This is a genomic window from Streptomyces sp. NRRL S-350 (assembly GCF_000719705.1).
Classification (GTDB): Bacteria; Actinomycetota; Actinomycetes; order Streptomycetales; family Streptomycetaceae; genus Kitasatospora.
Window position 1 is genome coordinate 1 of the sequence record NZ_JOHO01000047.1, and the last position, 53,940, is coordinate 53,940.

Sequence of the window (53,940 nt, forward strand, 5' to 3'; positions counted from 1 at the left end):
ACATCTACTCTCCAGCGAGCGTGGGACTGTGGATGCTGGCCATGCTCGTCGCGCCCATCGTGGTCTGTACCGTCAAATGGCCATGGATCAAGTCGGGCAACAGGTGAGCCCCGACTTGCATACGAGCCCGCGGGCTACCCCGTAGCACCTGGTCATCAATTGCGGGACAACCCTTAGGCGAATTTTTCAGCGAGATCCGGGAACGTGGGCGTCTTCTCCCCGAACGGGGCCAGCCCGATCTTCGTCAGGCGGGCCACAAACGAGGCGACCGTGACCGCCTCTCCAAGAGGACTGTCCTTGGCGACCACGTACACCCACTCAGCCTCTGAGGTCGGCAAGGTCCTCGGCACGGTCACGAGCCCGTGACCTTCAAGCGCCTTGCTGATCTGCTCGCACACCTTGCCCGATCGGGAGCGGCGTACTTCTTGATGAACCGCATCGACAGACGCTTTACGCCAGCATCAACTTCTACCGCGTTGGCGATCACAGTGAAATCCATAGCTCAGCAATCTACTCAGCTAACTACAGAGTTACGCCCTATCTTCGGAAGTGATCGATTGTGCACCGAATCCGAGGCGGTGGAACAATTTTGGCCGGTGTTCTGCCTGGTCCGGGGTCGAGCGTGATCGGGGGGCCGTAAGCTATTGCGACTCAGTCAGGGCTTCTGGGCCTGACCGCAATTTGGCCGAGTGGCCCCCGGTTCTTGCTCGACTCGGGTCCGAGCCTGGGAGGTGGGTAAAACTGTGGACCCGCCCGCCCCCAGCCACGACGGGCTCTAACCTCGGCTACTCTCCCGGCCGCACGCTCGTCGTGCGCGCCCGGTCGCCGCCGAAGCGGAGCGCAAGACAGGAGCGACGGCGAGCGGCAGGGCCGCGCGCTGTGCGCGCCCTTGAACCAGTAGCGAAACTCGTAACAGCCACCTTCCAACCCCACCCCCTCGCCCCAACTCCTCTGATCCTCATCCCTTCCCATACACCGCCCGCCTGAGTTTGCGCGCGCTGGCACCCGCACCCTGGCCCCGTAGCCACTCCCGCTCGCCCGGACCGGGCTTCTGGCCTTTGGCTGAACCGGCTCGGCTGGCCGGCTCTCCGCGTTCCTGCTGATCGGTCCGTGGGCATGCTGACCTTGGTCAGGGAGGCCGTGTCGGAGGGGGACGAATGACGGAACTGGTGGTCAAGCCTTGGCGGGTACCGGGGAAGGAACGGCTCTACGTCAACAAGGCTGGCACCCGCGGGGATTCGGTTGCCTGGCTGGACTGCAAGTCCGGCGTCGTCACGGTTGGCAGCCCGGAGTTCGAGGCTCTCGCACTGGCCAAGGTCGAGGAGTGGTGCAGGTCCTTCGGCGGCCACGTGCCGCCGCGCACCGTCCGGCACCAGGGCAAGGAGCATCCGCGGCCGAAGTCGGCTCCCATACCCGTGCCGCAGCCTCGGGCAGAGGTCCCGTTCCTACCCCCGATGCGAGATGAGGACGACCTGGCACGGAACCTGCCCGGCGCGGGGCTGGAGAGCCTGGTGCGCGAGGGCGAGGAGAGGTACGGGTTGCTCGTCCGGCTCGCTGCCAAGGTCACCCGTCAGCGCCTCGGTGATTCGAGCACGCTTCGCGGCCTGGAGGGCGAGCAGATCGTCGGGGCCCGGCTGGAGCCGCTGAAGGCCGCCGGCTGGAAGGTCCTGCACGGGGTTCCGCTGCCGTCGGGGTCCGACATCGATCACGTGGTGATCGGCCCGCCGGGCGTCTTCACGATCAACTCGAAGCACCATCCGGGCGCCACTGTGTGGGTCGGCGACAAGGTGGTGAAGGTCAACCGAAACGGCTTCCCGTATCTGGAGAACTCGGAGTTCGAGGCGAGCCGTGCCGCCAAGTTGCTCACCGAGTGGTGCGGCTTCGAGGTCCCCGTTCACCCCGTCATCGCCGTCGTCGGCGCCCAGAAGATCACGCTCGGTGCGACACCGGGGGTGACGGTCATCGACGGCGAGCAGATCGCCTCGGTCCTCCCTGCCCGGCCGGAGGTGCTGTCCCCGAACAGGGTGGATCGGGTCTTCACCATCGCCCGCCACCGGCACGTCTGGAGCCAGCTGGGCAAGCGCGGCAGGAAGACCGGCTGACTCAGCTCGCCTGCGGCATGTCGATGAGCGTCCGGCCATCGTGTGTCCGGACGTGCGGGGCCGCGTCGCCCCGGACGGCGTCGAGCAGGCGGACGGCGTAGATCTCACCCATGCGGTCGGCGATCTCTTCCGGGGTGAGCCACTCAACCGCCGTCGACTCGTCCGACAGTTGCTCGCTACCGCCCTCGGGGTGGCACCGGAAGACCAGGGTGACGATGCCACGGTCACGTTCTGGGCGGTCTGTGCGGCGGCCATGGGCAAAAAACCGCCGACGCTTCGCGCTCACGCTCATCGAAGCCGACATCAAGCGCGACCAGTGCACCGACCCGGACGCTGGGAAGGTCAAGGTCGGTGACTTCGCCGACGAGTGACTGGAAGAGCGGAAGTTGGAGGACACCCCACGGAGCTGTACGAGGGCGTCCTTCGGCTGCCAAGCCGACGTTCGGCGGCCGCTTCCTCTCCGACATCACGCTCGTTCGGGTCCGGAGATGGCGAACCCGCCTTCTAGAAGCGGGAGTCGACCGTAGTCGAGGCGTACCAGCCCCTCCGCAGCATCCTGTCCACAGCCGTGGACGATGTGCTGATCAAGCACAATCCGTGCCGGATCAAGGGGGCTGACACATATGACGTCCCGGATCGTCTGGTGTTGAGCCTTCGGGATACCTACGCCGTCGCGGATGCCATCCAGCCCCAGTGGCGGGCGCTCGTGCTGCTGACCACTTCGCTGCGCTCCGGCTCGACGCTCCGGTCCGCCGCCGGCGTGGCACCCCGGGACCTGATGGCGATCCTCGGCCACAGACAGATCGCCGTCACGATGGAGGTCTACACGCACGTGGTGCAGGAGAAGCAGCGGGAGGCGTGCGGCACATGGACCGGCTGCTGAAGCGCCGCCGCAGGACCGACTGATGCCATCCGGAGATGTCAGAACGCCCCGAGCCGATCACGGCCCGGGGCGTTCTGTGTTCTCCGGCCCTCTGACCTGGGCCGGAAGCTGAGCCCCCTGTCGGGTTCGAACCGACGACCCCCGCTTTACAAGAGCGGTGCTCTGGCCAGCTGAGCTAAGGAGGCACGGTGGCCGTCCGCGACGGATCACGGCGGCACCGGGGGCAGTCTACCGGGCGCGGGTGGCGGGGTGGTGGGATATCCGGGGGTTGGCGGGGTGGGGCGGGCGTGATGGAACCGATGCCGAATTCGGGGCGGTGGGGGCTGACAAGCGGCGGAAGCGCAGGTAGCGTCGCCGGGAGCCGGATCGTGCAGTGGTTCAGACCACTGGCGGGCCGGCGGAGTACAACTGACCCCCTTTACTCGGATCGTCCGGCACGTTCCTGCCGGTGAAGGAGAGCACAATCATGGCTTCTGTCACGTACGACAAGGCGACGCGCGTCTACCCCGGGGCGGACAAGCCCTCGGTGGATGCCCTTGAGCTGGAGATCGCGGACGGCGAGTTCCTCGTGCTGGTCGGCCCCTCGGGCTGCGGCAAGTCGACGAGCCTGCGCATGCTGGCCGGTCTGGAGGACGTCAACAGCGGCGCGATCCGGATCGGCGACCGGGACGTCACGCACCTGCCGCCGAAGGACCGGGACATCGCGATGGTGTTCCAGAACTACGCGCTCTACCCGCACATGACGGTCGCCGAGAACATGGGCTTCGCGCTCAAGATCGCCGGCGTGAACAAGGCCGAGATCCGCACCAAGGTCGAGGAGGCCGCGAAGATCCTCGACCTCACCGAGCTGCTGGACCGCAAGCCGAAGGCGCTCTCCGGCGGTCAGCGCCAGCGCGTCGCGATGGGTCGTGCGATCGTCCGCCAGCCGCAGGTCTTCCTGATGGACGAGCCGCTGTCGAACCTGGACGCCAAGCTCCGCGTCTCGACCCGTACGCAGATCGCCGGCCTGCAGCGCCGGCTGGGCATCACCACCGTGTACGTCACCCACGACCAGACCGAGGCGCTCACCATGGGCGACCGCGTGGCGGTGCTCAAGGACGGTCTGCTGCAGCAGGTCGACACTCCGCGCAACATGTACGACCGGCCTGCCAACCTGTTCGTGGCGGGCTTCATCGGCTCGCCGGCCATGAACCTGGTCGAGGTGCCGCTGGTCGACGGCGGCGTGAAGTTCGGCGGCTCGGTCGTCAACATCTCGCGCGAGGACCTGGCCGGCGCCGGCACGGACAAGACGGTGACCGTCGGCGTCCGCCCCGAGCACTTCGAGATCGTCTCCTCCGGGGGCATCGAGGGCGTCGCGGTGACCGTGAACGTGGTCGAGGAGCTGGGCTCGGACGGCTTCGTCTACGGCACCACCCAGCTGAGCGGCAAGGACCAGGACCTGGTCGTGCGCGTGCCCGGGCGCCAGATCCCGGCCCGTGGCGAGACGATCCACGTCGTGCCGATCGCCAACGAGACCCACGTCTTCTCCAGCAGCACCGGTCTGCGCCTGAGCAGCTGACGCCACGGCGGACGAGCGGCCGGCGGGACGAACGCCCCGGCAGCCGCACGCCACGACGGAGCCCGTCGGACCCTTCCCGGTCCGGCGGGCTCCGCCCGTACACCGCCGCGTCAACACGGCGCAGGGACGAACCCGGACACCTGTCACTCGATGGTGTAACGGAGGGCGATCCGGCCCGCACCCACCGCTACTCTCCTGAGGGTGAAGCAGCTTGTGCGCCGTATCGGCCAGACCGTCGCCCTGACCCTGCCGGTCGTCCTGGTGACCACCGGCACCCTCGCCGTGACCCGGGTCCCGTGGGCCCCGCCGACCGGTCTCGACCAGCAGGTCGTGGCGGCCTCCAGCGGTGACGGGGCCGGGATCGGGCGTTCCACCACCGCGACCAAGGCCCCGGACGGCCTCGCACCGCAGGAGTCGCTGCGGGTGGCCCTGTTGGACGAGTTGCGCGCGAAGAACCCGTCCGCCGCGCTGGACCTGCTGGAGCGCTCGATGCGCGAGCAGCCCTCCCTGACGCCGTACTGCACCTCGCTGGCCACCGAGTTGGGCAAGGCGGCGGTGCGCAAGTACCAGGGTGACGTCCAGCGGGCCCGTTCCTTCGCCCGCCCGGTCTGCGACGGGTCGTTCGCGTCGGGTGTGGTGGGCTGACGGTCGGGCGGGCCGGGGCCGGGAAGTCCGTCCGGGGAAAGCTCCGGACGGCGTCGACGACGCGTCCTATTGTTCAGGCATGACCGCTGACTCAGGCCACGCCGCCGACCTCACGTCCTCGCAGTCTCCGCAGCCCTCGCCGTCTCCGCAGTCCTCACAGCCTCCTCAGTCCACGCAGCCGCTGAACTCCCCACAGCCTCCTCCCCCACCGCGGCCGACCTCGACGCCCGTCACCCAGGCCGTCATCCTGGCCGGCGGCCAGGGCTCCCGACTTCGCCCCTACACGGACGACCGCCCGAAGCCGCTGGTCGAGATCCCGGGGACGGGCATGCCGATCCTCGGCCACCAACTGGCCTGGCTCGCCGCCGAGGGCGTCACCGACGTGGTGGTCTCCTGCGGGCACCTCGCCGACGTGCTGGAGGAGTGGCTCGACAAGGCGGACCTGCCGCTGCGGGTGCGCACGGTGGTCGAGGCGGAGCCGCTCGGGCGCGGCGGCGGCCTCAAGTACGCGGCCAAGGCGCTGCCCCGCCCGGACGAGCCCTGGTACGCCACCAACGGCGACATCTGGACCCGCTTCAGCCTGCGCGACATGGCCGCCTTCCACCACGAGCGGGACGCCGTGGCGACGCTCGCGCTGGCCCGGCCCCGGATCCCGTGGGGCGCCGTGGAGACCGACCAGTTCGGGAACGTGCTGGACTTCATCGAGGCGCCGCCGTCGCCCTTCCTGATCAACGCCGGCCTGTACGTGTTCAGCCCGGAGTTCGCCGAGCTGCTGCCGGACGTGGGCGACCACGAGCGCACCACCTTCCCCCAACTCGCGCGCGGGAAGCGGCTGGCGGGCTACCAGCTGCCGCAAGGCGTGTACTGGCGCGCGATCGACACCGCCAAGGACCTCACCGAGGCCGCCAAGGAACTCGCGGCCGGCGCCGGCCGCGCCCCGCGGTAGCAGTCCTACCGTCCGCGGTAGCAGTCCTACCGTCCGCGGTAGCAGTCCTGCCGTCCGCGGTGGCGGCCCTACCGTCCGCGGTGGCGCGCCGGACGTCCGCAGTAGCGCCGTGGAGCCCCGTGCTCCTCGGTAGCGGCCCGGACGTCCGCGGTAGCGCCTCCCAGGCACCCTGCGGGACCCGCAGCGACGGCCGAGGGCCCGGACACCGGACACCGATCGGCCGGGTGCTCCCCCACGGAGCACCCGGCCGATCGGTGCGTACCGCCACCTCCCGGGCCTCGGACCCGGGGCTCTGGACCCCGAGGCACGGGCCCTGAACCCCGGGACCTCAGGCCCGGGTCCCGGGACGTCAGGTCGCGGTCGGCGCCTCCGGACGGGAGGCCCGGCCGCTGCCGGACAGGTCGGCCAGCGGCGCGCTGCCCAGCACCCCGCCGAGCAGCCCGGCGCCGGAGCTCGGGCTGGACTTGGGCGCCGGGCCCGAGCTGCCCGGGCCCGGTGTGCTGCGCGGCGCGGGGGCGGAGCCGCCCGACCCGGCGGTCGGGGCGGCCGGGGCCGGGGAGGAGCCCGCCCCGGTCTCGGGCTTGCCGCTGTGTCCCTTGCCGCTGGGGGTCGGGGTGGCCGGCTTGGAGGCAGGAGCGGTCGGTGTGGCGGCGCTCGGCGTCGGGGTGGCCGGGCGCGGGGCGGCGGGTGAGGGCGACGTGGACGGGCCCTTGCCCGCCGGGGCGCCGGACGGGCCGTCGGAGGGCCAGACCGGGGTGCCGTAGTCGGTGGCCGGGCGGTTCGGCGCCTGGTGTGCCCGGGCGCCGGTGCGGACGGCGGCGCCGAGCATCGAGCCGAGCAGCAGGGTCAGGCCGACGACGACCGTGGTGACGACGGTGCCCCGGCGCAGCACCCGGCGGCGCAGCGCCCGGGGCGCGTCGGCGCCGAACCGCCGCCAGGCTTCCAGGTTGAGCCGGCCGTCCAGCGAGGCGAACGGTGCCCCGGCGATCAGGAGCGGGCTCCAGGCCGCGAGGAAGATCAGGTCGGGCGTGTCGTAGACGGGGACGGCCCGCCAGCTGACGGTGAACAGCAGCGTGGCGGAGAGTGCCATCGCCGCGCCGGCCGCGAGCCGCTGCCAGAGGCCGAGGACCGTCAGCACGCCGACCACGATCTCGGTGAACGACACCGCCAGGCCGGCGCCCACCGGGTGCGCCATGGCGAAGGACAGCAGCGGTTCGGCGACCTTCCACGGGTGCAGCGAGGAGAGCCAGCGCATCATGGAGCCGCGTTCGCCGCCGTCGAAGTACACCGGGTCGCAGAGCTTGCTGAACCCGGCGTAGACCGAGAGCGAGCCCAGGACGGCGCGCAGCGGCAGCAGCACCAGGCCGAGGTCGACCCGGCGGCCGGGGTACCAGGGCTGCTTTCCGGCGGCGTCGGCGGCGGAGACCTCGGGCAGTTCGCCGCTGGGGGTCCAGCCGTGCGGCTCGCCGACCGGGCCGACGCCCGCGTCGGTGGCGGTGCCGGTGCCGTCGCGGAGCTGGCGCGGGACGGTCCGGGCGCCTGCGAGGGACGGGATCACCTGGGTGTCCGCTTCGGCCAGGCCGACGCCGCCCGCGGGGGTGCCGCCGCGCTGGACCGCTTCCAGCAGTCGGGTGGCCGCGAGGTCGCCGGGGGGTGCCTGCCCGGTCCAGGTGACGGCGGTGACCCGGCCCTTGCGGCGCGGCCCGCCACCGGCCCCGGCGCCGGCCAGTACGGGGACGGCGGAGGCAGGCACGACGACCTGCGGGGTGACCAGCGGACGGCGGATCAGGCCCTGGTTGGCGTACGGGTCGCCGAACGCGGCGCCGGTGGACAGCAGTCCGGCCGGAGCCTCGATCAGCGGCGCCACCGGGGAGCCGAGCCGGAGCCGGAAACTCGCCTGGGTGCTGCTGAGCCGCGCGGGGTCCGACTCCACCTTGACGGTGTTGAGGGCCGGGTCCGCGTCTATCCCGGTACTGCTGCCGCCGAACAGGGGGCGCCGAGGTGTTCTGGTGTCCACGCCCGTCTAACCGGGTGACGGCCGCTTAGGACACTCTCCCGAGTGGATGTCCGGCGCACACTTGAAGTGATCATGAAAAAAGCGATCGAGCCCAGTCGGGCCCGATCGCTTTTCACCCGGATTACGGAGAATTCGGAAGAACGCCTGCGCTCCGCATCCCCGATGTGCTCAGCAAATCACTGCCCAGCACCCGGCACCCGGCACCCCGCACTCAGCGCTTGGCGCGCAGTCGAGCGGCCTCGTACAGCACGATGCCCGCCGCGACGCCCGCGTTCAGCGACTCGGTGAGGCCGGACATCGGGATCCGCACCCGCATGTCGCAGGTCTCCGAGACCAGTCGGGACAGGCCCTTGCCCTCGCTGCCCGCGACGATCACGACCGGCCCGGTCAGCAGCTCCAGGTCGCCGAGCTCGCCCTCACCGTCGGCGGCCAGGCCGACCACCATCAGGCCGGCCTTCTGGTAGGCCTCCAGGGTGCGGGTGAGGTTGGTGGCCCGGGCGACGGGCAGCCGGGCGGCAGCGCCCGAGGACGTCTTCCAGGCACCGGCGGTCATGCCGGCCGCGCGGCGCTCGGGGATGACCACGCCGTGCGCGCCGAAGGCGGCGGCGGAGCGGACGACCGCGCCGAGGTTGCGCGAGTCGGTGACGCCGTCCAGCGCGATGATCAGCGCCTGCTGACCGGCGTCGGCGGCCTCGACCAGCAGGTCCTCGGGGTGCGCGTACTCGTACGGCGGCACCTGGAGCACCAGGCCCTGGTGGTTGAGCCCGCCGGTCATCTGGTCCAGCTGCGGGCGCGGGGCCTCCATCAGCGGGATGCCGCGGTCGTTGGCGGCCTGGAAGGCCTCGCGGACGCGGTCGTCGGTGTCGATGAACTGCTGGACGTACAGCGCGTTGGCCGGCACGCCGCCCTGCAGTGCCTCGACCACCGAGTTGCGGCCGAAGACCAGCTCGGCGCTGCCCGCGCCGCCGCGGCCGCCGCGACCGCCGGCACCGGCCCGGCGCATGCCGGCGCGGGCCTTGGCGTCCCGCTCGCGCTTGAGCGCGGCGTTGGCCGCGCGCTGCTTGGGGTGGCCCTTGCGTTCCGCGCCGGGCGGGGTCGGGCCCTTGCCCTGGAGCGCCTTCCGGCTGTGGCCGCCGGTACCGACAGACGCGCCCTTCTTCGATCCGGGGTTGCGGCGGTTCCTGCGTGCACTGTTGCCGGCCATGGCTTACTTCCTGTCTGTCCGGCATGCCCGGCCGCCCCGTTTCTGTCCGGCGGCGGCCGTCGGCATGCGCTACGTCATGCGGGAGGGCCGCACCGGTCCGGTACGGCCCACCCTCACCCCGATCGTGAGACGGGGTTACTGGCTGTTGATCGTCCAGCGCGGGCCGGACGGGGTGTCCTCGATCGCCAGCCCGGCGAGGCCGAGCTGGTCGCGGATGGCATCCGCGGTGGCGAAGTCCTTGCGCTCGCGCGCCGCCTGCCGCTGGTCCAGGACCAGGCGGACCAGCGAGTCGACCACGCCGTGGAGGTCTTCGCCGCGCTCCGTCCCGGCCCAGTGCGGGTCGAGCGGGTCGAGGCCCAGTACTCCGAGCATCGCACGGACCTCGGCGAGTCGCGCCACCACGCTCTCCTTGTCGTCCGCGTTCAGGGCGCTGTTGCCCTGGCGGACGGCGGTGTGCACGACGGCCAGCGCCTGCGGAACGCCGAAGTCGTCGTCCATCGCCTCGGCGAAGGCCGGCGGCACCTCGGGCGCCGCGTCGACCGCTCCGCAGCGTTCGACGGCGCGCTGGATGAAGCCCTCGATCCGGCCGAAGCCGGCCTCGGCCTCGCGCAGCGACTCCTCGCTGTACTCGATCATCGAGCGGTAGTGCGGGGCCGCCAGGTAGTAGCGGAGCACGATCGGCCGCCACGTCCGGACCATCTCGGCGACGAGCACCGAGTTGCCCAGCGACTTGCTCATCTTCTCACCGGCCAGGGTGACCCAGGCGTTGTGCACCCAGAAGTTCGCGAAGTCGTCGCCGAAGGCCTTGGACTGGGCGATCTCGTTCTCGTGGTGCGGGAAGACCAGGTCGAGTCCGCCGCCGTGGATGTCGAAGGCCTCGCCCAGGTACTTGTGGGCCATCGCCGAGCACTCCAGGTGCCAGCCCGGGCGGCCGCGGCCCCACGGGGTGTCCCAGCTCGGCTCGCCCGGCTTGACGGCCTTCCACATCGCGAAGTCGCGCTGGTCCCGCTTGCCGGTCTCGCCGTCCCCCTCGGGCTGGCGCAGGTCGGCCAGCTTCTGGTTGGAGAGCGCGAGGTACTCGGGGTACGACTTCACGTCGAAGTAGACGTTGCCGTCGGCCGCGTAGGCGTGGCCCCGCTCGATGAGCCCCTGCATCATCTCGACCATCTCGGGGACGTGCCCGGTGGCCCGCGGTTCGACGGTCGGCGGCAGGCACCCGAGGGCGCTGTAGCCGTCGTTGAAGGCGCGCTCATTCTCGTAGGCGATCTGCCACCACGGCGTGCCGAGCTCGCGCTCCTTGGCGATGATCTTGTCGTCGATGTCGGTGACGTTCCGGACGAACGTCACCTGGTAGCCGCGGTAGGCGAACCACCGCTGCATGATGTCGAAGTCGAGGTAGGACCGGATGTGTCCGATGTGAGGCGCCGACTGGACGGTAGCGCCGCACAGGTAGATCGAGACACAACCCGGTACAAGCGGGACGAAGTCGCGTACCTGTCGGGTGCTGGTGTCGTACAGACGAATGCTCACAGCGTCAAGCGTAGTGGGCGGCGGGGGGTGCCCCGCCACATTCCCCGGGACAACGGTGGTGTGATCCCGGGGAACGGCAGGTCGCGGGCCGGAACCTCAGAGGCTGCCGACCACCTTGCGCGGGGTGAGCCGCACCACCACCCGGACGTCGTCCGGGCCGTCCCAGGTGTACTTGTCCACCCCCCGGTACTTGGCGGCCAGCTCGTCGATCAGCTCCCGGCCGCCCTCGGTGGTCAGGGTGACCTCCCCGCGCGCCTCCAGGTACTCGTACGGGCTGTCCGCCGGGTTGACCAGGATCGAGACGCGGGGGTCGCGCACCAGGTTGAGGTGCTTGCGGCGGCCCTCGACGGTGGAGAACAGGATGTCTTCGCCGTCCCGCTTGACCCAGACCACCGAGGACTGGGGGCTGCCGTCGGGCTGGATCGTGGAGACCACGGCGAAGCTCTTGCCGTCGATCAACGCCTTGGCACGGTCGGAGAGTTGGGTGCTCATACTGGAATCCTCATCTCGTCGGCGGCGGTACGGCCCGAGGGGAAGCCCCGCACGGGCCCGAAACCGCACAGTATCGACTCAGGCCCCCGTCAAGCCGGGTGAACACCCGTCAGCCACCGGTTCTTCCCGGCCCGCTCACCTCACCGGCTCACCGGCTCACCGGCACACCGGCACACCGGCCCACCGGTCGGAGCCCGCCCGACCCGCCAACGGCCTGCCGCACCGGCCGGGCCTGCCGCCGAGCACCCCGAGTGCACCGAGCCCGCCGAGCGCAGCGGGCTCAACGCCGCTCGTACACCAGGGCGGTGGCGATCGCCGCCAGCCCCTCGGCCCGGCCGGTGAGGCCCAGCCCGTCCGTGGTGGTGCCGGAGACGGACACCGGGGCGCCGGCCGCCTCCGAGAGCACGGCCTGCGCCTCGGCCCGCCGTTTGCCGATCTTCGGCCGGACGCCGATCACCTGGACCGCGATGTTGCCGATCTCGAAGCCGGCCTCGCGGACCAGCCGGGCCGCCTCGCCGAGCAGCTTCACCCCGGAGGCGCCGGCCCACTCCGGGCGGTCGGTGCCGAAGTGGGCGCCCAGGTCGCCGATCCCGGCGGCCGAGAACAGCGCGTCACAGGAGGCGTGCGCGGCCACGTCGGCGTCCGAGTGCCCGGAGAGCCCGACCCCGGCGTCCGGCCACTCCAGCCCGGCCACCCAGAGCAGGCGGCCGGCCTCGAAGGCGTGCACGTCGGTGCCGATCCCGATGCGGGGGATCAACGGGTCAGTAGGCATCGGCGGCCCTCCGGCGGGCGAGTACGGCCTCGGCGAGCACGAGGTCCAGCGGGCGGGTGACCTTGAACGCCTCCTCGTGGCCGGGCACCACGACGACCCGGCCGCCGTAGCGCTCGACCAGGCCGGCGTCGTCGGTGACCGGCGGCGCGTCGGCGGTGCCGGCGCTCTCCTCGGCCAGCGCCTTGGCGTGCACCTCGGCCAGGGTGGCGCGGTCGAAGCCCTGCGGGGTCTGCACCGCGCGCAGGGTGGACCGCTCGGGCGTGTCGAGCACCGGCTCGGGGTGGCCCGGGTTCGGCTCGACCCGTTTCACGGTGTCGGCCAGGGGCACCGCGGGCACCACTGCCCGTGCCCCGGCCCGGACGGCGGCGGCGACGGCGTCCACCACCTCGACCGGGACCAGCGGGCGGGCCGCGTCGTGCACCAGGACGATCTCCACGTCCTCGGGGATCGCGGCCAGGCCCAGCCGGACCGACTCCTGGCGGGTCGCGCCGCCGGCCACCACCCGGATGTCCTTGCCGTCCAGCCCGTGGCTGTCCAGCAGGGCGACCACTCCGGCCACCCCGTCCGCGGGTGCGGCGACGACGACCAGGCCGACGGCCCGGCTGCGGGCCAGCGCCCGGACGGCGTGCACCAGGAGCGGCACACCGCCCAGTTCCCGCAGGGCCTTCGGGGCCCCCGGCCCCAGCCGTTCGCCGCGTCCGGCGGCGGGCACCACTGCTGCTGCGACTGCTGCTGACGCGTTCAGGTTTCACTCCTTCGGCGAAGTGGGTATGGCCTTGGCGTGCCCGGCGGGCGCACCGGGCCCCTTCCGAAGAACCACGGTCCGCTGCCCGCCGCACAGCTCCGCAAAAACGGTCTTGCAGGCCTGGGACCGGCTCGGCCGGGAGGCGTCGTCCGGACACGCCTCAGCGCCCGAAGTGCCACTGCACCACTCCCGGACGGTTCATCCGGGGAGTGGCGCGCCGACACCGGGCGCTGTGAGCGTTGGGCGGGCAGCCCGACTGCACTGCGTGGACGCGTGCGCTACGAGGCGAGGACCTCGTCGAGCAGCGTTTCCGCCTTGTCCTCGTTGGTGTTCTCCGCCAGCGCGAGTTCGCTGACGAGGATCTGGCGTGCCTTCGCGAGCATCCGCTTCTCGCCGGCCGAGAGGCCGCGCTCGCGCTCGCGACGCCAGAGGTCGCGCACAACCTCGGCGACCTTGATAACGTCGCCCGAGGCGAGCTTCTCCAGGTTCGCCTTGTAGCGACGGGACCAGTTGGTCGGCTCTTCCGTGTACGGTGCGCGCAGCACCTCGAAGACCCGGTCCAGACCCTCCTGGCCGACTACATCGCGCACGCCGACGAACTCCGCGTTCTCGGCGGGCACGCGGAGCGTCAGGTCTCCCTGCTGCACCTTGAGCACCAGGTAGGTCTTGTCCACACCTTTGATCTGGCGAATCTCGATGGCCTCGATCAGCGCGGCCCCGTGATGGGGGTAGACCACCGTGTCGCCAACCTTGAACGTCATGTGACAGGACCCCTTCCGTGGCTTTCCAGAATAACACGCTTCTCGGCGCACCCGAAGGGCGTTTTCGCAGGTCAGGGCGGGTCTCGGGGCTTGACAAGGGCCCCCATGACGTGCTGCGGCCGCCGTTCGGGGGAGGCTTCCCGCAGGTCGGAGGCGGTTCCGGGGTTCGGAGAAACCCTTGCGCAACACCCCTGCAACCGTGATTGGATCTTGAGCTTTCACCCTTTTTCGGGTCGCGTCCGAATCGTTATTCGATCTTGGTCGAAGCTTGTCCCCGGCGTGACCGTGACATGCCGGAGTCCGCGGACGTAGGCCCGGCCGTACGCCCGGACGTACGCCCGGACGTACGCCCGGACGGCCTCCGGCGGCCCTCGGGAGTGCGACACGGGGGACCACCCCGTGAGGAGCGCATAAGTGAGGTCGATAATCTGAGACCTGACCTACCGACACGTGACCTGAGGAGAAGCCGCCGCCGTGAGCCGGAGCCTTCGACGCGGCAGCATCGCCGCCATCGCCGCCATCGCCATCGCCTCGCTGTCCTCCTGCGCGGCCGGCAACGCGCCGGACACCCTGCAGATCAAGCCCGACAACGCGGCAGCGACGCTCGGAGCGAACCTCCGGCTGAACAACATCGTGGTCGTCACCGGGGAGGGCACCGCAGGCGACTACACCGGCCCCGCCAACGTGGTCGTCAACGTCGCGAACACCGCGACCATCCCGGCCGAGCTGCAGTCCATCACCGTCGGCAACGGCGCCACCGCCACCTTCACCGACGCCGCGGGCGCCCCGCTGTCGAGCATCGTCATCCCGGCCGGCGGCGCGGTGGCGATCGGTGGCCAGGGCAACCCGTCCGCCTCCGTCTCCTCGGCCTCCGTCTTCGTCGGCGGCTTCGTCACCACGACGTTCACCTTCAAGGACGGCCGGAAGGTCGACGCCCAGGCCGGCGTGAACCCGGACGCGGGCGAGAACGGCCGCGGCCTGTACAAGGGCTTCGGACCCACCCCCGCGGCGAGCTCCACGCCGTCGAAGAGCGCCTCCCCCAGCCCGGCCGCCCCGAGCACCGGTGCCGGCACTCCGACCGCCGGTGCCACCACCCCGGGCGCCTCGCCCACCGGCGCAGCCGTCCCGGCCGGCGCCACCACCCCCGCCGTCCCGGCCGCCCACTGATCGACGGCATCCGCTCCCGGCGAGCCCGCACGGGCCGCCGGGAGCAATGCGACGGCCCCCGCCGAATGCCGGCGGGGGCCGTCCGCATGGGCGGGTTGCCCGCGGTCTACGGCTCGAACTTGTAGCCCAGGCCGCGGACGGTGACCAGGTAGCGCGGCGCGCCCGGGTCCGGCTCGATCTTGGCCCGGAGGCGCTTCACGTGGACGTCCAGGGTCTTGGTGTCGCCGACGTAGTCCGCGCCCCAGACCCGGTCGATCAGCTGCATGCGGGTGAGCACCCGGCCCGCGTTGCGCAGCAGCATCTCCAACAGGTCGAACTCCTTGAGCGGCAGGTCGACCTTGGCGCCGTCCACGGTCACCACGTGCCGGTCCACGTCCATCCGGACCGGGCCCGCCTCCAGGGCGCCCGGGCCGCCGCCGTTCTCGCCCGCGCCGCCGTCCTCGCCGCGGCGGCGCAGCACCGCGCGGATCCGGGCGACCAGCTCGCGGGTGGAGTACGGCTTGGTGACGTAGTCGTCCGCGCCTATCTCCAGGCCGACCACCTTGTCGATCTCGCTGTCCTTGGCGGTCACCATGATCACCGGGACGTTGGAGCGCACCCGGAGCTGGCGGCAGACCTCGGTGCCGGGCAGGCCCGGCAGCATCAGGTCGAGCAGGACGAGGTCGGCGCCGTTGCGTTCGAACTGCTCCAGCGCGTCGGGGCCGGTGGCGGCCACGGCCACCTCGAAGCCCTCCTTGCGGAGCATGTACGAGAGGGCGTCGCTGAACGACTCCTCGTCCTCGACCACCAGTACTCGGGTCACGATCAGGCCTCCGGGGCAAGCTGGGGGGTTGTGTCTGACAGGTGTGGTTCCCGCTCCCCGGCGGGGAGCGAACGGTCCGTGCGGGCCCTGCGGTCCGTACGGTCCGTGGCGGGGGCTCGGGGTGGCACGGCGGGCCCTCCGGCGTCCGGTTCGTGGCCCGGCGCATCGGCACCGGCCGGCCCGTGGCCCGGCTCCTGGCCCGGCGCGTGGTCCGGCTCGTGGCCCGGCTCGCCGGTGCCGTCCGACCCGTGGTCCGGCCCGATGCTCCGACCGGGCTCGTCGGCGGCGGGGACCTGGCCGGCGGGCAGGCGGACCGTGAAGGTCGAGCCCTGCCCCTCGACGCTCCACACCGAGACGGTGCCGCCGTGCGAGGCGGCCACGTGCTTGACGATGGAGAGGCCGAGGCCGGTGCCGCCGGTGGCCCGGGAGCGGGCCGGGTCGACGCGGTAGAAGCGCTCGAAGACCCGCTCGCGGTCCTTCTCGGAGATGCCGATGCCCTGGTCGGTGACCGAGATCTCGATGAGCTCGCCGTCCGCCTCGCCGAGCGCCGCGGCGCTGGAGATCCGTCGGGTGGCGATCGCCACCCGGGTGCGCGGGGGGCTGTAGTTGACGGCGTTCTCGACCAGGTTGCCGAGCGCGGCGGCGAGCTGGCCGCGGTTGCCGTGCAGGTAGAGGCCGGCGATGCCGCCCGCCGCGATCAGGATCTGCTTGGCCGCGGCCTGCTGGCGGCAGCGGTCGATCGCCTCGGCGATCAGCTCGTCCACCGCGACCGGCTCCGGGTCCACCATCAGGCGGTCGTCCTGGACCCGCGAGAGGTCGATGATCTCCTGGACGAGGCTGGCCAGCCTGGTCGCCTCGACCTGCATCCGGCCGGCGAAGCGCTGCACCGCCTCCGGGTCGTCGGACGCGTCGGCGACCGCCTCGGAGAGCAGCGACAGGGCGCCGACCGGGGTCTTGAGCTCGTGGCTGACGTTGGCCACGAAGTCCCGGCGGACGGCCTCCACCCGGCGCCGCTCGGTCTGGTCCTCGACCAGCACCAGCACCAGCCGGGAGCCGAGCGGGGCGACCCGGACGGAGACCGCGAGCGGCTCGACCGCGCGGGCGGTGCCCGGCCGGGGCACCTCCAGCTCGACCTGGCGGATCTCGCCGTCCCGGCGCGTGGCGCGGGCCAGCGCGAGCATCTGGTCCACGGCGACGGCGCCGCCCCGCACCAGGCCCATCGCGTACGCCGCCGAGCTGGCCTTGACCACCTCGTCGCCCTCTCCCAGCACGATCGCGCAGGAGCGGAGTACGGAGAGCACCGTGTCGACCCCCGGCGGCAGTGGGGGCTCGGGGTTGCCGGTGCCCAGTCCCTGGTACCGGCCGTGGTTCTTGCCGCCTGTTCCGCCGTGTCTGCCCCTGGCCTGCTCGCGCTCGCTCCAACGGAAGGCGATGGAGGCGGTGAGGCCGACGCCGAGCCCGGCTATGGCGCAGGCAGCGGCGGCGGCCACGTTCACGTCCATGTGGCCAGCGTAAGCGCACGGCCAGGCCACTCCCCAAGGGGTGGATCAAGGCATCGACCGCACGTTGCCGAGAATTCACCTCCACGTAGCTGCCGATTCACCGCACTGGCCGTGCGGCGTCGCCCGGGCGGCGGAAAGTTGGCCGGGCAGCCCGTGTGGGAGAGATCGGTGGGTGGGAACAGCGGCCACCGGCTCGGGTGTGCGCGTACGATGCGCGCCACCAGCAGCGGCCACCCGGACGCCGGAACGACAGTCGGACGGGATGACCGGTCGGCACCGCCACCGACACAGCTACTGAGGAGAGAACATGCGCGACGCGTACCACGAGGAACTCGATGCGATCGGCGACAGCCTGGTCGAGATGGCCCGGCTGGTCGGCTCTGCCCTCGGCCGCGCCACCACCGCCCTCCTCGACGCGGACCTGGCGCTGGCGGAGAGCGTGATCTCCGCCGACGAGAAGGTCAACGAGCTGCACCACGAGCTGGAGAACCGGGCCATCGACCTGCTGGCCCGCCAGCAGCCCGTCGCCACCGACCTGCGCATCGTCGTCACCTCGCTGCGGATGAGCGCCGACCTGGAGCGCTGCGGCGATCTCGCCCGGCACGTCGCCAAGGTCGCGCGGATGCGCTACCCGGACACGGCGGTCCCCCGCGACCTGCACTCCACCGTCCTGGAGATGGGCCAGCTCGCCCAGCGCCTGGTGGCCAAGGCCGGACTGGTGATCGCCACCAAGGACGTCGACAAGGCCCTGGAGATGGAGCAGGACGACGATGCCATCGACACCCTGCACCGCGAGCTGCTGTCGCACCTGATCGACGAACGCTGGCACCACGGCATCGAGACGGCCGTCGACCTCACCCTGGTCGGCCGCTACTACGAGCGCTTCGCGGACCACGCGGTGTCGGTCGCCAAGCGCGTGGTGTACCTGGTGACCGGCGAGCACGTGGCCGAGTTCGTGGCCGCCACCGGGGCCGCCGCGGCCGTGGAGGTCGGCGCTGCGGAGTGAGCTCCGCTGCGACGGCCGCTCGTCCCGAGGGGTGAGTAAACCTGTGGCGAGGGTGGTGCGGGCGCACGGATCCCCGTACGCCCCACCACTGCGCGCCCGTTGACGCTCCGTCCGTCCGGCGGTTTCACTCGGAGTATCGGGCGCCGGAGTGTGCCCGCTTCACGGAGGGAACAGCTCGATGAAGGCCAACCCGACCCGCCCGGCATCGGCCCGCGACACCGTCGAGCCGCCCACCCCGAAGCTGTTGCCCGTCCTCGCGGCCGGCTGCGGCTGCGGCCCGGGCTGCGGCTGCGGCTGCCAGTCCGGCGCGCCCTGCCAGTGCGGCGGCGCGGACGGCGGCTGCTGCGGCGGCCACTGAGGCCTCCCGGCCCCGGGGGCCCGGCCGCGGCGCACGACCACAGGACCCACGACCGGGTGCACGACCGTCGAGACGGACGGCCGTGCGCCCCGTCGTGCGTGCCGGACATCCGATGACCGGCGCGCCCGACCCGCCCGACCCGCCCGACGTGCCTGGCAGGCCTGCCCGCGACGGCGGTCGAACGAGGAAGGCCCCGCTCCCGGCGAACCGGAAGCGGGGCCCACGGGCCTTCGGGCTTACTTCTTGCCCTGGTTCTTGACCGCCTCGATGGCTGCCGCGGCGGCGTCCGGGTCGAGGTAGCGGCCGCCCTTGGCGACGGGCTTGAAGTCGGCGTCGAGCTCGTAGACCAGCGGGATGCCGGTCGGGATGTTCAGGCCGGCGATGTCCTCGTCGGAGATGCCGTCGAGGTGCTTGACCAGCGCGCGCAGGCTGTTGCCGTGGGCGGTGACCAGCACGGTCTTGCCGGCGGCGAGGTCCGGGACGATGGCGTCGTACCAGTACGGGAGCATCCGCTCGACGACGTCCTTCAGGCACTCGGTGCGCGGGCGCAGCTCGCTCGGGATCTCGGCGTAGCGCGGGTCGGCGGCCTGCGAGTACTCGGAGTCGTCGGCCAGCGCCGGCGGCGGGGTGTCGTACGAGCGGCGCCACAGCTGGAACTGCTCCTCGCCGAACTCGGCCAGGGTCTGGGCCTTGTCCTTGCCCTGCAGCGCGCCGTAGTGCCGCTCGTTCAGGCGCCAGCTGCGGCTCACCGGGATCCAGTGGCGGTCGGCCTTGTCCAGGGCGATCTGCGAGGTGCGGATGGCACGGCGCAGCAGCGAGGTGTGCAGCACGTCGGGGAGCAGGCCCTCGGCGGCCAGGAGCTCGCCACCGCGGGCGGCCTCCTTCTCGCCCTTCTCGTTGAGGTCGACGTCGACCCAACCGGTGAACAGGTTCTTCTGGTTCCACTCGCTCTCGCCGTGGCGGAGCAGGATGAGTCGGTACGTCGTGTCAGCCATGGCGCCCAGCTTAGTAGAGGGCCCGAAAATCCCTGGTGGGGACCTTCGGCCGATGTGTAACGTGTGCCCCGCGCAGCCGACACTTACATGCGTCGGCTGATCGGTCCTGCCGCGCCGCTCAGCGGACGCCTGCCCTCGGGAGCCCCCACATGCTCGTCACCCCCCGGTTCCGAAGGATGCTCCAGGAGACGGCGGGCGGGCTGCCGCGTCAGTTCTGGTGGCTCTGGGTCTCGACCCTGGTCAACCGGCTCGGCGCGTTCGTGGTCACGTTCCTGGCGCTCTACCTCACCGGCAGCCGGGGGTACTCGGCCTCCTACGCGGGCCTGGTGGCCTCCCTGTTCGGCCTCGGTTCGGCGCTGTCCTCGATCGTCGCCGGGGTGCTGACCGACCGGATCGGGCGGCGCCCCACCCTGCTCGCCGCTCAGCTCGGCACCGCGCTGTTCACCACCGTCCTCGGCTTCGCGGACGGCCAGGTGGCGATCGCGGTGGTGGCCTTCCTGGTGGGCTTCTGCAACAACGCCACCAGGCCGGCCATCTCGGCGATCATCGCGGACATCGTCCCGGCCCCCGACCGGGTCCGCGCCTACTCGCTGAACTTCTGGGCGATCAACCTGGGCTTCGGCCTCTCCTCGGCCGCCGCCGGCCTGATCGCCACCCACGGCTACCTCACGCTCTTCCTGCTGGACGCGCTCTCCACCGTGCTCTGCGCCGTGGTGATCTTCGTCAGGCTCCCGGAGACCAAGCCCGACACCCCGGTGGCGAAGGCCGACGAGCCGGCGACCGGCCTCGGCACGGTGTTCCGGGACCGCCGCTTCATGGCCGTGGTCGGACTCACCCTGCTGCTCGCCCTCGTGCTCCAGCAGGGCTCCACCACCCTCGCGGTGAACATGGGCCTCAAGGGGGTCACCTCCTCCGAGTACGGCCTGGTCATCGGCCTGAACGGGCTGCTGATCGTGCTGCTGCAGATCCCGTTCACGCGGTGGGTCGAGAACCGAAGCCGGTCGGCCATGCTGGCGGCCGCCTCCCTGTTCATCGGCTGGGGATTCGGACTGACCGCCCTGGCCGGGTCGTCCGCCTGGTTCTACGCCCTCACCGTGGCCGTCTGGACGATCGGGGAGATCCTCTACACACCGACCCTCATGGGACTGATCGCCGAACTGTCACCGACGCACGCGCGCGGCCGCTACCAGGGCGTCTACTCGCTCTCCTGGTCACTGGCCTCGTTCCTCGGCCCGGCCGCGGGCGGCGTGCTGCTGGAGCGGGCGGGCGGCGGGGCGCTGTGGGGCGCGTGCGGGGTCTGCGGGACCGTCGCCGCGATCGGATACGCGCTGCTCGGGAAGCGGACCGGCGTCGCGGCGGACACCAGGACCGTCGTGGCCGTCGCTCCGGCGGGGAGCGCGGCGGTGCCCGTGGCGGCGCCCCCGGCGGAACCCACGGCCGAGCCCGTGGCTGAGCACCTGGTGGAGCCCGTGGCTGAGCGCCTGGTGGCGCCCCCGGTGGAGCCCGAGAAGGCCCCGGCGGGCGCCTGAACCTGAGTCCTCAGTCGGCGGCCGGGTCCTCGGCGGTGTCGTTGGCGGTGTCGTTGGCGGGAGCGTCGGGGGAGGCGGCCAGGTGGGCGAAGGCGGCCAGGTTGCGGGTGGACTCGCCGCGCTTGGTCCGCCACTCCCACTCACGCCGGATCGCCGAGGCGAAGCCCAGCTCCAGCAGGGTGTTGAACGGCTCGTCCGCGTTCTCCAGCACCGTCCCCAGCAGTCGGTCGACGACCTCCGGGGTGAGCGCCTCCAGCGGCAGCCGGCCGGCCAGGTAGACGTCGCCGAGCGAGTCGACCGCGTACCCGACGCCGTACAGCCTGGTGTTGCGCTCCAGCAGCCAGCGGTAGACGGCCTCGTGGTTCTCGTCCGGGCGGCGGATCACGAACGCGTTCACCGACAGGGTGTGATCGCCGGCCCGCAGGGCGCAGGTGGTGCTCAGCTTGCGGGTGCCGGGGAGGGTCGCGACCAGCGTGTACGGGTCGGTGGCGGCCGGCTCCCAGGCCACGCCGGCGCCGTCCAGGGCGGCGCGCAGGAGGGTCAGTGCCTCGTCCTTGGTGCGGATTGCCATGGAGCTGACGTTACTCGCCGGTACCCGCCGGGCGCAGCCTCAGCCGCCGCGCGGCCCCCGGCCGCCACCCGGCTCGGCTCACCGGCTCGTGCCCTGGGCCGGTCAGGTCAGGGCGGGGCGGGGCGGGGCCAGCCAGGTCAGGGCCGGCCAGGTCAGGGCCGGTCAGGTCAGGGCCGGTCAGGTCAGCCGCCGCCGGGCTGCGGCCAGCCGGCCGGCCGGGCGGGCCAGACTGCCGGCGTACACCTCCGCCGTGGTCGCCGCCGCGGTGTCCCAGCCGAAGGCGGACGCGTGCCGGGCCGCCGCCGCGCCGCGCCGGGCCACCAGCGCCGGGTCGGTGACGTACGGCTCCAGTGCGTGCGACCACTCCAGCGGGTCGTGGCCGCGCACCAGGGTGCCGGTCTCTCCGTCCCGCACCGCGACCGGCAGGCCGCCGACCGCGGCCGCCACCACCGGGGTGCCACAGGCCTGCGCCTCCAGCGCGACCAGGCCGAAGGACTCGCTGTACGACGGCATCACCAGGGCCGTCGCCGCGCGGTACCACTCCGCGAGCCGCTCCTGCCCGACCGGCGGGTGGAAGCGCACCACGTCGCAGATGCCGAGCTGGGCGGCGAGCTTGTGCAGGCTCTCCGGCCGGGCCAGCCCGGTGCCGGACGGCCCGCCGACCACCGGCACCACCAGGCGCTCGCGCAGTTCGGGGCGGCGGTCCAGCAGCGCGGCGACCGCCCGCAGCAGTACGTCCGGGGCCTTCAGCGGCTGGATCCGACCGGCGAAGAGCAGCACGGCGGCGTCCTGCGGCAGGCCCAGCCGGGCCCGGACCGCGGACTGCGACTGCGAACCGCCGCCCGGGCGGAACACGTCCAGGTTGACCCCGGGGTGGACGACGGCCAGCTGGTCCGGCCGGGCCGCGTAGTGCAGCGCCAGCTCCGCGGCCTCCTCGGTGGTGTTGGCGATCAGCCGGTCGGCCGCCTCCACCACCTGCGTCTCGCCGATCACCCGGGCCGCGGGCTCCGGCGTGTCGCCCTCGGCCAGCGCGGCGTTCTTGACCTTCGCCATGGTGTGCATGGTGTGCACCAGCGGCACCCCCCAGCGCTGCGCGGCCAGCCAGCCGACCTGCCCGGAGAGCCAGTAGTGCGAGTGCACCAGGTCGTAGTGGCCGGGACGGTGGCCTGCCTCCGTCCGCAGCACCCCGTGGGTGAAGGCGCACAGCTGGGCCGGCAGGTCCTCCTTGACCAGGCCCTCGTACGGCCCGGCGGTGACGTGGCGGACCAGCACGCCCGGAGCCAGCTCGACCGTCGGGGCGTCGTCCGAGCAGATCGCCCGGGTGAACACCTCGACCTCGATGTTGAGGTCGGCCAGGCGCTTGGCCAGTTCGACGATGTAGACGTTCATCCCGCCGGCGTCCCCGGTGCCGGGCTGGTGCAGCGGCGAGGTGTGGACGCTGAGCATCGCTATCCGGCGCGGGCGGCGGCGCCCCGGGACGAGCGACTGGAGCCGGCCGCGCGCGGGCACGGCCGCCTGGGCACGGCGGACCGAACGGACGGGGTGCTGGATCACCTGGCTGAAGCCTCCTCTGTGCGGCCCGTCGAGGCGGTCCGCGTCCGGGCCGCCCGTTGTCCGGTGTGCGCTGCCCCGTCCGGGCACACATCACCACCAGGATGCCAACCACACGAGCGGCGTCCGGCATTCCCGACCCGTCCCACGAGCCGGACGGACCGGCATCGCCCCTGGTCAGCGCAGTGCCGCCGACGCCCCGACTACCCTTCTGGGCATGGCTGCCTCCTTCGACCCCGCGACCGCCGCGCCCGCCCGCGGGCGGACCGGACGCCCTGTGGGGACCGTCACCCGGGGCACCACCAACACCAACCGGCTGCGCCGGATGGACCGCTGGATCGCCCACGCCCTCGGCGGGGCGCTGCGCGCCGCCGCCCGCCCGCCCGTCGCGGTGGACCTCGGCTACGGCGCCGCCCCGTGGACGGCCGTCGAGCTGGCCGGGCGGCTGCGCGCGGTGCGGCCGGACGTCCGGGTGGTCGGGATCGAGATCGAGCCGGAGCGGGTCGCGGCCGCCCTGCCGTACGCCGAGCCGCCGCTGCTCACCTTCCGCCGCGGCGGCTTCGAGGTACCGCTGGACGGCGGTGCGCCGGCCCAACTGATCCGGGCCGCCAACGTGCTGCGGCAGTACGACGAGTCGGCGGTGGCCGGGGTCTGGGAACGGCTCTGCGCGCGGCTCGCCCCGGACGGGCTGCTGGTCGAGGGCACCTGCGACGAGATCGGGCGGCGGCACGTCTGGGTCGCGCTCGGCCCGGAGGGGCCCCGGACGGTGACCTTCGCGGCCCGGCTGGGCGGCCTCGGCCAGCCCTCCGACCTGGCCGAACGGCTCCCGAAGGCGCTGATCCACCACAACGTGCCGGGCCGGCCGGTGCACGCGTTCCTGACCGACTTCGACCGGGCCTGGGCGGCGGCCGCGCCGTATGGGGCGTTCGGCGCGCGGCAGCGCTGGGTGGCCGCCTGCACGGCGCTGGCGGGAAGTTGGCCACTGGTGGACGCGAGGGGGCGGTGGCGGCAGGGCGAGGTCACGCTGCCCTGGTCGGCGCTCGCGCCGTAGCCGTCCGGGCCGGGACGGGGTCGCCGGGCCGGGACGGGGCTGCCAGGGCGGGCCGGGGTCGCCCCGAGCTGTCGGTCGGGGCCAGCGGACGGGAGCTGGTGAGCGACGTGTCGCATTCACTCGAACGAGTTATCGAATATCTCTGGCGCGTTGACGCCCCATCACGCGACGATGGATCCGACCGTGCGGCGACACCACACGCCGCCCGGCACGCACCCGTGCGCCGCCACACCAGCCAGTCGTCCCGCCGCCAGCCGTCCCGCCCTCAGTGGTCCCGCCGTCAGCCGTCCCGTCCGAGCAGTTCCTCTCGGGCCCGCTCGAACACCTCGTACATCTCCGATCCGAACAGCACGAACCGCACCTCCGCCAGCTCCGCACCCGCCTCCGCGTCACCCCCGTCCAGCACCCGCGCGACGGTGCCCAGCGCGATCCGGGCCGCGTCCGCCGGCGGCCAGCCGTAGATCCCGGCCGAGACGGCCGGGAAGGCCACCGTGCGCGCGCCCAGTTCCGCGGCGGCGCGCAGCGACTCGCGATAGCAGGAGGCCAGCAGCTCCGCCCGCCCCTCGTACTCCTCCGCCCGGTAGACCGGCCCGACGGTGTGCACCACCCACCGGGCCGGGAGCCGTCCGGCCGCCGTGGCCACCGCACGCCCGGTGGGCAGCCCCTTGCCCCAGTGCGAGGCGCGCAGCCGACGGCACTCCGCCAGGATCTGCGGCCCGCCCTTGCGGTGGATCGCACCGTCCACCCCGCCACCGCCCAGCAGCGACGAGTTGGCGGCGTTCACCACCACGTCCACCTGCTGTTCCGTGATGTCACCCTCGACCAGGGTGATCCGTGCCACCACCGTCTACCTCCTTCTCCGCCCCGGACCGCAGCCGCCGGGACGGGCATCCGAGCCGTCGTCCGAGTCCGATCACCACACCGCCACCGGCGTGGCAATAACCACAACGGCGCCGGTCGGCCAGAGAAATCCCCGGAGATCACGTTATGGTCGCGAGAAGTTCCCCGACGCACGGTGCCAGGCGGGCACTGCGGACGGACATCGACCGTTACGCAGTCGGGGAAAGGGAGGAACCACCGATGCCCGCAACGGGAGACGGGCGGGCACCTGGTGCCGCGGACCTGTCGGGCGCCCATGGCGGCGCCCCCATCGGCCATGCCCGCAACCGCCCGACCACGACCGGCCAGGCGACGGCCACTCCCCCGATACCCCACCCCCGCTCGCAGGCCGTCCGCGCCGCGCACGCCGCCCACCCCTCCCACGTGTCCGAGGTGCCGCCGAGGCCGGCCCCTGACGGCCCCGGCGAGGGCGGCACACCGCTGCGGCTCCTGGTCATCGAGGACGACGCGTCGGACGCCCAGCTGATCAAGGCGGCGGTGGCCGACAGCGGCGCCTCGATCGAGATCCACTGGGCCCGCGGCCTCGACCAGGCCACCGGCCTGCTCGCCCCGCCCGCGCACTCCAGCCGGCGCGGACGCGCCCGCGGCCCGGAATTCGGGTGCGTCCTGCTCGACCTCGCCGCGCCCGCCGACCTGCCGAGCCCGTCCGACGCCGCCGACCCCGCCGGCGCCTCCGACGGCCTGGAAGGCCTGCACGAACTGCTCCGCCGGGCCCCGCACACCCCCGTCGTCGTGCTCACCGACGCCGCCGGAGCCGAACTCGGCGCGGCCGCCGTCGCCGCCGGAGCCCAGGACTTCCTGATCAAGAACGAGACGGACGGCCCGCTGCTCGCCCGCGCGCTGCGCTACGCCGTCGAACGCAAGCGCGCCGACGAGTCCCAGCGCCGCCTGGTCGAAGCCGAACTGCGCGGCCAGGAGAACGCCCGCCTCCAGCGCCACCTGCTGCCGACCCCGCTACTCGACGGCGCCGGGCTCTCCTTCACCCGCCGCTACCGCCCCGGGCGCCGCCGCGCCCTGCTCGGCGGCGACTTCTACGACGCCGTGCGCACCGACGACGGCACCGTCCACGTCGTGATCGGCGACGTCTGCGGCCACGGCCCCGACGAGGCCGCACTCGGCGTCGCACTCCGGATAGCGTGGCGCACCCTGGTCTTCGCGGGCCTCACCGGCGAAGCACTGCTCACCACCCTCCAGCACGTGCTGGAGCACGAGCGGCGCAGCGACGAGATCTTCGCGACCCTCTGCATGCTCGTCATCGAACCCGGCGGCACCGGTGGCCTCGACTCGCTCGGCTCCGGCGAACGGGCCCGGCTCTACCTCGCCGGACACCCGGCGCCGCTGCTGCTCGGCCGCGACCACCAGCCGGTCTCCCTGCCGTCCGACTTCGCCGGGCCCGCGCTCGGCCTGCTGCCGTGCCACGACGGACAGGCCGCCTGGCCCGCCCACGAGATCGAACTCAGGCCCGGTTGGCGGCTGTTGCTCTACACCGACGGGCTGATCGAGGGCCGGGTCGGGGCCGGCTCCCGGCGCCTGGGCCAGGACGGGCTCGCGGACCTGATCGGCGACCACCAGGCCGCCGGGCTCACCAGGGGGCGACTGATCGACAGCGCCATCGCCGAGGTCGAGGAGCTGAACGGCGGCGCGCTGACCGACGACGTCGCGGTGCTGCTGCTGGAGCGCAACCCGGTGCAGCTGATCCTCGGCTGACGGGCGAGCGCCGGGGTCCGCAGTCCGACAGGCCGACAGGCGGGCAGGCGGGCAGGCGGGCAGGCGGGCAGGCGGACATGTGAGCCCACGGGCATACGGGCATACGGGCATACGGGCATACGGGCATACGGGCGCAGAACGCGGCGGCCCGGGCGGGGAGTTCACCCGCCCGGGCCGCCGCGTTGTCCGCCGCTCCGCCTACCAGGGCCCGTACGGGCCGGTGTTGCTCCGGCCACCGCCGCCGGTCAACGCCCGGATCGCGGGGCGGACGTCCACCACGTAGACGATCGAGGCGACCAGGCCTGCCAGAGTCCCGATACCGGTGAAGAAGTTGACCCCGAACAGGAAGTCCCAGCCGAAGGAGATCGCGAGGATCACGACCCAGAACCCCTTGGTCTTCTTGTCCGCCGCGCGGTAGGCGTCCTCGCGGCGGGTGACCGCGTCGACCAGGGCGAACAGCTTGTAGGCCAGGATGGCGATCGTCGCCCACCAGATCGGGTTCAGGTAGGAAAAGGCCAGAATCTGGAGCACTCCGACCATCACGATCTCCTCTGTCTCTCGAACCCCGGCGCTTCGACCGCCGCCCATCCTGGCACGACGGCCGTCCGCACCGGGGTCAACGTCCCGTGGTCACCGAATGTGCCCCCGTCGACGGGGCCCACTCACTCCGAGTCGGCGGAGGGGGCCTTCCGGGCCCGGGACTTCTTCGGCGCCGGTTCGGCGACGACGCCGTCCTCCTCCACGAGCTCGGCCTCGACCGGTTCGGCCTCCACCGGTTCCTCGGCCGGGCGGGCGGTCTCCACCGGCGCGACTGCCTCGGCCGGCGCGCCGGGGCGGGCCTTGTCCACCGCGACCTTGCCACGCTCGGCCAGCTCGTCGTACGTCTCCTTGGCCTTCACCGCCAACTCGACCGCACGGGCCACCTGCTGCAGCGCGAAGCCCTGGGCCCGCTCCTGCAGGGCCTTGAGGTCGGTCGGCAGGGTCGTGACCGCCTCGCTGACCTTGGCCGGCGCGCCGACCAGCAGCGACTGCGCCTCCTGCAACCTGGCGGCGGCCATCTCCTGCGCGCCCCTGCGGTCCGCTGCCAGGGCCTCGACCTTGCCCGGCACCTCCCGCAGCTTCTCGTACGCGAGGTCCCCGGCGCCGGCCAGGGCGTACAGCGGGGTCGGGTCGCTGAGGGTCTTCTTGATGTCGTCGGTGATGGGCATGGCTACCGGTCCTCCCGGTGAGTGTTCTGGGTGGCTGAGTCGTCGGTCGTCGCACCGGAAGCCGGAGCGGCGTTCTCCTTGAGGAAGGCGTCGTAGACCGCGAGCAGCGCCTGCTTCTGCCGCTCGTTGATCAGCGGATCGGCGAGGATCGAGGCCCGCAGTTCCAGGCCCTCACCCCGCCGCTCCTCCAGGATCCCGGCCTGGACGTACAGCGTCTCCGCCGAGATCCGCAGCGCCTTGGCGATCTGCTGCAGGATCTCCGCACTCGGCTTGCGCAGCCCGCGCTCGATCTGGCTGAGGTACGGGTTGGACACGCCTGCGGCCTCCGCCAGCTGCCGCAGCGAATACTGCGCGTTGCGACGCTGCTCCCGGATGTACTCGCCCAGCGAGCCGACGTTGAGTGAGGCCATGCGGACAGCCTGCAGCACCCTGCTTGCAATTGCAAGCAGGGTGCTAGCGGAAGCAACCGCCCGGGTGAACCTCGGGGCCCTCCCCGGTTACCAGAGGAGGGCCGGTGGGGGCGGCGGTGGGCGGGCTGAGGGGCGGCCTCGCGGTCCGGTTCGGGGGCCGGGCGGAGGTGCTCGCCGGCGGTGCGGCGGTCCTCGCCGAGCTCCCGCCGGGGCCGGGCGGTCAGGCGGGTTCGGGCAGGCGGACGGGCATCAGTACGGAGAAGGTGCCCGCGCGGCCCGGGGTGCGGATGGCCAGCGGGGCGATGGGGCCGCCGAGTTCGAGGACGAGCTGTCCGGGCTGACCGGCGGCGAGGGCGTCGAGGAGGAAGTCCCGGTTGACGGCGAGTCGGAAGCCTCCGGGGGCCGGGTCGGTGGCGACGGTCAGACTGCCGTCGTCGGACAGGGTGAGGACGGTGACCGCGCAGTCGGCACCGTCCGGGCCCGAGGGCAGGGTGCGGGTGGCACCGGTCTCGACGCCGGCTCGCAGTTCGGCGGCGGAGAGGGTGATCCGGTGCTCCGGTTCGAGCCTGGTGAGGGCGCGGTGGTCGGGGTAGTCGAAGTCCAGGGCGGCGCCCTCGATGCGGTGTTCCCCGGCCTCGGCGCGGACCAGGCCTCCGCCGAGGGTGAGCGTGACCTCCGCCGCACCCGCGTTGAGCAGCGCGCGCAGGGCGTCCGCCAGGGCGGTGGGCACGATCGTGCCGGCCGCGGGCCGGTCGGGCGTGTCGCCGGAGGCGGGCACCTCGGCGAAGGCCATCCGGTAGCGGTCGGTGGCGACCAGGCGCAGCACCGGGCCGTCCGGTTCGAAGAGCACTCCGGCGAGGGCGGGCATCTCCGGATCGCCGCCGACCGCGAAGCGGACCGCGTCGAGGGCGGCGGCCAGGTCCTCGGCCGGGACGGTGAGCCGCAGGTCGGCGGGGCTGGTGGGCATCGGTTGCTCCCTCTGGTCGATCATCGCGTGGATCAGGGAGAGCTCGCGGCGGGCGTCGGCCAGACCGTCCTCCAGCCGCCGCAGGTGCGCGTCGAGCACCCGCCGGGCCTCGCCGTCCGCGGGGGCTGCGCCGAGCACGGCGCGGATGCCGGCCAGCGGCAGGCCGACCCGGCGCAGTCGGGCCAGCAGCCGGGCGTCGGCGAGCTGGCCGGGCCGGTACCAGCGGTAGCCGGTCTGCGGGTCGACCCAGGCCGGGATGAGCACCTCGGCGCCGTCGTAGTAGCGCAGGGTGCCGACGCCGAGGCCGCTGGCGCGGGCCAGCTCGCCGATGCTGTGCAGCTCGCTCTCCATGCGGTGACTGTGCGGGCTCGACCTGGTCGAGGGTCAAGCCCGCTCGGTGCCGCCGCCGGAGCCGGCGGGGTTCGAGGAGCCGGAGCCGGCGGGGGCTGAGGGCCCGGGATCGGTGGCGAGAGGGGTGAGGTGGGCGAGCTTGTGCGGGTTGCGGACGGCGCGGATCGCGGAGATCAGGAGCGTGCCGTCCGCCCCCTCGACGAAGTCGAACACCGAGACGGAGTCGACCGCACCGTCCACGGTGACCAGCAGGCCGGGCTCGCCGTTGACGAGGACGGGGCGGGCGGCAACGCCGTCGCCCAGCCGGCTGAGCACGCCGAGGGTGAAGCGGGCGACGTTCTCGGCGCCGATGACCGGCCGCACCGCGGCGCGGATCACCCCGCCGCCGTCGCTCCAGGTCGTGACGTCCGGCGCGAGGAGTTCGAGCATCCGGTTGAGGTCGCCGCCGACGCAGGCCGCCAGGAACCGGTCGGTGGCCCGTCGGCGCAGCTCGGGCGGCGCGTCGTAGCGGGGGCGGCGGGCGCGGACGTGTGCCCGGGCACGGCTGCCGACCTGGCGGCAGGCGGTCTCGGTGCGGTCCAGGGCCTCGGCGATCTCCTGGTAGCTGAAGCCGAAGGCCTCCTTGAGGACGAACACCGCCCGCTCCAGGGGCGACAGGCTCTCCAGCACCACCAGCAGGGCGAGCGAGACGGTCTCGGCGCGCTCGACACCGTCGGTCGCGTCCGGCTCGGCGACCAGCGGTTCGGGCAGCCAAGGGCCGACGTAGGACTCGCGGCGGACGGCGGCCGAGTCCAGCCGGTTCAGGGCGAGGTTGGTGACCGTCCTGGCCAGGAAGCCGCCGGGGCTGGCGACCGGACCGGTGACGCCGCTCCAGCGCAGCCAGGTGTCCTGGACCAGGTCCTCGGCGTCGGCGACGCTGCCGAGCATCCGGTAGGCGATGCCGAAGACCATCCGCCGGTGCTGTTCGAAGTCGGCCAGCCGGGTCTCGGCCGCTCCGGTCTCGTGGGTGTCGGTCACCCTCGGGACGCTACCGCACGGTAGCCGCGGCCCTCAGCGGCGGAAGGCGTCGTACGCGGGAGCGAGCAGGGCGGCGAGGTCACGGCCGTGGACGGTGATGCCCGAGCGGCCGAGGCGGCGCAGCGAGGGCTCGTCCGGCTCGTCCGGGCCGTCCGGGCCGTTCGGGCCGGACGAGCCGTTCGGTTCCCCCTCGGACGGGGCCGGGCCAAGGGTGAAGTCGCCGCGCCAGTAGGCGGCGACATGGACCATCGGGGGCGGCTGCTCGGTCATGCGTCTTCCTCGGTCATACGTCTTCCTCGATCATTCGTCGTCGCCCGCCATGCGTCGTCGCCTGTCATTCGTCCTCCTCTGTCACGCGTCCTCTTCGGCGACGGCGTCCTCGCGGGTGAGGGCGATCAGTTCGCGCAGGTCCCCGAGCGGCAGGTCGGTGAGCCAGCGCTCGCCCTCCCCCACCACGGTCTCGGCCAACGAGCGTTTGGCGGCGAGGACTTCGTCGATCCGCTCCTCGACGGTGCCGACGCAGACCAGCCGGCGGACCTGGACGTCCCGGCGCTGGCCGATCCGGAAGGCGCGGTCGGTGGCCTGTTCCTCGACCGCCGGGTTCCACCAGCGGTCGAGGTGGATCACCTGGTTGGCGGCGGTCAGGTTGAGACCGGTCCCGCCGGCCCGCAACGACAGCAGGAACACCCTCGGCCCGCCCGGGGATTGGAAGCGATCGACCAGCTCCTCACGGCGCGCCCGGGGCACGCCGCCGTGCAGGTAGAGCACCTCCTCGCCGAGCCGGTGTTCCAGGTACGGGCGGAGCATCGAGCCGAACTCGGCGTACTGGGTGAAGACCAGCGTCCGGTCGCCCTCGGCCAGCGCCTCCTCCAGCAGTTCGGCCAGCCGGGCGACCTTGCCCGAACGCTCACCCAACGCCGATCCGTCATGCAGCAGTTGGGCCGGATGGTTGCAGACCTGTTTGAGCTTGCCGATCGCGGCCAGCACCGTGCCGCGCCGCTCCACGCCCTTGATCCCCTCGACCCGCCGCAACAGGTCGGCGACCACCGCCTGGTAGAGGCCTGCCTGTTCGGCGGTGAGGTTGCACCAGACGGTCATCTCCTGCTTGGCCGGCAGCTCGGCCGCCACCGCCGGATCGGACTTGAGCCGACGCAGCACGAACGGGGCGGTACGGCGCCGGAGTTCGGCGGTGCGCTCGGGGCTGCGGTGCAGCTCGACCGGGATCGCGTACCGCTCCTTGAAGCGCGCGGCCGGACCGAGCAGCCCCGGGTTGGCGAAGTCCAGGACGGCGTGCAGCTCGGAGAGCCGGTTCTCCACCGGGGTGCCGGTCAGTGCGATCCGGTGGCGGGTGACGGGCAGGGCGCGGATCGCCCTGGACTGCGCGGTGCCGGTGTTCTTGATGTGCTGGGCCTCGTCCGCGACCACCCGGCGCCAGCGGATCCTCCGCAGGGCGGGGAGGTCGCGCTGGACCAGCCCGTAGGTGGTGATGACGAGGTCCATTCCCCTTACGGCCTCGGCGAGTTGTGCCTCACCGAGGCGGCCGGAGCCGTGGTGGACGTACCGCCGCAGGGCGGGGGCGAAGCGCTCGGCCTCGCGCTGCCAGTTGCCGACCAGGGACATCGGGCAGACCAGCAGGGTGGGGCCGGCGGCGTCCCGTGGCTTCGCCGCCCTCTGCTCAGGCTCGGCCTGTGCGGGTTGCTCGGCTCGTTCGGCTCGTTCGGCTCGTTCGGCCTGCTCGGCCCGCTCCGCTCGTTCGGCTGGCTCGGCTTGCTCGGCCAGTTCCGCCTGCTCGGCGGCCAGCAGGGCGAGGGTCTGCACGGTCTTGCCGAGGCCCATGTCATCGGCCAGGACGGCGCCGAGGCCGAGGTCGGACATCGTCCGCAGCCAGGCCAGCCCGCGCTCCTGGTACGGGCGCAGGACCGCGCGGAAGTCCGGCGGCAGCACCGGGGCGGGCCGGGCGTCGGCGCGACCGGCGAGCAGGTCGCCCAGCGGGCCGTCCGCCCGGACGGAGGTGACGGGCAGCCCGGCGACCGTGGCCTGGGGGTCGAGGGCGAGCCGCAGCAGGTCGGCGGCGGGCACGTCGTCGCGTCGGGCGGCGAGGAAGGCGAGCGCGGCTGCGATCTGTGCCGGGTCGGCCTCCAGCCAGGTGCCCCGCACCCGGACCAGTCCTTGCTTGGCGGCGGCCAGCTCGGCCAGTTCCTGCTCGGTCAGGGGGGCGTCGTCCGGGCCGAGCGCGGCCTGCCAGCGGAAGGCGACCACGGTGTCCCGGTCCACCTGGGAGGTGATCGCGAGCGAGCCGGGCGCGGGCGGGGTGGTGGCGCGCAGGGCGAGTCCGAGCCGGGGGCGACGCCGCCACCAGGCGGGCAGCAGCACGCCGAAGCCGTCCTCGGCGAGGGCGGGCGCGGCGGTGCGCAGGAACTCCAGCGCACCGGCCCGGTCGAGCGGAAGGGCGGAGGGGCGGGAGCGGTGGCGCAGCCCGTCCAGGGCGGGCCAGCGGTGGGCGGCCCGGGCGAGTTCGGCGACCAGGACGTCGATCGGGTCGGCTGGGGCGGCCGGGCCGATCGGGTCGGCCGGGTCGGCGGGGCCGGAGGCCGTGGCGGTGTCCCGGGCGGCGGCCTTGCGGGCGAGGGCGGCGTATCCGGCGCCGCCATCGTGCAGGTCGACGGCGCGGATCAGGAGGGACGGCTCGTCCACGGCCTGTAGCAGGAATTCCAGCTGCCAGGCGTCGTCGGACGGGCGGCCCTCGGGGTCGTCGGGGTCGGGGCCGAGTGGCTCGACCAGGCGGAAGCAGAGCCGCAGCGCGGGGTGGGCGGGCTCGGCGGCGGCGTACCAGGCGGTGACCCGGCGGCGCAGTTCGGCGAAGTCCTCGGGCGGGACGCCGTCGAGGCCACTGTCGGAGCCGCCGTCGGGGCCGCTGTGGGGGCCGCGATCGGAGCCGCCATCGAGACCGACGCCGCCGCCGCCGGCGGCGGGGACGGCGAGGGCGCGCAGCCACTGCTCGGCTGCCGTCGCCCCGGGTTGGGCGCGGCCCGGGAAGGGGAAGGGCGTGTCGGCCAGGGCGGCGCGGGCTTCAGCATCCACCAGCGCCTCCAGCACGGCGTCCAGCAGCTCCTCCCCGGTGCCGGCGCCGTGCGGCCATTCCCCGAGCAGGACGGGCGGGCAGCCGGCCGCCAGCGCGGCGGCCTCGCGGCGGCCGGCGGAGGTCGGGTCGGGTCGCCAGCGGGCCCGGGGGCGGCCGTCGGTCAGGATCGGCAGCGGCAGCACCCGGCCCCGGCCGACCGTCCGCCAGGCCACGTCGTGCACCCCGGTGAGCCAGCGCAGCGAGGGGCCGTGGACGACCTCGACGTGCCCGGCGCCGGGCAGGTCGGCGCTGGTGACGGCCCAGTGCGGGTCGAAGACCTCGCCGAGCAGTTGGGCGGCGGCCCCGGCCTCGAAGAGCAGGGCCGGGACCCGCCAGGGGGCGAGGAGGGCGCCGCCGCGCGGTGGTGTGACCGGCAGGTCGGGCGAGGGCGCGGGGACGGCGCCGACCGTGGGCAGCAGAAGGGTGGCCCAGCGCTCGGGGGCCTGTCCGGCGAGCCAGCCGAGGCCGGGGCCGATGCCGCCGAGCACGGTGGCGAGTTCGCCGGCCGGGCAGGCGTAGGGGTGGCCGCGCGGGGCGGGCCGGTCGGGCGGCGGCCCGGCGGCGCCGGGGTGGGCGCGGGCGTCCTCGGCCCAGAGCGCCAGCCGTCCGTCCGCCCGCCAGAGTGCGTGCAGGACGAACATCGAGGGCCTTCCGGACGACGGTTGGAAGTGGTGCTTCGCAGGTGGAAGCGGCACTTCGCAGCCTAGCCGGGAGGGCTGACAGGACCGGTCGGCTGAGCCGTTCGGGGATCCCCGAAGGCCATGGTTGAAAGTTGAACGAAAATCCCCTACGCTGAAGTTAACAAGTTGAAGCCTAAACAACTGGCTTCCGACCCGAGGAGGAGCCATGGGCCTGTTCAACCGCACCAAGACGACCACCCCCACCACCACCGCCGTCCAGACCCAGGCAGGCCCGGACCTCGCCCACCTGACCGGCGACTGGACGATCGACAACACGCACAGCGAGGTCGCCTTCTCGGTGCGCCACGCCATGGTCACCAACGTGAAGGGCCGCTTCACCGAGTACGACGGCAAGCTGCACCTCGACGGCAGCGTCCCCGGCAACTCCTCGGCCGAGCTGGTCATCAAGGTCGCGAGCGTCGACACCAACCAGGCCCAGCGCGACGAGCACCTGCGCACCGGCGACTTCTTCGCCGCCGAGGCCCACCCGGAGATCCGCTTCCGCAGCACCTCCACCGAGCCGCTCGGCGACGACGCCTACCGGATGGCGGGCGAGCTCACCATCAAGGGCACCACCCGCCCGGTCGTCCTCGACCTGGAGTACACCGGCAGCGCCACCGACGCCTACGGTGCCCAGCGCGTCGGCTTCGAGGGCAAGGCCGTCGTCGACCGCACGGACTTCGGCCTGACCTACAACGCCGCCCTGGAGACCGGCGGCGTGCTGATCGGCGAGAAGGTCAAGCTCAGCTTCGACATCTCCGCCGTCAAGGCCGTCTGACCGGACACCACACCGGGCGGCCCGACCCGCCCCCATGAGCACCGCCCCTGCCCATCCCCCCTGGGCAGGGGCGGCCCCGTTCGCGGGCACCGCTTCGCGCGTCTCGGGGCACCCCCTCCGGCCCCTGCCGTTTCGCGCGTCCCGCCGGACAACCGTCAATCGACCGCCGAGCCGCGGTCGACCAACGGCCGGTCAGCCGTCAGTCAACCGTCCCACCGACCGGCAGCAGCGCCGCGTCCGCCGAGGGCAGCCAACTGCCCGGCGGACGGCGCAGCCAGCCCTCGGCCGCGCCCAGCCCGGCCGCCGCGTCGGCCAGGGCGCGCAGCCCCGGGTGCCGCTCGCCGGGCCGGTGCACCAGGCTGACCAGGCTCAGCGGCACCGGATCCACCAGCGGCACGTTCACGGTGCCCGGGATCCGCGGCCCACCGACCGTGGTCAGCATCGGATCGCCGTGCCGGGTGAGGTAGCGGGCAGTCTCGTCCACACCCACCGGCGGGACGTGCGGGTCCGCTGCCGTCAGACCGTGCTCGCGCAGCAACCGGATGCCGAGGTCGGCCCACTCGGTGGTGGCCGGATTTCCCGCGCAGATGTCGACGGGGTGTCCCACCAGGTCGGCCAGGCGCAGCCCGGAACGCCCGGCCAGCGGGTGGGTGTCCGCCATCATCACCGAGATCCGTTCCAACCGGACGGGCAGCTGGACGAGTTGGCCGCGCAGCGGGGCCGGCAGGCCGGCGAAGCGGCCGAAGGAGGCGTCCAGCCGGTGGGTCAGCAGTTCGGCGGCGGCCGCGGCGAGGCCGCCGTGGAAGCGGGCCAGCAGTTCGCCCTCGGGCCAGGCGGCGCGGGCCCGTTCGAGCACCCGGCCGGCGGTGAGGTCCGGGCCGGTGACGTCGCTGTTGAGGTCGAGGAGCAGCGGCCGGGCGGCGGCCCCGGCGAGGATCTCGTCGTGGAGGGCGAGGAGTCGGCGCGCCCGGGGCAGCAGCCGCTGCCCGGCCGGGGTGAGGTCGACGCTCCGGGTGGTGCGGGTGAACAGCGCGTCGCCGAGCAGCCCTTCCAGGGTCCGGACGTCGCGGCTGAGCGCCTGTTGGGCGATGTGCAGTCGCTCGGCGGCCCGGCCGAAGTGCAGGGTCTCGGCGGTCGCGACGAAGCCGCGGAGCAGGCGGGGGTGCAGGTCACGGGGCATGGGCGCAGATTAACAACAGCGTGTTGTCAGTGCGGCGGAACAGGTGTTGGACGCCCGGCCACCGCGGCGGCGAGGCTGTGGGACATCCCCCCTTCGTTCCCGCCCAGGAGCTCCATGCCCTCGCGCGCCTTCCTCGCCTCCTACCGGCGGCTGTTCGCAGCCCCCGGCGCCGCCGCCTTCACCCTGACCGGGCTGCTCGGCCGGCTCGCTCTGTCGATGACGGGCGTCTCCCTGGTGGTGCTGCTCTCCGAGCGGCGCGGCTCGTACGGGCTGGCCGGGTCGGTCTCGGCGGCCGGCCTCGTCACCGGCGCGATCGGGATGCCGCTGATCGGCCGGCTGGTGGACCGGTACGGTCAGGCGCGGGTGTCGGTCCCGGCCGCCCTGTACAACGCCGTCCCGCTCGCCGGGCTGCTGCTCTGCGTCCGGCTGGGTGCGCCGGACTGGACGCTCTACCTCTGCTCTGCCGCCTGCGCCGCCGCCCCCAACCTCGGCGGCATGGCCCGCTCGCGCTGGGCCCACCTGTATCGCGCCGACCCGGCCGCCCGGCACCTGGCCAACTCCTTCGAGCAGGCGCTGGACGAACTCTGCTTCATGGCCGGACCGGTGCTCGCGATGCTGCTCTGCACCACGCTCGCCCCGGAAGCCGGACTGGTCACCGCCGGCACGCTCGGCACCGCCGGCACCCTGCTCTTCGCCGCCCAGCGGCGCACCGAACCGCCGCTGCCTGCCGCCCCGGAGCAGGAGCAGACCACCACCGGACAGCAGCACGGCTCCCCGCTGCGGGCGCCCGGGCTGCGGGTGCTGGTGCTGACCTTCCTCGCGACCGGCATGGTCTTCGGCGCCACCGAGATCACCACCGTGGCGTACGCCGACGCCCTCGGCCACAAGGCGGTGGCCGGAGCACTGCTGGGCCTGGTCGCGGCCGGATCCTGCCTGGCCGGGCTGCTGTTCGGGCTGCTGACGCCGCGCCGGGCACCGGGGGCGCGCTTCCTGCTCGGGGCGTCCGCGATGGCCGCGGTGCTGCTGCTGCCGCTGGCCGCCGGCCTGGGCGGCGCCGGACTCGGGGTGCTCGGGGTGGTGCTGTTCGCGGCCGGCACCGCCACCGCGCCGACCATGGTGACCGGGATGACGCTGATCCAGGACCTCCTGCCGCAGCGGCAGTTCAACGAGGGCATGGCGATGGCGGTGTCCGGCATCGTGGTCGGCATCTCGGCCGGCGCGGCGCTCGCCGGGACGGTGGCCGAACACGCCGCGCCCGGCACCGGGTACGCCCTGCCGGCCTCGGCTGCCACGCTCGCACTGCTGATCGCGCTCGCCGGGCGCCGGCACCTGCTGGCGCGCCCGTCCTCGCCGGGCGGTGCGGCCGAAAATTCCGAGCGGGTTGTCAGTGCCTCCGTCTAACTTCGAGTCATGGCGGAAATCACCTACGTCCGAGGCGATGCCACCACGCCCCAGGGCAAGGGCGTGAAGGTGATCGCGCACGTCTGCAACGATCTCGGCGGCTGGGGCAAGGGCTTCGTGCTCGCGCTCTCCAGACGCTGGCCCGAGCCCGAGGCCGCGTTCCGACGCTGGCACCGGGCACGGGCGGAGAACGACTTCGGCCTCGGCGCCCTCCAACTCGTGCAGGTCGAGCCGTACGTCTGGGTGGCCAACCTGGTCGGCCAGCGCGGCATCCGGACCGGGCGCTCCACCGGCGCTCCGGTGCGGTACGAAGCCATCGACACCGGGATGGCCGCCCTGGGGGGCCGCGCGCTCGAACTCGGCGCGTCAGTCCACATGCCGCGGATCGGCTGCGGCCTGGCGGGCGGCCGCTGGGAGAAGGTCGAACCGCTGGTCACCGCCCGACTGACGGCGCGGGGTGTCCCGGTGACCGTCTACGACGTCGACTGACCTGCCCAATACCTGCCCAAGACCTGACCACGACCTGACCACGACCTGTCCGCGACCTCGCCGACCCGTAGCCCGGGCCGGCGCACCACCCCGGCCTCGACCTCGGTCCGGGCCTTGACCTAGACCTCGGTCCGAGCCCCTGGCCGACCCGGCCAGGCGTACACGTACTCGGGCAGCACGAACCCGCCCGGGAAGACGCCCTCCTGCGCCCGGACCCGTACCGCGCCCTCGCGCTCGTAGAACGCGATCGCCCGCGTGTTGTCGCGCAGCACCTCCAGGAACAGTTCGGCCCCGGGGTGCCGCTCGGCGACATGGGCCCGGGCCGCGGCCAGCAGCTCTCGGCCGATGCCGCCACTGGTCAGGCCGGGGCGCACGTGCAGATTGTCGACCAGTATCCGGCCGTCCGGCTGCGGGACGAGGTAGATGAACCCGACGGTCTCCCCGGCCCGTTCGGCGATTAGCAGCTCGGGCGTGTTCTCCGGCTCGCCGTAGTCGACATCCAGGCGCAGCTCCCACAGCTCGCGCCGCTGGGCGACCATCCCGTCGCCGAGCGCCGCCTCCGGGACGATCCCCCGATAGGTGGTGCGCCAGCTGAGGGCATGCAGCTCGGCGATGGACTCGGCGTCCCGGGTGTCGCCGCGCCGAATGACAGCCTTCCCTGAACTGATCATGTGACCAGCCTCCCACAGAGATGGAGTTGAACATGTTCAACCGAAGCGTCTACAGTCCTGCCAACCTTTTGAACGTGTTCGAATCGCGGGGGGCGGCGTCGGTGGCACCGGGTGCGGAGGGGGCATCCGGTGCCACCAACACCGACACCGGCTGGAACTTCGCCTCCAGCTAGGCTCGTCCCCGTGGACGACCTGGCAGCGACGAACCGAACGGACGGCGAGAACGGTACGGCCGAGGCTTCGGCCGCGCCCGGCGCGGAGAGCGGGCCCATGCCCGGCGCCCGGGCGCAGCCGAAGACCGACAAGAGCGAGGCGACCCGGGCCCTGATCCTGGAGACCGCGATGCGGCTGTTCCAGGAACGGGGCTACGAGAAGACCACCATGCGCGCCATCGCCGCGGAAGCCGGCGTCTCGGTCGGCAATGCCTACTACTATTTTTCGGCGAAAGAATTCCTCATCCAAGGATTCTACGACCGAATGACGTACGACCATGCGGCGGATGCCAGGAACCGCATGGCCAATACCCGGGACTTCGCCGAGCGCCTGGAAATCGCGCTGACTTCCTGGCTCGACACGGCGGCCCCGTACCACGAGTTCGCCGCGCAGTTCTTCCGGACGGCGGCCGACCCGACCAGCTCGCTGAGCCCGTTCTCCGACGAGTCCCATCCGGCCCGCGCCACGGCGGTCGAGCTGTTCCGCGACGTGCTCGCCGGCTCGGAACTGGCCCCCAAGCTGGACGCGGAACTGGTGGAACTGCTTCCCGACGTCCTCTGGCTGCATCTCATGGTCGTGGTGCTCTACTGGGTCTTCGACCGCACACCGGACACCGAACGGACGCGGGAATTCGTCCGCCGGTCCACCCCCATGGCCGCCCGGGTGATCAACCTGTCGCGCTACCGGGTTTTCCGGCCGATCGTCCGGGACGCCAAGGGCCTCATTCAGGACTTCATCCTGCCCACCATCGGGAAGACCGCCGTCAAGTAGGGGCCGTGGGAGCCGGAGCGGAATGCGACGGCCGGGCGGCTCAGAACATGTCCGGGTTCCAGGGCCGCAGCGGAGTGCGCAGCAGCAGGTCCGCTGCGGCCGCCGCCCCCGGGCGGAGTTCGGTGAGCAGAGCGGCCGCCGCCAGCCTCGGGGCGGTCTCCGCGCCGAGGTAGAGCGAGCCCAACGCGGAGGCGCCGAGGGCGAGGTCGGCGTCGTCCACGGTCCGGGTGCAGCGGCCGGTGCCGTCGGCGGCGACGTCGAGCGCCCAACGGCCGGACGCGAAGCCGAGCTTGTCGTCGACCTCCAACACCACCCGGCCGGGGCCGCCGTACGTCCGGGCGCCGAACGCGGCTTCGACGTCCAGCACGCGCAGCCAGGTGAAGTCGGAGCCGTCCTCGTGCGGGGTGGCCGCGCGCCGGTCCTGGAGCAGCAGCGGCAGCGGGTCGTCCGGGGAGGCGTTGCCCACCGCGATCCTGGCCACCCAGTCGACGGAGAGCAGGAAGCGCCAGAGCTCGACCGTGGTGGGCAGGTCGAGGGCGGTGAACTCCGTGACGGTGAGCGTGCAGTCGGGATAGTCGCCGTCCCACTTGTCGTCGATCCGGTAGAGCACCAGACCGGTGACCGCGCCGTCGGCGTCCCGGTGGACGGCCGCGAACGGCTCCTTGAAGTCGAAGCCCGGCACCCGGACCTCGCCGGTGGCGCGCTGCCACCACAGCTCGTCGCGGTCGATCGCGCCCGGCTGGGTGCGCCGCCAGCGGTCGTGCAGGCCGGGCCCGAGTTCGCGCACCTCCGCCATCGTGGCGAAGTCGATCCTGCCGCCGGGAACGCCCGGCAGGCCCTCGCGGAGGCCCCTGGCGCGGCGCAGGTCCACCCGCCAGCCGGCGGCCCGGGTGGCGGGCCCGAAGCCGAACCGGCCGTAGATGCCGTACTCGGCGGCGATCAGGATGGCCACCGCCGTACCGCGGTCGGCGGCGGCCGCGAGGTCCCGGCGCATCATCGTGCTGAGCAGGCCCCGGCGGCGGTGGGTGGCACTGACCGTGACGTGGCTGATGGCGTCGGCCGTGATGACGGCGCCGCCGGGGACGGTCAACTCGGCGTCGTAGCTGCGGAAGGTGGCGATCTGGCGGTCGCCGTCGAAGCCGGCCAGCATCCGGCCGGGCTCCCACTGGCGGCGGCGCACCTCCGCCGCGCTGTCCACGTGCGGGCGGAGGAAGCCGAGGGTCAGGGCGCGGTCCCAGGCCGGCACCTCGTCCTCGGAAACCGCCCGTACCCGGAGTCCGCCCGCGGTGTCGACGGCCGTGTGGTCGATGCTGTTGCCCATGGGGCCCACCGTACGGCGGCCACTCCGGCGGCGGCACCCGATTAACCGCTGCCCGACCTCTCGATGCTCTCCCGGCGCCACCACCCGGTGGTCGGAGCGCAGGACCCGGTCCGCGAAGGCCCGGTCCGCGAAGGCCCGGTGCCGCTCGCCGAGCGCCCGGAAGCCGAGCGGCCGGCAGATCCCGTCGGCCGGGCCGTCGGTGGCTCCTGGGTGTCCGCGTGCACCGGGCCTCGTCAACCTCCAGAAACGGTCCCGGCGGCGGCGACGGCAGGCCGGTGCGGGCTCCGCTCGGGCTCCGCTCGGCCCGCCGTCGGGCTCCCGTCGGACACCCCGCCGCGATCAGGCGGCTTGCCCGGGTCGGCCGCGTGCCCCACGCTGAGCCCGGGTACGAGGACTACCGGCGAGCCCGGACCGCGCGCGGCCGAGCGTCCCGCGCCGCGCCGGTCCGTACGCCGGACACCCACGGACGGAAGGCCGGGCCATGCGGAAACTGATCTACGGCATGAACCTCACCCTGGACGGCTACGTCGCCGCGGTCGGCGACGACATCAGCTGGAGCGGGCCGCCGAGCGACGAACTGTTCCGGTGGTGGCTCGAGCTCGAGCAGCAGAGTGCCCTGTCGCTGTACGGGCGCAAGCTGTGGGAGACGATGAGTTCCTACTGGCCGACCGGTGACCAGCAGCCAGACGCCACCCCGGCGGAGGTCGAGTTCGCCCGGAACTGGCGGGACACGCCGAAAGTGGTGTTCTCCTCGACGATCGGCACGGTCGACTGGAACACCCGCCTGGTCACCGGCGACGCGATCGCCGAGATCACCCGGCTCAAGGCCGAGGACGGCGGCCCGATGAACATCGGCGGCGCAACGCTCGCCGGGGCGGCCATGCGCGCCGGACTGATCGACGAGTACGCGATCGCCGCCCATCCGGTCCTGGTGGGCGGCGGCACGCCGTTCTTCACCGCCCTGGACAGCTGGGTGAACCTGAACCTGGTGGAGACGCGGACGTTTCCCGGCGGCGTGGTCCTGAGCAGGTACGAGACGAGGCGCTGAGCAGCAGCACCCACCCGTCGGCCGGCGACGTACTCCCGTCCCGGCCTTCCACCAGGACGTCGCGGCCGGCGGAGGCCGCCCGTCGCGGTGACGCGCCGCCAGGGCTGGGATCGTGCCGCGGAATCCGAGCCCCACAGGAACCGGCCGGTCTCAGGGCCGGGCGTAGAAGTCCGGGGTACCCATGATCCAGAGGCTGGCCTGCTTGATCGGCATGCCCGCGCGCGGGGCCTCGATCATCTGGTCGTCGCCGATGTACAGCCCGACGTGGTGGATGTCCGCGGCGCGGCCGGTGTCCGTCCAGAAGACGAGGTCGCCCGGGCGCAGTTGGCGGTAGCCGATCGGGGCGCTCTGGGCGTACTGGTCGGCGGCGAAGTGGTTGAGCTCTCGGCCGCCCTGGCGCCAGGCCATCATGGTCAGCCCCGAGCAGTCGTAGCCGCCCGGGCCCTCGCCGCCCCAGATGTACGGCAGCCCGATCTTCGACTTGGCGAAGGCGACCGCAGCGGCCGCGCCTTCGGCGGACCACGGGCGCTCTGCGGGCGGTCCGGCGGTCGGTCCGGCGGGCGGCGGCGCGGCGGAGGCCTTGGCGGCGGCCGCCGCTTCGGCGGCCTCGGCCTCCTGTGCGGCCTTCTCGGCGGCGGCGCGGGCGGCGGCCTCGGCCTCCCGGGCGGCGGCTGCCTCCAGCGCTTCGCGGCGTCGGCGTTCCAGCTCGACGGTGGTGTTCCGGGCGGCGGCCAGTTCGGTGAGCAGTTGCTCGCGGTGCCGGCCGACGGCGGCCACCTCGCCCTGCTGGGCGGCCAGCCGCCGCTCCGCCGTCGCCCTGGCCGCGGCGACCTCGGCGGCGGCCTTCTCGGCGGCCTCGGTGGCGGCGCGGGCGGCGGCGGAGGCGTTCCGGGCGGCGGCGGCCGTGGAGGTGGCGGCGTCGAGGATCTGCCGGGTGCGCCCGCTGACCTGGCCGACCGCGGCGGCGCGGTCGCCCGCCTCGCGCGGGCCGCGGGCGCCGAGCAGGGCGTTGAGTGCGGACAGTTCGGCGCCGGCGCCCTGGCGGTACGTCTCGGCTGCGAGCCTGGCGGCGTCATCGGCGGCCGCCGACCGGTCGGCCTCGGCGGTGGCGGCGCGCTGCGCGGCGGCGCCCTCCGCCGTTCGGGCCCGGGCGAGGGCGAGCTGGGCACCGTTGTAGGCCTCGACGGCGCGTTCGGCGCCGCGCCCGGCCCGGTCCAGTTCGGCCCTGGCGGCGGTGAGCGCGGCCTCCAGCGCGGCGACGGACGAGGCCTTGCCCTCGGCCTCGGCGCGGGCGCGGTCGATCTCCTCGCCCGTCGGGTACGGCGCCTCGCCCCGGGCCTGGCCGGGCGCCGGCTCAGGGTCCGCCTGGGCTGCGTGGGCGGCGGGGAGCAGCCCCAGGAGGGCGGTGAGGGACAACAGGAGGGTCGGCAGGAGCCTGCGCGCCACGAGACATCCCTTCTCACGGGTCCGGAGGGGACGGCGGCGGAGGACGCGCGGTGCGCGGCGGGCGGCTACCGGGCGGTTGGTGATCCGACGAAACGTCCCATCACGTGACAGAACGGTCACATGAGGCCCATGGTCTCAATTCCGACAGCCCGCACACCCGGCAAAGCGCTCCGCCTGTCGAGTGACCATCAGATGATCCGAAGGAGGCCGGCCTTCGGCCGGACGCACAGGAAGACTCGCTCGCACGGTGGACGAACGAGGCGAACGAGCGGGGCGGACGGGCGATACGGACGGACGAGGTGGACTGGCGACGTGGACTGGCGACGTGGACGGACGAGACGGATGACCTGCCGGCGGACGGCCTACCGGTGGATCCGGCGGGTGTGCGTCCGCAGCCGGGGGTGCCGCTCGGGCCGGCGCTCCAGGCCGGTCGGGCCGACGCCATAGGTCCGGCTGCGCCCGGCCCGGACCGTACGGCGGCGCTGCTGCGCCCGGTGCGAACGGACCGGGCCGACCGTCGAGGCCGCGTACGGCCCCTCCCCGGCCGGGGACTGCAGCGTCGCCCCGGCCGCGGCGGCCGAGCGCCGGTCGGCCAGCCGGGCCCGGCGGCGGGCCAGCGCCCGGGCGGCGTGGGCGTCGAGGTGGGCGCTGGCCCGGGCGGCCATCCGCTCGGCCACCCGGTGGGCGGCGGGGTGGTTGGCGGGCACCTTGTCGGGCGCGCCGGCGATCAGGTCGAAGAGCCAGGTTCGGGCCCGGTCCGCGCGCCGGTGCAGCAGGCGCTCGCGCCGCAGCGCACGCGCCCGGCGCCTGGGGCGGGTGGTGTACCGCCAGCGGGCCCACGGGCTGCTCGGCCGGGCCAGCCGGACCGCGCCGATCCAGGACAGGCCGGGGACCATGATCCCGAGCAGGCCGGTCCACACCTTGCCCTTGAGCAGGGTGATCACCGAGGCCAGCGTGTTCACGGAGATCACCGTGATCAGGCCCCACCGGGTGTCCTCGCCGGGCGACGCGCCGAGCGGGACGTACCCGATCAGCAGCAGGGCGGTGAACAGGATCCCGAAGATCACGGCGTCCACCGACTTGCGGCCCTGCTCGCCCCAGTAGACGTCGTCCAGGTGCAGGATCAGCGCGAACTCGTCCAGCACCAGGCCGCAGCCGATGCCGAAGGCCAGCCCGAACCAGTCCATCCACGGCTGCCCGCCGTAGGTGGCGAACACGCCGATGCCGCCCAACAGCAGGAAGCCCAGGCCGAAGACCATGTGGTGGATGTGCAGGCCGCCAGGGGTCACGTTGCCGGGCCACCACCGCACCTGGGCGCGGATCATCCGGACGCTGAAGCGGATGAAGACGAAGGAGGTGATGAAGCCGACCAGCAGCAGGAACAGCGGTTGCTTGTGCGCGTTGACGATGTGCTCGCGGTAGCTGTCCAGCAATGTGGTCATGCGTCTTACCTTCGTTCCTGGTCCTGCGTGCTGCTGCCGTGACATGGCCGGGGTCCGAGGGGACTCCGACACGGGTCAAACGCGCGGTCAGAACCCTCGGGTGCGCTTGGCCGCCCGGCGCGGCACCGCCGGGTAGAGCGACGGGAGCTCGGCACCGACCGGCAGCTTCAGGAACAGCCGGGCGATCTCCCCGCCGAGGTTCACCCCGATCGCCAGCGCCATCGCGATCGCCGCCGCCCGGAAGACCGACACCAGACCGGTGCTGGAGTGCCCCTGGGCGAAGGCGAGCATCCCGAGGTAGAGCGCCGAGCCCGGCATCAGCGGGCCGATCGCGGCGGTCACGTACGGCAGCGCCGAGTCGTTGCGGGAGCGCGCCATCAGCTGGCCGAAGAGGCCGACCAGCCCGGCCGCCACACCGGTGGCCGCGATCGGGTTGACGCCCGCGTTGTGGACCAGCGCGCCGTAGCTCGCCCAGCCGATCACACTGTTCACCGTGACCAATCCGAGCGTGCGGCGGTCGGTCTGCAGCAGCGTCGCGAAGGCCAGGGTCAGCACCATCGCGGCGACCATCTGGACCGGCGGGGAACTGACCCCGGCCAGGCTCTCGTCCGGCCGCAGCTTCGCCTCGAAGCCGACGCCCAGGTAGAGGATCACCATCACGCCGATCACGATGCCGGCGACCAGGTAGATCACTTCCAGCAGGCGGGCCGCGGCGGTGATGTAGAAGCCGGTCAGGCCGTCCTGGACGGCGGCGACCAGGGCGCGCCCCGGCAGCAGGGCGAACAGTCCGCCGGTGATCACGACCGAGCCGCGCAGGCCCCAGTCGTTGAAGGACAGGATGATCCCGGAGGCCGCGGCCGGCATCGCGGCGGCGACGAACTGGTAGAACTCCGGCAGCCGTCGCTTGGCCAGCGCGGAGGCCAGCCGGTCGCCGAGGACGGCCGCGACGAAGGCGCTGGCGAAGACCAGCCAGGCCTTGTCGTCGACCCGCCCGCCGACCAGGAAGGTCGCCGCGCCGGCCAGCAGACCGGTGGTCAGGGCGAGCATCCAGGCCGGGTACGGGTGCCGGTTGCGGCGGATCAGGGCGAGCCGGCGGTAGGCGTCGTTGACCGACACCTTCTCCGCGGTGATGTCGGCGACCAGCTCGTACACCGCGTTCAGCCGGGTGTAGTCGGAGGTGCGGCGGCGCACGACGCGGTCGGCGGTGACCGGCGGTTCGACCAGCGACGGCTGGTGCGAGATGCCGATCAGGGTGAAGGTGACCTGCGGCTCGCAGTGGTCCAGCCGGTAGGCGTGCGCGATGCCGAGCATCGCCGCCTCGACGTCTTCGGCGGCCTCGCCGCTGGCCAGCAGCAGCTCACCGATGCGCAGGGTCAGGTCGAGGATGCGGGGGACGTTGCGGGCGGCGCCTGCGGAGGGGTGCAGTTCGCGGGCGGTCCGCTCGAAGGCGGGGCGCTCGGACATGGGGGTGCGCAGCAGGGTGCGCATCCGGTCCGGCCAGGGCGCCTCGCCGGGGGCTCCGGCGGTCAGGTCCGAGACCGGGATGCCGGTGGGCGGGGTGTAGCCGGCCGCCCGCCACTCCTCGGGGGTGAGGGTGTCCTCGGCGACCGAGCGGCGGCGGGCGGGTCGCTCGTCCTCGGGGTGGCGGTCCTGCTCCGGCCGCCGCCCGACCGTCAGCCCGGGATGCGGCCCGAACGCCGCGTCGGGCACCGCATCGGCCACTGGGGCGGTCACCGGCTCGGGCGCGGCGTCCGCCACCGAGCCGGTCGCCGGTCCGGATTCCGGCTCCGGCGAAGGCTCGGGTGCAGACGTAGTCGAACGCGAAGGCGATATCGAAGGCGAAAGCGCGGGCGCGGGCTCGGGTGCCAGCAGGCCCTTGGTCTCCGTGACGGGCGGGACGAGCGGGACGACCGTGGTCGGCTCGACGAGCGGGGCGGGGTGGCCGAGCAGGCCCTCGGTGGGCGGTGCGTCGGCGGGGTGCACCGGCTTCGGGGGTGCCTGCCGCGCCTGACGGACCGCCCGGCCTCCCCTCGCCCGCTTGCCCGCACCCGGTCGGCCCCGCTTAGGCACTTCCGCTCCTTGCCACCCCTGGTGGCCGCCGGCCACCGCTCGATCTCGGGTTACACCTTGCCTGATCGAACAGCCGGACGCACATGTACGCGACGTCCCGTGGCCGGGGCGGCGGGCACCTACCCGGCGGGGTGGCGGCCGGCCGGGGCCCTGCCCGACCGGCGGGCCTCGGCAGTTCGACCACCACCGGGCACCACAGGAACCACCGGGATCACCGGGATCACCGGGACCACCGGGCCCGCGGAACCCCCGAGGTCCCCGCGACCGCCGAGATCCCCGAGACCAGCACGCCACCGGCCAGGTCGAGGACCACGGAGGTGCGGCGGTGCCTCCTCCGACTCCGGTCAGAGGCCGTAGCGCTCGGTGATCTCCTCGTGCCGGGCGAGGTCCGCGCCGGCCGCCTCGGCCAGGGCCGGCCAGGCGAGGGGGTGCGGCCAGTCGCCGGTCAGCCGGTGCAGCAGGGCGTCGGCCTCGGCGGCCGCGGCGGTCGGCGGCACCCCGAGGGCCGCGTAGATCCCGGGCAGCGTGTCACCGTCTCCGGCCGGATCGGTGATCCGGTACTGGTCCCCGCTGTACGCCCAGACCGCGTACCCGGCCTCCCGCAGCTCCTCGCGCAGGGTGTCCCACCGCTCGTCTCCCGGCCAGCCGCCGTCGATCCAGTAGGTGGTGTACCCCGCCGGGTCGAGCAGGGTGAGCATCTCGAACACCGGGCGCCAGCGCCGCTGCTCCTCCTCGGGGGCGTCCTCGGCCGGCGGGCGCTCCAGCAGTGCCGGGGCGAAGACCACCACGTCGCCGTGGTTGAGCGTCAGGTCGTCGCCGAGCACGGGCAGGATCCGGGCGGTGGCCGGGCCCGTCCGGACGGCGGGCAGGTCGGCCGTCGAGCCGTTGGTGCGGACGGCCCGGACGGTGACCAGCTGCCACTCCTCGTCCACCGGGCCCTCGGGCTCGTCGAACTCGATGCCGAGCAGCGCGCCGGCGGAGCGGACCGCGGCCCAGTCCCGGTTGGCGGTGGCGGCGGTGATCAGGTGCCAGAGGTCGGACTCCTGGACCGTCCGGTGGCCCTCCCCCGCCGGGGCGTCCTCGGCGGGCAGGGCGCGCTCCAGCAGCTCCCGGAGGAGCCGCTGCGCGGTGGCGTGGTCGCCCAGCTCGGTGGCGGCACGGGCGGCGAGGCGCCGGGTGTTGAGCACCGCGTCGTCCAGCGCCAGGATCGCCTCGCACTGCTCCAGCGCCTCCGCCCAGCGGCCCTCGGCGGCGGCCCAGCGGGCGCGGGTCCAGTGCGCGTCGGCCGGGGCGGTGGCGGCCGTCCGGTCGGCGAGGCGGCGCACGCCCTCGCCGTCCCGGGCCTCGATCAGCGCCTCGGCGAGCGCGCCGGCCAGCTCCCGGTCCTCCGGGGCGGCCTCCAGCCGCTGCCACAGCAGGTCGGCGGCGGCCCGGACGTGGCCGAGGCTGCTCAGCACGGTGGCCAGCAGCACCGCCAGCCCGGTGGCGCCGGCCTGCTCACCCCGGTACCGGTCCAGGGCGACGGAGAGCAGGTCGGCGCCGGTCTCGTAAGGCACTCCCGCCTCGGCCACGTGCGCCGCCAGCTCGCCCGGCGGGACGGGCAGCTGCGGCACCGGCAGCGCTTCGGCGGCCGCGCGCAGGGCGGCGACCTCCTCCGACACGCCGTCGGTGCGCCGCAGCTCCGTGAGCTTGCGCTCCCCGGTGGCGGCGAGCGTGAGCGCCACCGTACGGGCGCCGCGGGAGAGCGCGAGCCGGCCCGCCGCCAGCAGCAGGTCCACGCAGGGCCGGTGCGCTCCTACCCCGTCCAGGTAGCCGACCCAGCCGGCCAGCACGGCGCCCAGCGCGGCGTCGTTCTCCCAGGCCCCGGCCGCGACCAGCAGTTCGACCGTCTGCGTCCACCCGGGCCGCAGGTCGGCGTGGAGCTCTGCCTCGGCGCGGTCGGGGAGCAGGGCGAGCGCCTCCTCCGTCCGGCCGAGGGCGGCGAGCGCGCGGGCCCGCAGCAGGGCGCCCCAGCGCTGGTCGCGCTCGTCCAGCCGGTGGCCCTGCGCCTGCTCGGCCCGCTCGGCCGTCGCCAGCAGCTCCAGCACCTCCTCGTGCCGGCCCAGCAGGTGCAGGGTGCCGGCCCGGGCCTGGTGGAAGCGGAGCGAGACCCGCTGGCCGGCCGCCCGCATCCGGTTGGCGGCGGTGTCCAGGTAGTCGAGCGCCTCGGGCGCCCGGCCGTCGTCCTCCAGGGCGTCGGAGTACTCGCGGGAGAGGCAGTCGTAGCAGGCGCGGCCGGGGTCGATCCGGCCGAGCGTCTCGCCGACCACCTCCAGCCGCTCGGTCACGTACCCGGGGCCGTCGACCCGGGCGTGGCAGATGGCGAAGTCCTGCACCACGCAGACGGACTGCGGGCAGCCGGCGGTCTCCTCCCGGTGGGCGAAGTCCAGCAGGTCGACCGCCTCGGGCATCACCGACTCGCCCTGCTGGCGCTTGTTCAGCAGGTTCTGCATCCGCCAGTGCCGCAGGTACACCTCCACCCAGGGCAGGTCGAGCGCCCGCGCCGCGGCGACCGCCTCCGGGTAGAGCGCGTCGAGCTGGTCGTTGCGCCCCTCGGTGGCGTGCTCGGGCAGCTCGACGATGGCGTCGGCCAGCCGGTGGTGGCCGGCCTCGGCCAGCTGCCGGTGGGTGTCGCGCACCCACGCCCAGATGTCGGTGGTCATGCTTCGTCTTCCCCCTGCATCGTGCTGATGAGTTGTCTACCGCGGACCACTGACAATCCGTCCGTCACGCCTCGTCCCGGTCGGCTCCGGGGCGGTCCGGCAGATCCCGGTCGGCTCCGGGGCGGTCCGGCAGATCCCGGACGGCTCCGGGGCTGCCCGGCAGATCCCGGTCGGCTCCGGGGCGGTCCGGCAGGTCGGAGAGCGCGCCGGGGCTGTCCGGGACGTCCGGCAGGCCGGCCGGGACTTCGGCGGTCAGCGCCGAGACGGCGGTGGCGACGCCGGTCAGCGCGGCCGTGAGGTCGCCCTGGGCGGGCCCGGACGAGGCCGCCGCCATGATCACCTTCAGCGAGCGGAGCAGCCCGGCCGCCGTGGCGCTGCCGGTGTGTCCGGTGCGGTAGGCCGCGAGCAGGTCCTGGACCGCCGGACTGGCCAGGTTGAGGTAGAGCCGGGCCTTGACCTCGCCGTCGGTGCGGGCGGTGAAGGCCCGGGCGAGCCGCAGTGCGGCGGACGGGATCCGGGCGTCCGCCTGGTCGTCCTCGATCCGGGCCTTCAGCTCGGCCTCGCGGTCCGGGACCAGCACCAGCGGCAGGCCCGGCGGGTCGAAGCGGGCCGGCACGAGCTGTTCGCCCGGGTCGGCCAGGGCGCCTGCCAGCCAGGCCGACTCCTCCGCCGGCAGCGGGTGTTCGGGGTCGCGGAACAGCTCGCGGTTGCCCTGCTCGGAGCCCAGCTCGACCAGCCGGCAGCCGCGCAACCGGGCGTAGCGGCGCAGGAAGGGCAGGACGGCGTAGCGGTCGCCGCGCGCGATCGGCACCCGCATCGCCCGGTACAGCATCTCCTCGAACCCGCCGCCGCTGCCGAGCGCGACGTGCACCGCTCCCCCTCCGGCGGCGCGCAGCGCCCCGGCCGTGAGGTCGCCCTGCGAGGTGGGCACCGGCACGTCGTCGGCGAGCAGGGTGAACAGCCGCTCGTCGCAGAGCGCGGCGCCGAGCAGGTCCTGGCCGTGCCGGGTGAGGATGCGGCGCCAGGCGGCGGGGTGCAGCCGGGCCGTCTCGTACAGGCCGTCGACGATGGCGTCGGCGAGGGCCTTCTGGAGCGCGTGGTAGTGCTCGTCGCGCTGGAGGTCCTCGCGGCTGGCGGTGGGGGTGAGCCGGTTGGACTCGACCACGCCGCCGATGAACCCGGCCCAGCTGGGCAGCAGGTCGCGGGCGTCCTCGGCGAGGAGCATGCCGCGCAGGTAGACGGCGAGGTCACGGTTGTCGCTGCTGCCGTAGGTGCCGCCGTCCTGGACCCAGAGCAGGCCGACCGCGTCGGTGGCGCCGTCGACGGGGTGCACCGGGAAGGCGGTCAGCGGCTCGAAGCGACGGCCGAACGCGGTGGCGAAACGCATGCGGGCGGCGTACCGGTCGCCCTCCACCTGCTGCCGCCAGGGCACCTCGACGGAGTTGACCGGCTGCTCGTCCTCGCCGACGTGGACCGGGATCGGCAGCAGCACGCAGTAGCGGCCGAGGACTTCGCGCAGGACGTCCTCGTCGGCGAGGTGGGAGTGCTCGGCCTTGAGCGCGAGTTCGACCACGCTGCCCGGGCGGGGCCGGGCGGGCACCGGCTCGACCCGGTACTGCTCGCCGCCACGGCTGCGGTAGCGGTGGCCGCGTCCCGGCTCGCGGTGCGACGTGGTGGTGACGGTGACCTCGTCGGCGATCGAGAAGGCGGAGAGGAAGCCCAGCCCGAAGGCGCCGATCAGCTCCTGGTTGCCGGTCAGTTCGCGCAGCATGCGGGTGTAGCCGGTGCCGACGGTGGCGAGGTAGGAGTGGATCTCGGGCTCGGTGAGGCCGGCCCCGGTGTCCTCGATGGCGAGGGTCCGCCGGGCGGCGTCGGCGCGCACCCGGATCGACGGCCGGTGGTCGCCTTCCGGGTCCTCCAGGAGCCGGCGCGTGTGCGAGTCGTGCGCGTTCTGGACGAGTTCGCGCAGGGCGACCAGCGGGGTGGAGTAGAGGTGGGTGGCGAGGACGTTCACCAGGCCGCCGAGATCGACCTCGGTGGTCCGCAGCTCCTCGGCGGGGACGGGCTCGGGCGGGGCACCTTCAGACATGGGTCCTCAGTGTGCCAGTGCGACAATCCGTCGACCATTTCTTTCTCTCGGGCACTTGTCTGACCAAATGACGGAATCCGGTCAACCGTGAATTGACCGGACCCACCATCGGAGGAATTGCCACCCGGTCGGTGGAGTTCGTCCACCCCGCCGGTCAATGCTGGACGGGCGACGTCAGGCCCCGGCGCGCCGGAGCGGCCACTCCGGATCGCGCCCCAATTCGCACTTCCAGTCAGGGAGACCAGCGTGTCCCGTATTCGCGCAGCCGCCGCCGTCACCGCCCTCGGGGCGTTCCTCCTCGTCGGCGTCGGTGCCGCCACCGCGCACGCCGACAACGGCGCCGCCGCGATCGACCACTCCAACGGCACCGTGGTGAGCAACGCGGGCTCCGGCAACATCGTCGGCAACGTCCACGGCAACGTGGTCAACACCCAGCAGACGGCCACCGGTTCGGGCGCGAGCAACCAGAACAACGGCCTCGCCGTGACCGGCAACGCCGGGAACATCGGCGCCCTGCAGGGCAACGGCAACGTCGACGCCCTGGTCTACTCCCCGCACGCCCTCCACTAGGTTCTGTCCGACGGATCATGGCGTCGTAGGCTCCAGATCATGCACAGCACCCTGACGGAGTATGCGCGATGCCTCTACGGCGACGAGTACGGTCCTACACCGGAGTGCGACCGCGACCACCAAGAGTTCCTCTTCGTTGAGCGGCTGACCTTCGCTGACGCGGACGCGATCCTCGCCATGCTGCGTGAGCTCTGCCCACACGTGGTCGACGGCTATCTACCAGTCTGGATCCGGAATCTGGCCTATCGGTTGGTGCTTTTGCAGCGGCCTGACGAGCCGGCGCTACTGCGGGAGGCTGCCGAGAACCTGTGGATGCACGGCCCGGACTGGGACGACATCGCAGCTGGCTTGGTAGAGCGGGCCGACGCTCCGCTGGTCCTTCGGTTCGGGGATGGTGTGCTTGATCTGGCGTCGGCGCAGGTAGCGGCGGTTGCGGCGGGAGCTGTAGGCCTTGTCGCCGCCGAGGTGGTCAGGGCGGTTGCGTGGGTGCCCGCCGGCCAGGCGCTTGACCCGGATCCGTTCGAGCACGGGGATCAGCTGCGGGCTGTCGCCCCACTGGCCGGGCGTGATCAATAGCGCCAGTGGTCGGCGTCCACCTTCGCCGGCGAGGTGGATTTTGCAGGTCAGGCCGCCCCGGGAGCGTCCGAGTCCTTCGTCGGGACGGTGCTGCCGAGGCGTTGATCTTTTTTCGGGACTCGTGGCGTTCTTCGCGGGGCCCCGGCCGCGTGCTGGTGGGCCCGGCACGAGGTCGAGTCGACGCTGACCATGCTCCAGTCCACCCGGCCGTGGGCATCGGCGTCGGCCAGGACAGCTTGGAGGATCCTGTCCCAGGTACCGTCCGCCGACCAGCGCCGATGCCGCTCGTAGACGGTCTTCCAGCTCCCGAAACGCTCGGGCAGATCGCGCCACGGCACACCGGTGCGGACCCGGAACAGGATCCCGTTGATCACCAGCCGGTGGTCGCGCCAACGTCCGCCACGGCCACCGGATTTCGGCAGATGCGGCTCAAGCCGCATCCACTCGTCGTTAGTCAGATCTCCCCGCCCCACGACCAGAACAACGATCCCATTGTCGGATGGTCACAAGATCCGCCGGACAGGCCCTAGTAGTACTTCGTTAGGTCCGAAGTGGTCGGGTGTGCCCTGCCTGGCGCGTGGTGGGTAACTCGCGGTGGCAGGTGGGGCATTCGCCGGTCCAGGCC

46 protein-coding genes, 1 tRNA gene and 3 pseudogenes are annotated in these 53,940 nt (G+C 73.3%); 18 read left to right on the top strand and 32 right to left on the bottom strand.

Annotation, left to right across the window (positions count from 1 at the left end; translation table 11 throughout):
- Positions 1–173 precede the first annotated feature (173 nt).
- On the bottom strand, positions 174–398 hold the full coding sequence (locus IF30_RS42190; protein WP_234322895.1) for a hypothetical protein: 225 nt from the start codon (positions 396–398) through the stop codon (positions 174–176).
- A gap of 759 nt (positions 399–1,157) precedes the next feature.
- Between IF30_RS42190 and IF30_RS0130070 the strand changes: the two genes are divergently transcribed.
- Entirely contained in the window at positions 1,158–2,102 is a 945-nt protein-coding gene (locus IF30_RS0130070) for a nuclease-related domain-containing protein (protein WP_051711532.1), read from the top strand.
- A 1-nt stretch (position 2,103) separates the two neighbouring features.
- Here IF30_RS0130070 and IF30_RS0130075 read toward each other — a convergent pair.
- A pseudogene (locus tag IF30_RS0130075) lies at positions 2,104–2,325 on the bottom strand (NUDIX hydrolase); the annotation flags it as partial.
- 345 nt (positions 2,326–2,670) lie between these two features.
- Here IF30_RS0130075 and IF30_RS50645 point away from each other — a divergent pair.
- On the top strand, positions 2,671–2,985 hold the full coding sequence (locus IF30_RS50645) for a hypothetical protein (RefSeq protein WP_324605666.1): 315 nt from the start codon (positions 2,671–2,673) through the stop codon (positions 2,983–2,985).
- A gap of 111 nt (positions 2,986–3,096) precedes the next feature.
- On the opposite strand, the gene IF30_RS0130085 is transcribed toward IF30_RS50645, so the two are convergent.
- Positions 3,097–3,170, bottom strand: a tRNA-Thr gene (locus IF30_RS0130085).
- A 281-nt stretch (positions 3,171–3,451) separates the two neighbouring features.
- Between IF30_RS0130085 and IF30_RS0130090 the strand changes: the two genes are divergently transcribed.
- The 3 genes from IF30_RS0130090 to IF30_RS0130100 all read left to right on the top strand — a co-directional run bounded on the left by IF30_RS0130090 (position 3,452) and on the right by IF30_RS0130100 (position 6,134).
- Complete coding sequence (locus IF30_RS0130090; RefSeq protein WP_030244316.1) at positions 3,452–4,543, top strand: ABC transporter ATP-binding protein; 1,092 nt, start codon at positions 3,452–3,454, stop codon at positions 4,541–4,543.
- A 201-nt stretch (positions 4,544–4,744) separates the two neighbouring features.
- A complete protein-coding gene (locus tag IF30_RS0130095; protein ID WP_030244318.1) occupies positions 4,745–5,188 on the top strand; it encodes a hypothetical protein in 444 nt (147 codons plus the stop codon).
- A 79-nt stretch (positions 5,189–5,267) separates the two neighbouring features.
- A complete protein-coding gene (locus tag IF30_RS0130100; protein ID WP_078891833.1) occupies positions 5,268–6,134 on the top strand; it encodes a nucleotidyltransferase family protein in 867 nt (288 codons plus the stop codon).
- 349 nt (positions 6,135–6,483) lie between these two features.
- Here the strand turns inward: IF30_RS0130100 and IF30_RS42195 are convergent, their stop codons facing one another.
- From IF30_RS42195 to IF30_RS0130135, 7 genes are all read right to left on the bottom strand, one after another.
- Positions 6,484–8,151: a DoxX family membrane protein gene (locus IF30_RS42195; protein ID WP_051711534.1), complete on the bottom strand. Its 1,668-nt coding sequence runs from the start codon at positions 8,149–8,151 to the stop codon at positions 6,484–6,486.
- A 211-nt stretch (positions 8,152–8,362) separates the two neighbouring features.
- The gene (rlmB, locus tag IF30_RS0130110; RefSeq protein WP_030244324.1) at positions 8,363–9,355 is read right to left on the bottom strand and encodes a 23S rRNA (guanosine(2251)-2'-O)-methyltransferase RlmB; all 993 of its coding nucleotides are present in this window, start codon (positions 9,353–9,355) and stop codon (positions 8,363–8,365) included.
- A 135-nt stretch (positions 9,356–9,490) separates the two neighbouring features.
- Positions 9,491–10,885, bottom strand: a complete 1,395-nt coding sequence (gene cysS, locus IF30_RS0130115; protein ID WP_030244325.1) for a cysteine--tRNA ligase — start codon at positions 10,883–10,885, stop codon at positions 9,491–9,493.
- Between the two features lie 96 nt (positions 10,886–10,981).
- A complete protein-coding gene (locus IF30_RS0130120; protein ID WP_030244327.1) occupies positions 10,982–11,377 on the bottom strand; it encodes a PPOX class F420-dependent oxidoreductase in 396 nt (131 codons plus the stop codon).
- A 280-nt stretch (positions 11,378–11,657) separates the two neighbouring features.
- Positions 11,658–12,149: a 2-C-methyl-D-erythritol 2,4-cyclodiphosphate synthase gene (ispF, locus tag IF30_RS0130125; RefSeq protein ID WP_030244329.1), complete on the bottom strand. Its 492-nt coding sequence runs from the start codon at positions 12,147–12,149 to the stop codon at positions 11,658–11,660.
- Positions 12,139–12,894 (bottom strand): 2-C-methyl-D-erythritol 4-phosphate cytidylyltransferase, encoded by a 756-nt coding sequence (ispD, locus tag IF30_RS0130130; protein WP_037901647.1) that lies wholly within the window; start codon positions 12,892–12,894, stop codon positions 12,139–12,141. The genes ispF and ispD overlap by 11 nt, the downstream gene beginning before the upstream one ends.
- A 278-nt stretch (positions 12,895–13,172) precedes the next feature.
- The gene (locus tag IF30_RS0130135) at positions 13,173–13,655 is read right to left on the bottom strand and encodes a CarD family transcriptional regulator (RefSeq protein WP_030244332.1); all 483 of its coding nucleotides are present in this window, start codon (positions 13,653–13,655) and stop codon (positions 13,173–13,175) included.
- Positions 13,656–14,129: 474 nt separating this feature from the next.
- Here IF30_RS0130135 and IF30_RS48150 point away from each other — a divergent pair, with 474 nt between their 5' ends.
- The gene (locus IF30_RS48150; RefSeq protein ID WP_030244334.1) at positions 14,130–14,822 is read left to right on the top strand and encodes a hypothetical protein; all 693 of its coding nucleotides are present in this window, start codon (positions 14,130–14,132) and stop codon (positions 14,820–14,822) included.
- A 106-nt stretch (positions 14,823–14,928) separates the two neighbouring features.
- Here IF30_RS48150 and IF30_RS0130145 read toward each other — a convergent pair whose 3' ends face one another.
- Both IF30_RS0130145 and IF30_RS0130150 read right to left on the bottom strand, forming a co-directional pair.
- Positions 14,929–15,624, bottom strand: a complete 696-nt coding sequence (locus IF30_RS0130145) for a response regulator transcription factor (RefSeq protein WP_030061050.1) — start codon at positions 15,622–15,624, stop codon at positions 14,929–14,931.
- Between the two features lie 2 nt (positions 15,625–15,626).
- Positions 15,627–17,126, bottom strand: a complete 1,500-nt coding sequence (locus IF30_RS0130150; RefSeq protein ID WP_234322896.1) for a sensor histidine kinase — start codon at positions 17,124–17,126, stop codon at positions 15,627–15,629.
- Between the two features lie 307 nt (positions 17,127–17,433).
- On the opposite strand from IF30_RS0130150, the gene phoU reads away from it, so the two are divergent.
- Positions 17,434–18,132 (top strand): phosphate signaling complex protein PhoU, encoded by a 699-nt coding sequence (gene phoU / locus IF30_RS0130155; RefSeq protein ID WP_030244339.1) that lies wholly within the window; start codon positions 17,434–17,436, stop codon positions 18,130–18,132.
- 178 nt (positions 18,133–18,310) lie between these two features.
- Positions 18,311–18,490, top strand: coding sequence for a hypothetical protein (locus IF30_RS0130160; RefSeq protein ID WP_030244340.1), 180 nt, complete (start codon positions 18,311–18,313; stop codon positions 18,488–18,490).
- A 236-nt stretch (positions 18,491–18,726) separates the two neighbouring features.
- Here IF30_RS0130160 and IF30_RS0130165 read toward each other — a convergent pair whose 3' ends face one another.
- On the bottom strand, positions 18,727–19,485 hold the full coding sequence (locus IF30_RS0130165; RefSeq protein WP_030244342.1) for a phosphoglyceromutase: 759 nt from the start codon (positions 19,483–19,485) through the stop codon (positions 18,727–18,729).
- 149 nt (positions 19,486–19,634) lie between these two features.
- Here IF30_RS0130165 and IF30_RS0130170 point away from each other — a divergent pair, with 149 nt between their 5' ends.
- Positions 19,635–21,014: an MDR family MFS transporter gene (locus IF30_RS0130170; protein ID WP_063752843.1), complete on the top strand. Its 1,380-nt coding sequence runs from the start codon at positions 19,635–19,637 to the stop codon at positions 21,012–21,014.
- Positions 21,015–21,024: 10 nt separating this feature from the next.
- On the opposite strand, the gene IF30_RS0130175 is transcribed toward IF30_RS0130170, so the two are convergent.
- Positions 21,025–21,585 (bottom strand): YbjN domain-containing protein, encoded by a 561-nt coding sequence (locus tag IF30_RS0130175; RefSeq protein WP_078891834.1) that lies wholly within the window; start codon positions 21,583–21,585, stop codon positions 21,025–21,027.
- Positions 21,586–21,762: 177 nt separating this feature from the next.
- Entirely contained in the window at positions 21,763–23,139 is a 1,377-nt protein-coding gene (gene mshA / locus IF30_RS0130180; RefSeq protein WP_051711536.1) for a D-inositol-3-phosphate glycosyltransferase, read from the bottom strand.
- Positions 23,140–23,353: 214 nt separating this feature from the next.
- Between mshA and IF30_RS0130185 the strand changes: the two genes are divergently transcribed.
- Positions 23,354–24,187, top strand: a complete 834-nt coding sequence (locus tag IF30_RS0130185; RefSeq protein ID WP_051711537.1) for a methylase — start codon at positions 23,354–23,356, stop codon at positions 24,185–24,187.
- A 280-nt stretch (positions 24,188–24,467) separates the two neighbouring features.
- Here the strand turns inward: IF30_RS0130185 and IF30_RS0130190 are convergent, their stop codons facing one another.
- The gene (locus tag IF30_RS0130190) at positions 24,468–25,028 is read right to left on the bottom strand and encodes an O-acetyl-ADP-ribose deacetylase (protein ID WP_030244352.1); all 561 of its coding nucleotides are present in this window, start codon (positions 25,026–25,028) and stop codon (positions 24,468–24,470) included.
- Between the two features lie 239 nt (positions 25,029–25,267).
- Between IF30_RS0130190 and IF30_RS0130195 the strand changes: the two genes are divergently transcribed.
- Positions 25,268–26,794, top strand: a complete 1,527-nt coding sequence (locus tag IF30_RS0130195) for a PP2C family protein-serine/threonine phosphatase (protein ID WP_030244354.1) — start codon at positions 25,268–25,270, stop codon at positions 26,792–26,794.
- Positions 26,795–26,992: 198 nt separating this feature from the next.
- Here the strand turns inward: IF30_RS0130195 and IF30_RS0130200 are convergent, their stop codons facing one another.
- The 7 genes from IF30_RS0130200 to IF30_RS0130230 form a co-directional block, all read right to left on the bottom strand.
- Positions 26,993–27,334 (bottom strand): DUF2516 family protein, encoded by a 342-nt coding sequence (locus tag IF30_RS0130200; RefSeq protein WP_030244356.1) that lies wholly within the window; start codon positions 27,332–27,334, stop codon positions 26,993–26,995.
- A gap of 122 nt (positions 27,335–27,456) precedes the next feature.
- The gene (locus IF30_RS0130205) at positions 27,457–28,002 is read right to left on the bottom strand and encodes a hypothetical protein (protein WP_030244359.1); all 546 of its coding nucleotides are present in this window, start codon (positions 28,000–28,002) and stop codon (positions 27,457–27,459) included.
- Between the two features lie 2 nt (positions 28,003–28,004).
- Positions 28,005–28,412: a helix-turn-helix domain-containing protein gene (locus IF30_RS0130210; protein WP_030244362.1), complete on the bottom strand. Its 408-nt coding sequence runs from the start codon at positions 28,410–28,412 to the stop codon at positions 28,005–28,007.
- 220 nt (positions 28,413–28,632) lie between these two features.
- Complete coding sequence (locus IF30_RS0130215; protein WP_030244365.1) at positions 28,633–29,730, bottom strand: MerR family transcriptional regulator; 1,098 nt, start codon at positions 29,728–29,730, stop codon at positions 28,633–28,635.
- A 33-nt stretch (positions 29,731–29,763) separates the two neighbouring features.
- Positions 29,764–30,747, bottom strand: coding sequence for an RNA polymerase sigma-70 factor (locus tag IF30_RS0130220; RefSeq protein ID WP_267884576.1), 984 nt, complete (start codon positions 30,745–30,747; stop codon positions 29,764–29,766).
- Positions 30,748–30,780: 33 nt separating this feature from the next.
- Positions 30,781–31,017: a hypothetical protein gene (locus tag IF30_RS0130225; protein WP_030244369.1), complete on the bottom strand. Its 237-nt coding sequence runs from the start codon at positions 31,015–31,017 to the stop codon at positions 30,781–30,783.
- Between the two features lie 81 nt (positions 31,018–31,098).
- Positions 31,099–34,509 carry a DEAD/DEAH box helicase gene (locus tag IF30_RS0130230; RefSeq protein ID WP_030244371.1) on the bottom strand — a complete coding sequence of 1,137 codons (3,411 nt, stop codon included), beginning with the start codon at positions 34,507–34,509 and terminating at the stop codon, positions 31,099–31,101.
- 205 nt (positions 34,510–34,714) lie between these two features.
- Here IF30_RS0130230 and IF30_RS0130235 point away from each other — a divergent pair, with 205 nt between their 5' ends.
- A complete protein-coding gene (locus tag IF30_RS0130235; RefSeq protein ID WP_030244374.1) occupies positions 34,715–35,326 on the top strand; it encodes a YceI family protein in 612 nt (203 codons plus the stop codon).
- A gap of 199 nt (positions 35,327–35,525) precedes the next feature.
- Here the strand turns inward: IF30_RS0130235 and IF30_RS0130240 are convergent, their stop codons facing one another.
- Complete coding sequence (locus IF30_RS0130240) at positions 35,526–36,506, bottom strand: LysR family transcriptional regulator (protein WP_030244401.1); 981 nt, start codon at positions 36,504–36,506, stop codon at positions 35,526–35,528.
- A gap of 114 nt (positions 36,507–36,620) precedes the next feature.
- Here IF30_RS0130240 and IF30_RS0130245 point away from each other — a divergent pair, with 114 nt between their 5' ends.
- Entirely contained in the window at positions 36,621–37,907 is a 1,287-nt protein-coding gene (locus tag IF30_RS0130245; protein WP_063752845.1) for an MFS transporter, read from the top strand.
- Between the two features lie 9 nt (positions 37,908–37,916).
- Complete coding sequence (locus IF30_RS0130250) at positions 37,917–38,396, top strand: macro domain-containing protein (protein ID WP_030244379.1); 480 nt, start codon at positions 37,917–37,919, stop codon at positions 38,394–38,396.
- Between the two features lie 119 nt (positions 38,397–38,515).
- Here IF30_RS0130250 and IF30_RS0130255 read toward each other — a convergent pair whose 3' ends face one another.
- Positions 38,516–39,067 (bottom strand): GNAT family N-acetyltransferase, encoded by a 552-nt coding sequence (locus tag IF30_RS0130255; protein WP_030244380.1) that lies wholly within the window; start codon positions 39,065–39,067, stop codon positions 38,516–38,518.
- A gap of 183 nt (positions 39,068–39,250) precedes the next feature.
- Between IF30_RS0130255 and IF30_RS0130260 the strand changes: the two genes are divergently transcribed.
- The gene (locus IF30_RS0130260; RefSeq protein WP_324605667.1) at positions 39,251–40,051 is read left to right on the top strand and encodes a TetR/AcrR family transcriptional regulator; all 801 of its coding nucleotides are present in this window, start codon (positions 39,251–39,253) and stop codon (positions 40,049–40,051) included.
- A gap of 40 nt (positions 40,052–40,091) precedes the next feature.
- Here IF30_RS0130260 and IF30_RS0130265 read toward each other — a convergent pair whose 3' ends face one another.
- Complete coding sequence (locus IF30_RS0130265) at positions 40,092–41,372, bottom strand: GNAT family N-acetyltransferase (protein ID WP_051711540.1); 1,281 nt, start codon at positions 41,370–41,372, stop codon at positions 40,092–40,094.
- A gap of 481 nt (positions 41,373–41,853) precedes the next feature.
- On the opposite strand from IF30_RS0130265, the gene IF30_RS0130270 reads away from it, so the two are divergent.
- Positions 41,854–42,420: a dihydrofolate reductase family protein gene (locus tag IF30_RS0130270; protein WP_030244386.1), complete on the top strand. Its 567-nt coding sequence runs from the start codon at positions 41,854–41,856 to the stop codon at positions 42,418–42,420.
- A 150-nt stretch (positions 42,421–42,570) separates the two neighbouring features.
- Here IF30_RS0130270 and IF30_RS50385 read toward each other — a convergent pair whose 3' ends face one another.
- The 5 genes from IF30_RS50385 to IF30_RS50395 form a co-directional block, all read right to left on the bottom strand.
- Positions 42,571–43,866, bottom strand: a complete 1,296-nt coding sequence (locus IF30_RS50385) for a C40 family peptidase (RefSeq protein WP_037901650.1) — start codon at positions 43,864–43,866, stop codon at positions 42,571–42,573.
- 362 nt (positions 43,867–44,228) lie between these two features.
- Complete coding sequence (locus tag IF30_RS50390) at positions 44,229–45,308, bottom strand: hypothetical protein (RefSeq protein WP_199807954.1); 1,080 nt, start codon at positions 45,306–45,308, stop codon at positions 44,229–44,231.
- Positions 45,309–45,395: 87 nt separating this feature from the next.
- Positions 45,396–47,378 carry a threonine/serine ThrE exporter family protein gene (locus IF30_RS0130285; RefSeq protein ID WP_234322897.1) on the bottom strand — a complete coding sequence of 661 codons (1,983 nt, stop codon included), beginning with the start codon at positions 47,376–47,378 and terminating at the stop codon, positions 45,396–45,398.
- Positions 47,379–47,722: 344 nt separating this feature from the next.
- Positions 47,723–50,080, bottom strand: a complete 2,358-nt coding sequence (locus IF30_RS0130290; protein WP_030244392.1) for a hypothetical protein — start codon at positions 50,078–50,080, stop codon at positions 47,723–47,725.
- Between the two features lie 64 nt (positions 50,081–50,144).
- The gene (locus tag IF30_RS50395) at positions 50,145–52,169 is read right to left on the bottom strand and encodes an ATP-binding protein (protein WP_078891836.1); all 2,025 of its coding nucleotides are present in this window, start codon (positions 52,167–52,169) and stop codon (positions 50,145–50,147) included.
- 246 nt (positions 52,170–52,415) lie between these two features.
- Here IF30_RS50395 and IF30_RS0130300 point away from each other — a divergent pair, with 246 nt between their 5' ends.
- Together IF30_RS0130300 and IF30_RS0130305 are read left to right on the top strand one after the other, a co-directional pair.
- Positions 52,416–52,739, top strand: coding sequence for a hypothetical protein (locus tag IF30_RS0130300; RefSeq protein WP_030244395.1), 324 nt, complete (start codon positions 52,416–52,418; stop codon positions 52,737–52,739).
- Between the two features lie 39 nt (positions 52,740–52,778).
- Positions 52,779–53,108: pseudogene (locus tag IF30_RS0130305) on the top strand (hypothetical protein); the annotation flags it as partial.
- On the opposite strand, the pseudogene IF30_RS47035 reads toward IF30_RS0130305, so the two are convergent.
- Positions 53,106–53,788 (bottom strand): annotated as a pseudogene (locus tag IF30_RS47035) (IS5 family transposase); the annotation flags it as partial. The pseudogenes IF30_RS0130305 and IF30_RS47035 sit on opposite strands and share 3 nt — an antisense overlap.
- Positions 53,789–53,940: the final 152 nt, after the last annotated feature.

What these genes read in the sequence shown, in the direction of transcription:
- IF30_RS0130070 (WP_051711532.1), top strand. Translation starts at nt 1,158, where the DNA reads ATGACGGAACTGGTGGTCAAGCCTTGGCGGGTACCGGGGAAGGAACGG.
- IF30_RS0130090 (WP_030244316.1), top strand. Translation starts at nt 3,452, where the DNA reads ATGGCTTCTGTCACGTACGACAAGGCGACGCGCGTCTACCCCGGGGCG.
- IF30_RS0130100 (WP_078891833.1), top strand. Translation starts at nt 5,268, where the DNA reads ATGACCGCTGACTCAGGCCACGCCGCCGACCTCACGTCCTCGCAGTCT.
- rlmB (WP_030244324.1), bottom strand. Translation starts at nt 9,355, where the DNA reads ATGGCCGGCAACAGTGCACGCAGGAACCGCCGCAACCCCGGATCGAAG.
- IF30_RS0130120 (WP_030244327.1), bottom strand. Translation starts at nt 11,377, where the DNA reads ATGAGCACCCAACTCTCCGACCGTGCCAAGGCGTTGATCGACGGCAAG.
- ispF (WP_030244329.1), bottom strand. Translation starts at nt 12,149, where the DNA reads ATGCCTACTGACCCGTTGATCCCCCGCATCGGGATCGGCACCGACGTG.
- IF30_RS0130135 (WP_030244332.1), bottom strand. Translation starts at nt 13,655, where the DNA reads ATGACGTTCAAGGTTGGCGACACGGTGGTCTACCCCCATCACGGGGCC.
- IF30_RS0130150 (WP_234322896.1), bottom strand. Translation starts at nt 17,126, where the DNA reads ATGGACGTGAACGTGGCCGCCGCCGCTGCCTGCGCCATAGCCGGGCTC.
- phoU (WP_030244339.1), top strand. Translation starts at nt 17,434, where the DNA reads ATGCGCGACGCGTACCACGAGGAACTCGATGCGATCGGCGACAGCCTG.
- IF30_RS0130160 (WP_030244340.1), top strand. Translation starts at nt 18,311, where the DNA reads ATGAAGGCCAACCCGACCCGCCCGGCATCGGCCCGCGACACCGTCGAG.
- IF30_RS0130165 (WP_030244342.1), bottom strand. Translation starts at nt 19,485, where the DNA reads ATGGCTGACACGACGTACCGACTCATCCTGCTCCGCCACGGCGAGAGC.
- IF30_RS0130170 (WP_063752843.1), top strand. Translation starts at nt 19,635, where the DNA reads ATGCTCGTCACCCCCCGGTTCCGAAGGATGCTCCAGGAGACGGCGGGC.
- IF30_RS0130175 (WP_078891834.1), bottom strand. Translation starts at nt 21,585, where the DNA reads ATGGCAATCCGCACCAAGGACGAGGCACTGACCCTCCTGCGCGCCGCC.
- IF30_RS0130185 (WP_051711537.1), top strand. Translation starts at nt 23,354, where the DNA reads ATGGCTGCCTCCTTCGACCCCGCGACCGCCGCGCCCGCCCGCGGGCGG.
- IF30_RS0130195 (WP_030244354.1), top strand. Translation starts at nt 25,268, where the DNA reads ATGCCCGCAACGGGAGACGGGCGGGCACCTGGTGCCGCGGACCTGTCG.
- IF30_RS0130200 (WP_030244356.1), bottom strand. Translation starts at nt 27,334, where the DNA reads ATGGTCGGAGTGCTCCAGATTCTGGCCTTTTCCTACCTGAACCCGATC.
- IF30_RS0130205 (WP_030244359.1), bottom strand. Translation starts at nt 28,002, where the DNA reads ATGCCCATCACCGACGACATCAAGAAGACCCTCAGCGACCCGACCCCG.
- IF30_RS0130210 (WP_030244362.1), bottom strand. Translation starts at nt 28,412, where the DNA reads ATGGCCTCACTCAACGTCGGCTCGCTGGGCGAGTACATCCGGGAGCAG.
- IF30_RS0130215 (WP_030244365.1), bottom strand. Translation starts at nt 29,730, where the DNA reads ATGGAGAGCGAGCTGCACAGCATCGGCGAGCTGGCCCGCGCCAGCGGC.
- IF30_RS0130225 (WP_030244369.1), bottom strand. Translation starts at nt 31,017, where the DNA reads ATGACCGAGCAGCCGCCCCCGATGGTCCATGTCGCCGCCTACTGGCGC.
- IF30_RS0130230 (WP_030244371.1), bottom strand. Translation starts at nt 34,509, where the DNA reads ATGTTCGTCCTGCACGCACTCTGGCGGGCGGACGGACGGCTGGCGCTC.
- IF30_RS0130235 (WP_030244374.1), top strand. Translation starts at nt 34,715, where the DNA reads ATGGGCCTGTTCAACCGCACCAAGACGACCACCCCCACCACCACCGCC.
- IF30_RS0130240 (WP_030244401.1), bottom strand. Translation starts at nt 36,506, where the DNA reads ATGCCCCGTGACCTGCACCCCCGCCTGCTCCGCGGCTTCGTCGCGACC.
- IF30_RS0130245 (WP_063752845.1), top strand. Translation starts at nt 36,621, where the DNA reads ATGCCCTCGCGCGCCTTCCTCGCCTCCTACCGGCGGCTGTTCGCAGCC.
- IF30_RS0130250 (WP_030244379.1), top strand. Translation starts at nt 37,917, where the DNA reads ATGGCGGAAATCACCTACGTCCGAGGCGATGCCACCACGCCCCAGGGC.
- IF30_RS0130255 (WP_030244380.1), bottom strand. Translation starts at nt 39,067, where the DNA reads ATGATCAGTTCAGGGAAGGCTGTCATTCGGCGCGGCGACACCCGGGAC.
- IF30_RS0130265 (WP_051711540.1), bottom strand. Translation starts at nt 41,372, where the DNA reads ATGGGCAACAGCATCGACCACACGGCCGTCGACACCGCGGGCGGACTC.
- IF30_RS0130270 (WP_030244386.1), top strand. Translation starts at nt 41,854, where the DNA reads ATGCGGAAACTGATCTACGGCATGAACCTCACCCTGGACGGCTACGTC.
- IF30_RS50390 (WP_199807954.1), bottom strand. Translation starts at nt 45,308, where the DNA reads ATGACCACATTGCTGGACAGCTACCGCGAGCACATCGTCAACGCGCAC.
- IF30_RS0130290 (WP_030244392.1), bottom strand. Translation starts at nt 50,080, where the DNA reads ATGACCACCGACATCTGGGCGTGGGTGCGCGACACCCACCGGCAGCTG.
- IF30_RS50395 (WP_078891836.1), bottom strand. Translation starts at nt 52,169, where the DNA reads ATGTCTGAAGGTGCCCCGCCCGAGCCCGTCCCCGCCGAGGAGCTGCGG.